At 65.7% G+C, this 57335-nt stretch carries 48 protein-coding genes and 7 tRNA genes (2 of these 55 only partly in view); 40 read left to right on the top strand and 15 right to left on the bottom strand.

The features are described from left to right. From sdhA to EYS42_RS06840, 5 genes are all read left to right on the top strand, one after another. A protein-coding gene (gene sdhA / locus EYS42_RS06860; RefSeq protein ID WP_130967086.1) for a succinate dehydrogenase flavoprotein subunit crosses the window boundary here: on the top strand, positions 1 to 8 show its 3' portion. The gene continues 1765 nt to the left of window position 1, outside the view; the window shows 8 of its 1773 coding nt (coding positions 1766-1773); its start codon lies beyond the left edge, outside the window; the stop codon is at positions 6 to 8. A 30-nt stretch (positions 9 to 38) separates the two neighbouring features. Next, entirely contained in the window at positions 39 to 746 is a 708-nt protein-coding gene (locus EYS42_RS06855; RefSeq protein WP_130967085.1) for a succinate dehydrogenase iron-sulfur subunit, read from the top strand. A gap of 46 nt (positions 747 to 792) precedes the next feature. Next, positions 793 to 1107: a succinate dehydrogenase assembly factor 2 gene (locus EYS42_RS06850; RefSeq protein ID WP_130967084.1), complete on the top strand. Its 315-nt coding sequence runs from the start codon at positions 793 to 795 to the stop codon at positions 1105 to 1107. A gap of 130 nt (positions 1108 to 1237) precedes the next feature. Next, complete coding sequence (gltA, locus tag EYS42_RS06845; RefSeq protein ID WP_130967083.1) at positions 1238 to 2548, top strand: citrate synthase; 1311 nt, start codon at positions 1238 to 1240, stop codon at positions 2546 to 2548. A 250-nt stretch (positions 2549 to 2798) separates the two neighbouring features. Beyond that, positions 2799 to 4442 (top strand): GMC oxidoreductase, encoded by a 1644-nt coding sequence (locus EYS42_RS06840; protein WP_165456649.1) that lies wholly within the window; start codon positions 2799 to 2801, stop codon positions 4440 to 4442. A 101-nt stretch (positions 4443 to 4543) separates the two neighbouring features. Here the strand turns inward: EYS42_RS06840 and EYS42_RS06835 are convergent, their stop codons facing one another. Further along, positions 4544 to 5113, bottom strand: a complete 570-nt coding sequence (locus tag EYS42_RS06835) for an outer membrane beta-barrel protein (protein WP_130967081.1) — start codon at positions 5111 to 5113, stop codon at positions 4544 to 4546. 174 nt (positions 5114 to 5287) lie between these two features. On the opposite strand from EYS42_RS06835, the gene leuC reads away from it, so the two are divergent. The 25 genes from leuC (at position 5288) to EYS42_RS06710 (ending at position 28406) form a co-directional block, all read left to right on the top strand. Then, positions 5288 to 6697 carry a 3-isopropylmalate dehydratase large subunit gene (gene leuC, locus EYS42_RS06830; protein WP_130967080.1) on the top strand — a complete coding sequence of 470 codons (1410 nt, stop codon included), beginning with the start codon at positions 5288 to 5290 and terminating at the stop codon, positions 6695 to 6697. Between the two features lie 11 nt (positions 6698 to 6708). Continuing rightward, on the top strand, positions 6709 to 6837 hold the full coding sequence (locus EYS42_RS06825; protein WP_130967079.1) for an entericidin A/B family lipoprotein: 129 nt from the start codon (positions 6709 to 6711) through the stop codon (positions 6835 to 6837). Between the two features lie 6 nt (positions 6838 to 6843). Then, positions 6844 to 7491, top strand: a complete 648-nt coding sequence (gene leuD / locus EYS42_RS06820; protein ID WP_130967078.1) for a 3-isopropylmalate dehydratase small subunit — start codon at positions 6844 to 6846, stop codon at positions 7489 to 7491. Between the two features lie 31 nt (positions 7492 to 7522). Then, complete coding sequence (leuB, locus tag EYS42_RS06815; protein ID WP_130967386.1) at positions 7523 to 8599, top strand: 3-isopropylmalate dehydrogenase; 1077 nt, start codon at positions 7523 to 7525, stop codon at positions 8597 to 8599. Positions 8600 to 8640: 41 nt separating this feature from the next. After that, positions 8641 to 9774, top strand: coding sequence for an aspartate-semialdehyde dehydrogenase (asd, locus tag EYS42_RS06810; RefSeq protein WP_130967077.1), 1134 nt, complete (start codon positions 8641 to 8643; stop codon positions 9772 to 9774). Positions 9775 to 10060: 286 nt separating this feature from the next. Next, positions 10061 to 12937: a FimV/HubP family polar landmark protein gene (locus tag EYS42_RS06805; protein WP_130967076.1), complete on the top strand. Its 2877-nt coding sequence runs from the start codon at positions 10061 to 10063 to the stop codon at positions 12935 to 12937. 11 nt (positions 12938 to 12948) lie between these two features. After that, positions 12949 to 13890, top strand: coding sequence for a tRNA pseudouridine(38-40) synthase TruA (gene truA, locus EYS42_RS06800; RefSeq protein WP_245503533.1), 942 nt, complete (start codon positions 12949 to 12951; stop codon positions 13888 to 13890). A 120-nt stretch (positions 13891 to 14010) separates the two neighbouring features. Beyond that, positions 14011 to 14685, top strand: a complete 675-nt coding sequence (locus EYS42_RS06795) for a phosphoribosylanthranilate isomerase (RefSeq protein ID WP_130967074.1) — start codon at positions 14011 to 14013, stop codon at positions 14683 to 14685. A 36-nt stretch (positions 14686 to 14721) separates the two neighbouring features. Beyond that, positions 14722 to 15969 carry a tryptophan synthase subunit beta gene (trpB, locus tag EYS42_RS06790; RefSeq protein ID WP_130967073.1) on the top strand — a complete coding sequence of 416 codons (1248 nt, stop codon included), beginning with the start codon at positions 14722 to 14724 and terminating at the stop codon, positions 15967 to 15969. After that, positions 15966 to 16796, top strand: coding sequence for a tryptophan synthase subunit alpha (gene trpA / locus EYS42_RS06785; protein WP_130967072.1), 831 nt, complete (start codon positions 15966 to 15968; stop codon positions 16794 to 16796). The genes trpB and trpA overlap by 4 nt, the downstream gene beginning before the upstream one ends. A gap of 2 nt (positions 16797 to 16798) precedes the next feature. Beyond that, the gene (accD, locus tag EYS42_RS06780; protein WP_130967071.1) at positions 16799 to 17677 is read left to right on the top strand and encodes an acetyl-CoA carboxylase, carboxyltransferase subunit beta; all 879 of its coding nucleotides are present in this window, start codon (positions 16799 to 16801) and stop codon (positions 17675 to 17677) included. A 145-nt stretch (positions 17678 to 17822) separates the two neighbouring features. Then, on the top strand, positions 17823 to 19217 hold the full coding sequence (gene folC, locus EYS42_RS06775) for a bifunctional tetrahydrofolate synthase/dihydrofolate synthase (protein WP_130967070.1): 1395 nt from the start codon (positions 17823 to 17825) through the stop codon (positions 19215 to 19217). A gap of 51 nt (positions 19218 to 19268) precedes the next feature. Next, entirely contained in the window at positions 19269 to 20285 is a 1017-nt protein-coding gene (locus EYS42_RS06770) for an SPOR domain-containing protein (RefSeq protein WP_130967069.1), read from the top strand. Positions 20286 to 20300: 15 nt separating this feature from the next. Next, positions 20301 to 20831: a CvpA family protein gene (locus EYS42_RS06765; protein ID WP_130967068.1), complete on the top strand. Its 531-nt coding sequence runs from the start codon at positions 20301 to 20303 to the stop codon at positions 20829 to 20831. A 73-nt stretch (positions 20832 to 20904) separates the two neighbouring features. Further along, the gene (gene purF / locus EYS42_RS06760; RefSeq protein WP_130967067.1) at positions 20905 to 22431 is read left to right on the top strand and encodes an amidophosphoribosyltransferase; all 1527 of its coding nucleotides are present in this window, start codon (positions 20905 to 20907) and stop codon (positions 22429 to 22431) included. Positions 22432 to 22475: 44 nt separating this feature from the next. Continuing rightward, positions 22476 to 23777, top strand: coding sequence for an O-succinylhomoserine sulfhydrylase (locus tag EYS42_RS06755; protein ID WP_130967066.1), 1302 nt, complete (start codon positions 22476 to 22478; stop codon positions 23775 to 23777). Positions 23778 to 23782: 5 nt separating this feature from the next. Continuing rightward, on the top strand, positions 23783 to 25174 hold the full coding sequence (gene gltX / locus EYS42_RS06750; RefSeq protein WP_130967065.1) for a glutamate--tRNA ligase: 1392 nt from the start codon (positions 23783 to 23785) through the stop codon (positions 25172 to 25174). A gap of 141 nt (positions 25175 to 25315) precedes the next feature. After that, positions 25316 to 25391, top strand: a tRNA-Ala gene (locus EYS42_RS06745). 60 nt (positions 25392 to 25451) lie between these two features. After that, a tRNA-Glu gene (locus EYS42_RS06740) sits at positions 25452 to 25527 on the top strand. Between the two features lie 49 nt (positions 25528 to 25576). Beyond that, positions 25577 to 25653 (top strand) — tRNA-Asp (locus EYS42_RS06735). Positions 25654 to 25740: 87 nt separating this feature from the next. Next, a tRNA-Ala gene (locus EYS42_RS06730) sits at positions 25741 to 25816 on the top strand. A 57-nt stretch (positions 25817 to 25873) separates the two neighbouring features. Next, positions 25874 to 25949, top strand: a tRNA-Glu gene (locus tag EYS42_RS06725). A gap of 50 nt (positions 25950 to 25999) precedes the next feature. Further along, positions 26000 to 26076 (top strand) — tRNA-Asp (locus EYS42_RS06720). Between the two features lie 141 nt (positions 26077 to 26217). Continuing rightward, positions 26218 to 27012: a WecB/TagA/CpsF family glycosyltransferase gene (locus EYS42_RS06715; protein WP_130967064.1), complete on the top strand. Its 795-nt coding sequence runs from the start codon at positions 26218 to 26220 to the stop codon at positions 27010 to 27012. Continuing rightward, complete coding sequence (locus tag EYS42_RS06710; protein WP_130967063.1) at positions 27009 to 28406, top strand: hypothetical protein; 1398 nt, start codon at positions 27009 to 27011, stop codon at positions 28404 to 28406. Before EYS42_RS06715 ends, EYS42_RS06710 begins: the two co-directional genes overlap by 4 nt. Here the strand turns inward: EYS42_RS06710 and EYS42_RS06705 are convergent. Continuing rightward, on the bottom strand, positions 28372 to 29325 hold the full coding sequence (locus EYS42_RS06705; protein ID WP_130967062.1) for a DMT family transporter: 954 nt from the start codon (positions 29323 to 29325) through the stop codon (positions 28372 to 28374). The two genes, EYS42_RS06710 and EYS42_RS06705, sit on opposite strands and share 35 nt — an antisense overlap. Further along, positions 29322 to 29846 (bottom strand): methylated-DNA--[protein]-cysteine S-methyltransferase, encoded by a 525-nt coding sequence (locus tag EYS42_RS06700; protein WP_130967061.1) that lies wholly within the window; start codon positions 29844 to 29846, stop codon positions 29322 to 29324. The genes EYS42_RS06705 and EYS42_RS06700 overlap by 4 nt, the downstream gene beginning before the upstream one ends. Before the next feature lie 209 nt (positions 29847 to 30055). Here EYS42_RS06700 and EYS42_RS06695 point away from each other — a divergent pair, with 209 nt between their 5' ends. Both EYS42_RS06695 and EYS42_RS06690 read left to right on the top strand, forming a co-directional pair. After that, entirely contained in the window at positions 30056 to 31447 is a 1392-nt protein-coding gene (locus EYS42_RS06695; RefSeq protein WP_130967060.1) for a phosphomannomutase/phosphoglucomutase, read from the top strand. 116 nt (positions 31448 to 31563) lie between these two features. Beyond that, entirely contained in the window at positions 31564 to 32970 is a 1407-nt protein-coding gene (locus EYS42_RS06690; RefSeq protein WP_425358871.1) for a 3-deoxy-D-manno-octulosonic acid transferase, read from the top strand. On the opposite strand, the gene EYS42_RS06685 is transcribed toward EYS42_RS06690, so the two are convergent. The 5 genes from EYS42_RS06685 to EYS42_RS06665 form a co-directional block, all read right to left on the bottom strand. After that, on the bottom strand, positions 32933 to 33214 hold the full coding sequence (locus EYS42_RS06685; RefSeq protein WP_130967059.1) for a GNAT family N-acetyltransferase: 282 nt from the start codon (positions 33212 to 33214) through the stop codon (positions 32933 to 32935). The two genes, EYS42_RS06690 and EYS42_RS06685, sit on opposite strands and share 38 nt — an antisense overlap. Before the next feature lie 85 nt (positions 33215 to 33299). After that, complete coding sequence (locus EYS42_RS06680; protein WP_130967058.1) at positions 33300 to 33845, bottom strand: chromate transporter; 546 nt, start codon at positions 33843 to 33845, stop codon at positions 33300 to 33302. Further along, positions 33842 to 34411: a chromate transporter gene (locus EYS42_RS06675; RefSeq protein ID WP_245503532.1), complete on the bottom strand. Its 570-nt coding sequence runs from the start codon at positions 34409 to 34411 to the stop codon at positions 33842 to 33844. Before EYS42_RS06675 ends, EYS42_RS06680 begins: the two co-directional genes overlap by 4 nt. A gap of 37 nt (positions 34412 to 34448) precedes the next feature. Continuing rightward, positions 34449 to 35282: an acyl-CoA thioesterase gene (locus EYS42_RS06670; protein ID WP_130967056.1), complete on the bottom strand. Its 834-nt coding sequence runs from the start codon at positions 35280 to 35282 to the stop codon at positions 34449 to 34451. Between the two features lie 30 nt (positions 35283 to 35312). Beyond that, positions 35313 to 38585 (bottom strand): EAL domain-containing protein, encoded by a 3273-nt coding sequence (locus EYS42_RS06665; protein ID WP_130967055.1) that lies wholly within the window; start codon positions 38583 to 38585, stop codon positions 35313 to 35315. A 129-nt stretch (positions 38586 to 38714) separates the two neighbouring features. Here EYS42_RS06665 and EYS42_RS06660 point away from each other — a divergent pair, with 129 nt between their 5' ends. The 5 genes from EYS42_RS06660 (at position 38715) to EYS42_RS06640 (ending at position 46188) form a co-directional block, all read left to right on the top strand. Then, complete coding sequence (locus tag EYS42_RS06660) at positions 38715 to 39656, top strand: alpha/beta fold hydrolase (protein ID WP_130967054.1); 942 nt, start codon at positions 38715 to 38717, stop codon at positions 39654 to 39656. A gap of 41 nt (positions 39657 to 39697) precedes the next feature. Further along, positions 39698 to 40802 (top strand): peptide chain release factor 2 gene (gene prfB, locus EYS42_RS06655; protein ID WP_130967053.1). Its coding sequence is split into 2 segments (ribosomal slippage): positions 39698 to 39778 and positions 39780 to 40802, totalling 1104 coding nucleotides; the frame shifts between segments, so codons are not numbered across the junction. A 23-nt stretch (positions 40803 to 40825) separates the two neighbouring features. Then, a complete protein-coding gene (gene pepN, locus EYS42_RS06650; protein ID WP_130967052.1) occupies positions 40826 to 43498 on the top strand; it encodes an aminopeptidase N in 2673 nt (890 codons plus the stop codon). A 36-nt stretch (positions 43499 to 43534) separates the two neighbouring features. Further along, positions 43535 to 44536 carry a class 1 fructose-bisphosphatase gene (locus EYS42_RS06645; protein WP_130967051.1) on the top strand — a complete coding sequence of 334 codons (1002 nt, stop codon included), beginning with the start codon at positions 43535 to 43537 and terminating at the stop codon, positions 44534 to 44536. Between the two features lie 170 nt (positions 44537 to 44706). After that, positions 44707 to 46188 carry a calcium-binding protein gene (locus tag EYS42_RS06640; protein WP_130967050.1) on the top strand — a complete coding sequence of 494 codons (1482 nt, stop codon included), beginning with the start codon at positions 44707 to 44709 and terminating at the stop codon, positions 46186 to 46188. Between the two features lie 16 nt (positions 46189 to 46204). Here the strand turns inward: EYS42_RS06640 and EYS42_RS06635 are convergent, their stop codons facing one another. Genes EYS42_RS06635 through EYS42_RS06625 form a run of 3 tightly spaced genes read right to left on the bottom strand, consistent with a single transcriptional unit; the run spans position 46205 to position 48806 of the window. Then, positions 46205 to 46984, bottom strand: coding sequence for an ABC transporter permease (locus EYS42_RS06635; protein WP_130967049.1), 780 nt, complete (start codon positions 46982 to 46984; stop codon positions 46205 to 46207). Beyond that, the gene (locus EYS42_RS06630) at positions 46984 to 47808 is read right to left on the bottom strand and encodes an ABC transporter ATP-binding protein (protein WP_130967048.1); all 825 of its coding nucleotides are present in this window, start codon (positions 47806 to 47808) and stop codon (positions 46984 to 46986) included. The genes EYS42_RS06635 and EYS42_RS06630 overlap by 1 nt, the downstream gene beginning before the upstream one ends. 11 nt (positions 47809 to 47819) lie before the next feature. Continuing rightward, complete coding sequence (locus EYS42_RS06625; RefSeq protein WP_130967382.1) at positions 47820 to 48806, bottom strand: ABC transporter substrate-binding protein; 987 nt, start codon at positions 48804 to 48806, stop codon at positions 47820 to 47822. A gap of 300 nt (positions 48807 to 49106) precedes the next feature. On the opposite strand from EYS42_RS06625, the gene EYS42_RS06620 reads away from it, so the two are divergent. Beyond that, positions 49107 to 50168 (top strand): porin, encoded by a 1062-nt coding sequence (locus EYS42_RS06620; protein WP_165456648.1) that lies wholly within the window; start codon positions 49107 to 49109, stop codon positions 50166 to 50168. A 50-nt stretch (positions 50169 to 50218) separates the two neighbouring features. Beyond that, a tRNA-Thr gene (locus tag EYS42_RS06615) sits at positions 50219 to 50294 on the top strand. A gap of 1631 nt (positions 50295 to 51925) precedes the next feature. Here EYS42_RS06615 and EYS42_RS06605 read toward each other — a convergent pair. From EYS42_RS06605 to EYS42_RS06590, 4 genes are all read right to left on the bottom strand, one after another. Further along, positions 51926 to 53075 (bottom strand): IS3 family transposase gene (locus tag EYS42_RS06605; protein ID WP_130967046.1). Its coding sequence is split into 2 segments (ribosomal slippage): positions 51926 to 52829 and positions 52828 to 53075, totalling 1152 coding nucleotides; the frame shifts between segments, so codons are not numbered across the junction. Between the two features lie 603 nt (positions 53076 to 53678). Next, positions 53679 to 54119: a hypothetical protein gene (locus EYS42_RS06600; protein ID WP_130967378.1), complete on the bottom strand. Its 441-nt coding sequence runs from the start codon at positions 54117 to 54119 to the stop codon at positions 53679 to 53681. 304 nt (positions 54120 to 54423) lie between these two features. Continuing rightward, entirely contained in the window at positions 54424 to 55446 is a 1023-nt protein-coding gene (locus tag EYS42_RS06595) for a DUF4394 domain-containing protein (RefSeq protein WP_130967045.1), read from the bottom strand. A 116-nt stretch (positions 55447 to 55562) separates the two neighbouring features. After that, positions 55563 to 56195: a response regulator gene (locus tag EYS42_RS06590; RefSeq protein WP_130967044.1), complete on the bottom strand. Its 633-nt coding sequence runs from the start codon at positions 56193 to 56195 to the stop codon at positions 55563 to 55565. Positions 56196 to 56263: 68 nt separating this feature from the next. On the opposite strand from EYS42_RS06590, the gene EYS42_RS06585 reads away from it, so the two are divergent. After that, a protein-coding gene (locus EYS42_RS06585; RefSeq protein WP_130967043.1) for a response regulator crosses the window boundary here: on the top strand, positions 56264 to 57335 show its 5' portion. Its footprint extends 761 nt past the window's final position; the window shows 1072 of its 1833 coding nt (coding positions 1-1072); it begins with the start codon at positions 56264 to 56266; its stop codon lies off the right edge, out of view.

Genomic DNA, 57335 nt, shown 5'->3' with positions numbered 1-57335 from the left:
CCTTCTGATCGCAGCGAACGAAGCATTAGGAATTCATCATGAGCCAAAAGCGCACTTTCCAGATCTATCGCTACGATCCTGACAAGGACGCCAAGCCCTACATGCAGACCATCGAGATCGAACTCGACGGCAACGAACGCATGCTGCTGGACGCCCTGGTCAAGCTCAAGGCTGTGGACCCGACCCTGTCGTTCCGTCGTTCGTGCCGTGAAGGCGTGTGCGGTTCGGACGCCATGAACATCAACGGCAAGAACGGTCTGGCCTGCCTGACCAACATGCGCACCCTGCCGCAAACTGTGGTGCTCAAGCCGCTGCCGGGTCTGCCCGTCGTCCGCGACCTGATCGTGGACATGACCCAGTTCTTCAAGCAGTACAACTCGATCAAGCCTTACCTCGTCAACGACACGCCGCCGCCCGACAAGGAGCGTCTGCAGTCGCCTGAAGAGCGCGAAGAGCTCGACGGTCTGTACGAGTGCATCCTGTGCGCCAGCTGCTCGACCAGCTGCCCCAGCTTCTGGTGGAACCCCGACAAGTTCGTGGGCCCCGCCGGTCTGCTGCAGGCTTACCGCTTCATTGCGGACAGCCGCGACCAGGATACCGCCGCTCGCCTGGACAACCTGGAAGACCCGTACCGTCTGTTCCGTTGCCACACCATCATGAACTGCGTGGACGTCTGCCCGAAGGGCCTGAACCCCACGAAGGCCATTGGCAAGATCAAGGAACTGATGGTCAAGCGTGCCGTCTGACGCCACGCCTTCCATTCCAGACGGTTACACACCCATCACCCGCCCCATGACTGCAGCCCAGCCCGGCACCCCGATCGGCACGCAGGCCGATGTCTCGCAAACGCCTGATGCCGACCTGTTGCGCCGACTGCGCTGGCGCTGCCGTCGTGGCCTGCTCGAAAACGATCTCTTCATTGATCGCTTCTTCGAGCAGCACGGCGACCACCTGACCAACGCGCTGGTCCAGGGCTTGCTTCAGTTGATGGACCTGTCCGACAATGATCTGCTGGATCTGCTTCTCGCTCGCAAAGAGCCGGAAGGTGATCTGGTCAATCCAGAAGTCAAGCAGGTGCTGTCCATGATGCGGGTGCCGATGGTGTGAACCACCGGCTTGGGTGCTTTGCACGCCTTGTGTTCAAGGTGTGCCAAGGCCAAAGCCATAATGCCGACACAGGCTCACCCCTGAGTCAACCGAACCAGTCTCTCTACAAGTCCGACCCCTAGGAGTGCTCATGACCCCGTCCGACGTGAAAGCCACCCTGTCGTTCTCCGACGGCAGCCCCAGCATGGAATTGCCCATCTACAAGGGCACCGTTGGTCCCGACGTGATCGACATCCGCAAGCTGTATGGCCAGACCGGCAAGTTCACGTATGACCCCGGCTTCCTGTCGACGGCTTCGTGCAACTCCACCATCACCTACATCGACGGTGACAAGGGCGAGCTGCTGTACCGCGGCTACCCCATCGAGCAGCTGGCCACCAACTGCGACTTCCTGGAAACCTGCTACCTGCTGCTGAACGGCGAACTGCCGAACCAGTCGCAAAAGGACGAATTCGTCGGCCGCGTGACCAACCACACCATGGTCAACGAGCAGATGCAGTTCTTCCTGCGCGGTTTCCGCCGTGATGCTCACCCGATGGCCGTCCTGACCGGTCTGGTGGGTGCCCTGTCGGCCTTCTATCACGACAGCACCGACATCAACAACCCCGAGCACCGCAAGATCGCCGCGATCCGCCTGATCGCCAAGATGCCTACGCTCGTGGCCATGGCTTACAAGTACTCGATCGGCCAGCCTTTCGTGTACCCCAAGAACGACCTGTCGTACTCGGGCAACTTCCTGCGCATGATGTTCGCCACGCCGTGCGAAGAGTACAAGGTGAACCCGGTGCTGGAGCGCGCTCTGGACCGCATCTTCATCCTGCACGCCGACCACGAGCAGAACGCTTCGACCTCGACCGTGCGCCTGTGCGGCTCGTCGGGCACCAACCCCTTCGCCGCCATCGCTGCTGGCGTGGCCTGCCTGTGGGGCCCCGCTCACGGTGGCGCCAACGAGGCCTGCCTGAACATGCTGGAAGAAATCCAGGCCATGGGCGGCATGTCCAAGGTCGGTGAGTTCATGGAAAAGGTGAAGGACAAGAACTCGGGCGTGCGCCTGATGGGCTTCGGTCACCGCGTGTACAAGAACTACGATCCCCGCGCCAAGCTGATGCAGGAAACCTGCAACGAAGTGCTGGCCGAGCTGGGTCTGGAAAACGATCCGCTGTTCGCCCTGGCCAAGAAGCTGGAACAGATCGCTCTGGAAGACGACTACTTCGTGCAGCGCAAGCTCTACCCGAACGTCGACTTCTACTCGGGCATCGTGCAGCGCGCCATCGGCATCCCCGTGCCGCTGTTCACCGCCATCTTCGCGCTGGCCCGCACCGTCGGCTGGATCGCCCAGCTGGACGAAATGATCGGCGACCCCGAGTACAAGATCGGCCGTCCCCGTCAGCTGTTCGTCGGCGCTGCCAAGCGCGACGTGGCCCCGATCGCTTCGCGCTGATCCCGGCCCGACCGGCCCTGCGTGTGCGCAGGGTCTGGTCTGCAGCCCCGAAACCCCGCCTTGGCGGGGTTTTTTATTGCCTGCGCGGCGGCCTCAGGGCCGACCCTCGGTGGGGAGGTGATGTCGCCCTCAGGGCTTCCCCTGGGGGTGGCCGTCAGAGGCAACATCTGGCCTTTGCGGGCAATGCGAGGTGGCGGCACCCTCCCTAAGCTGATGACATCAAGCAATGGAGATGGGTGCAATGAGCCACATGAATCGCAGAGACTGGGGCCGCCGTGTGCTGGCGGTGGGGGCACAACTGGGCCTGGGCAGCGTGACCCTGCCACATCGGGCGCTGACCCTGGGGGCCGCGTCCACCGGCGCGCTGGCCGGCTTGATGGGCGAGGCCGCCTATGCCGCGCAAGCCACCCAGCACGTGAAGAACCTGGTGGTGGGCAGCGGTTACGGTGGCGCGGTGTCGGCCTTGCGCCTGACCGAGCGCGGCCAGCCGGTGCTGATGCTCGAAATGGGTCGCCTGTGGAACACGCCCGGCAAAGACGGCAAGGTGTTTTGCAGTGCCATCTCCCTGGACGATCGCGCCATGTGGTTCAAGGACCGGGTCAAGGCCGTGTTCTCGTCGGTGGGTGGCATCATCCCGACCAACCTCAGGGTGCCTTACGGTGCGGGCATCCTCGATGCGATTTCGTCGCCCAACATGGACGTGTATGTGGGGCGTGGCGTGGGCGGTGGTTCTCTGGTCAACCTGGCCATGCTGATCACGCCCTACCGCGAAACGCTGCAACGCATCATGCCGGCCAGCATCGACGTCAACGAGATGTATGCGCGCTACTACCCGATGGCGCTGGCCAAGCTGAAGGCCCGCAAGGTGCGCTCGGCCTATTACCAGGCCAGCGCGTATCACAAGTACGCCCGTGTGGCCTGTGCCCAGGCCGCCAAGGCGGGCATCCCCTGGCGCATCCTGGATTCGGGGTATGACCCCGACTACATGGAGCTGGAGGAGGCCGGCAAGGTGCCCAAGTCGGCGCTGGGCGGCGAGGGTGGGTTCGGCAACAACCATGGCAAGAACAGCCTGGACAAGACCTACCTGGCCGACGCCATGGGCACCGGCCTGCTGACCATTCAGCCGCTCACCGAGGTCACACTGATCGAGCGCGCAGCCGACGGACGCTACCTGGTGCACACGAAACAGATCGACCTGACGGGGCAGGTGCTGGCCACCAAGGTCATCAGCTGTGAGCGCCTGTTCCTGGGCGGGGGCTCGATGGGCACCACGCAGCTGCTGGTCAAGAGCCGTGCGCTGGGTGCCTTGCCCAACCTGAACGACCATGTCGGCACGCGCTGGAGCTCCAACGGCGAGATCTTCATGGTGCGCAACGTGTACCAGTCCACCGGCGCCAAGGTCTCGGTGCTGCCGGTCACGGGCATCGACGCGCGCGACCACAAGGATCAGCAGGTCTATTCGATGAACATCCCGCTGCCGCTGGGCATCGACACGTTCCAGACCTCGCACATCAGCATGACCCAGACGCCGGAACTGGGTCATTTCAGCTTCGATGCCACCTCGCAGCAGAGCGTGCTGAACTGGTCGGCCACGGCCAAGAACGGCCCTCTGGCCAGTGCGCGTGCCGTGTACGACAAGATCAACAAGGCCAACGGTGCCACCTACAGCCGCAGCTACTTCAGTGGCAAAGATGTGGGCGACAACGCCACCTACCACCCGCTGGGTGGCTGCCCGCTGGGCCTGGCCACCAGCGACATGGGCGAGGTCAAGGGCTACCCGAACCTGTTCGTGATGGATTCGGCCATGTTCCCCGACTCGCTGGTGGCCAACCCGGCCCTGTCGACTGCGGCCTTTGCCGAGCACCACATGGAGCGCATCCTGGCGCGCGCTTGAGTCGGCGTACCCCGCTGAAGCCCGCGCGCGAAGGCACGCGGGCGCCATGAAAAAGGCCCCGCCATGCGGGGCCTTTGCTTTGCAGCCTCGGGTTGCCGGGCTCAGAAACGGCCGCTGGCACCGATGCCGAAGGCCGTGATGTTGGCCTTGGTGTTGCTGGCATCTTTGGCGCGCGTGAACTCGGCACCCACCACCGCTTCGATCTGAGGGGTGATCGCGTACTGCACGCTCAGGCCTGCCACGGGCTGGATCGAACCCTTGAATTCTTCAGTGCTGCCGTTGCGCTGGGTGGTGCGCACGTAGGCCACGCCCAGTCGGGCGGTGACGGTCACGTCGTCCATGACGCCGTAGCGGTAGGCGGCCATGACCGTGCCGGCATTGGCGGTGGTGCTGGTGGTGCCGATCTTGGCGCGGCCGTAGTTGCTGAAGCCCACTTCGGCGGCGAAGCCCATGCCCAGTTCGGCGCCCACCGAGGCCTTGATGAATTTGTCCTTGTTGTCGCAGGGCGTGGCACCTGCGCAGTCGAACGAGGCCTTGTCGATGCCCAGCAGCACAGTGGCGTAGCTCTTGTTCTTGGAGGGGGCGGTTTGCGCCTGGGCGACGCCGCTGCTCAGTGCGGCCGCGGCGACCAGGCCCAGGGCCAGCTTCGAGGCCAGGAAAGAGGCTTTCATGATGTGGTTCAGAGGGTCGTGATGATGCCTTGCAGGATACCGGAAAGGCCCTTGCGGCCCCAGGGTGCCCACCCCCGGATCAACCCGCTGTGCGCCAGGGACGTGAGGGCTTGGCGGGGACTGTCGCTAAAATGTCGCTTTTCCCCTGCCGTACACCCCAACGGGCCAATTTCCATGGGACGCACCCTCTACGACAAGCTCTGGGACGAACACGTCGTCCACACCGAAGACGACGGCACTGCCGTGCTGTACATCGACCGCCAGCTGCTGCATGAAGTGACCAGCCCGCAGGCCTTCGAGGGTCTGGACATCGCGGGCCGCAAGCTGTGGCGCCTGTCGGCCAATCTGGCCGTGAGCGATCACAACGTGCCCACGACCGACCGTCGCGATGGCATCTCCGACCCGGTGTCCAAGCTCCAGGTCGACACGCTCGACACCAACTGCGACCGCCACGGCATCACCCAGTTCAAGATGTCTGACAAGCGTCAGGGCATCGTGCACGTGATCGGTCCGGAGCAGGGCGCCACGCTGCCCGGCATGACCGTGGTCTGCGGCGACAGCCACACCTCCACCCACGGCGCCTTCGGTGCGCTGGCTCACGGCATCGGCACCTCCGAGGTCGAGCACGTCATGGCCACCCAGACCCTGCTGGCCAAGAAGGCCAAGAACATGCTGGTCAAGGTCGAAGGCACGCTGGGCAAGGGCGTGACCGCCAAAGACATCGTGCTGGCCATCATCGCCCGCATCGGCACCGCTGGCGGCACCGGCTACACCATCGAGTTCGCCGGCAGCGCCATCCGCAGCCTGAGCATGGAAGGTCGCATGACCATCTGCAACATGGCCATCGAAGGCGGCGCCCGTGCCGGCCTGGTGGCCGTGGACGACACCACCATCCAGTACGTCAAGAACCGCCCGTTCACGCCCTCCGGCGTGGAATGGGACCAGGCCGTGGCCTACTGGCGCACCCTGCATTCCGACCCTGACGCCCATTGGGACGCCATCGTCGAGCTCAAGGCCGAAGAGATCGAGCCGCAGGTCAGCTGGGGCACCTCGCCCGAGATGGTCGTCGGTGTGACCGACCGTGTGCCCGACCCCGAGAAGGAAAAAGACCCGGTCAAGCGCTCGGCCATGGAACGCGCCCTGCAGTACATGGCGCTCGAGCCCAACAAGGCCATGAGCGACATCCATGTCGACCGCGTCTTCATCGGCTCGTGCACCAACAGCCGCATCGAAGACATGCGTGCCGCCGCTGAAGTGGTCAAGCGCATTGGTGGCCGCGTGGCCGCCAACATCAAGCAGGCCCTGGTCGTGCCCGGTTCGGGTCTGGTCAAGGAGCAGGCCGAGCGCGAAGGCCTGGACGCCATCTTCAAGGCCGCAGGCTTCGAGTGGCGCGAGCCTGGTTGCTCCATGTGCCTGGCCATGAATGCCGACCGCCTGGAGCCGGGTGAGCGCTGTGCGTCCACCAGCAACCGCAACTTCGAAGGCCGCCAGGGAGCTGGTGGCCGCACCCACCTGGTCAGCCCGGCCATGGCTGCTGCGGCGGCCATGGAAGGCCATTTCGTCGACGTCCGTCGCATTGCCTGAAGGAGATCGCCATGAAACGTCTTTTCGCCCTGATCGCTGTGGCTTCCCTGTTCGTGCTGGCCGGTTGCAACACCATGCACGGCATCGGCCAGGACATCCAGAAAGCCGGTGACGCCATCTCCGGCGCGTCCAAGAAGTAAAAGACCATGCAAGCCTTTCGCATTCACAAGGGCCTGGTGGCCCCGATGGACCGTGAGAACGTCGACACCGACGCGATCATTCCCAAGCAGTACCTGAAGTCGATCAAGCGCACGGGCTTCGGCCCCAACCTGTTCGACGAATGGCGCTACCTCGACGCCGGCGAACCCGGCCAGGATCCGGCCACGCGCAAACCCAACCCCGACTTCGTGCTGAACCAGCCCCGCTACCAAGGTGCGTCGGTGCTGATCGCTCGCAAGAACTTCGGTTGCGGCTCCAGCCGCGAGCACGCCCCCTGGGCGCTGGACCAATACGGTTTCCGTGCCGTCATTGCGCCCAGCTTCGCCGACATCTTCTTCAACAACTGCTTCAAGAACGGCCTGCTGCCCATCGCCCTGAGCGAGCTGCAGGTGGACAACCTGTTCAACGAAGTGGCGGCGTTCCCCGGCTACGAGCTCACCATCGACCTGGAGCGCCAGGTGGTGGTCAAGCCCGACGGCACCGAGCTGGCCTTCGACGTGCAGCCCTTCCGCAAGTACTGCCTGCTCAACGGCTTCGACGACATCGGCCTGACCCTGCGCCATGCCGACAAGATCAAGGCCTTCGAAGCCGAGCGCCTGGCCCAGAAGCCCTGGCTGAACAACCGCATCGTTTGAACCCGAAGAAGAACTGAGAACCACCATGGTCATGAAGATTGCTGTGCTGCCGGGTGACGGCATCGGTCCCGAGATCGTCGACGAGGCGGTCAAGGTGCTGAAGGTGCTGGACCTGCCTTTCCAGCTGGACGAAGCCAAGGTCGGTGGCGCCGCGTTCGACGCCCACGGCCACCCGCTGCCCGAGCACACCCTGAAGCTGGCCATGGACTCTGACGCCGTGCTGTTCGGCTCGGTGGGTGACTGGAAGTACGACAAGCTCGAGCGCCACCTGCGCCCCGAGCAGGCCATCCTGGGTCTGCGCAAGAACATGGGCCTGTTCGCCAACTTCCGCCCGGCCATCTGCTACCCGCAGCTGACCCACGCCTCCAGCCTCAAGCCCGAGCTGGTGGCGGGTCTGGACATCCTGATCATCCGCGAGTTGACCGGCGACATCTACTTCGGTCAGCCCCGTGGCCGCCGCGAGGCCCCGGACGGCGAGTTCAAGGGTGCCCCGGAAGCCTTCGACACCATGCGCTATTCGCGCCCGGAGATCGAGCGCATCGCCCACGTGGCCTTCCAGGCTGCCCGCAAGCGCAACAAGCGTGTCACCAGCGTCGACAAGGCCAACGTGCTGGAAACCTTCCAGTTCTGGAAGGATGTGGTCACCGAGGTGCACGCCCAGTACCCCGACATCGAGCTCGACCACATGTACGTGGACAACGCCGCGATGCAGCTGGTCAAGGCCCCCAAGAAGTTCGACGTGCTGTTCACCGGCAACATGTTTGGCGACATCCTGTCTGACGCCGCAGCCATGCTGACCGGCTCGATCGGCATGCTGCCTTCGGCGTCGCTGAACGCCAAGGGCCAGGGCCTGTACGAGCCCAGCCATGGCTCGGCCCCCGACATCGCCGGCAAGGGCGTGGCCAACCCCCTGGCCACCATCCTGTCTGCTGCCATGATGCTGCGCTTCAGCCTGAACCAGGAAGAAGCCGCCAGCCGCATCGAGCGTGCCGTGCAAGCCGTGCTGGAGCAGGGCCTGCGCACGCCCGACATCTTCAGCGAAGGCACCCGAAAGGTGGGCACCGTCGAGATGGGTGAGGCCGTGGTGGCTGCCCTGAAGGCGCAGTGACTCGTTCCGAATTCTGAGGTTTAGTTTTCAAAGGACACATCATGGCAAACAAGCTCGTGGGCCTCGTCGGCTGGCGCGGCATGGTCGGCTCGGTTCTGATGGACCGCATGCAGGCCGAAGGTGATTTCGAACTGATCGAACCCCTGTTCTTCTCCACCTCCAACGCCGGCGGCGCTGCCCCGGCCATGGCCAAGAACGAAACCAGGCTGCAGAACGCCTACGACATCGAGGCCCTGAAGCGCTGCGACATCATCCTGACGGCCCAGGGCGGCGACTACACCACCGAGGTGTTCCCCAAGCTGCGCGCCGCCGGCTGGAACGGCCACTGGATCGACGCCGCCTCCACCCTGCGCATGAAGGACGATGCCGTCATCGTGCTCGACCCCGTCAACATGCCCGTGATCAAGAACTCGCTGGCCAACGGCGGCAAGAACTGGATCGGCGGCAACTGCACCGTGTCGTGCATGCTGATCGGCGTGGGCGCCCTGTACAAGGCGGGCCTGGTCGAGTGGATGTCCACCCAGACCTACCAGGCCGCTTCGGGTGGTGGTGCCCAGCACATGCGTGAACTGCTGACCCAGTTCGGCACCCTGAACGCCGAAGTGCGTTCGCTGCTGGACGACCCCAAGAGCGCCATCCTGGAGATCGACCGCAAGATCATCGCCAAGCAGCGCTCGCTTTCTGAGGCCGAGACCGCCAACTTCGGCGTGCCGCTGGGTGGCTCGCTGATCCCCTGGATCGACAAGGACCTGGGCAACGGCCAGTCGAAGGAAGAGTGGAAGGGCATGGCCGAGACCAACAAGATCCTGGGCCAGGGCGAAGGCTTTGGTTCGGCGGCCGTGCCGGTCGATGGCTTCTGCGTGCGCATTGGCGCCATGCGCTGCCACAGCCAGGCCCTGACCTTCAAGCTCAAGAAGGACATCTCGACCGAAGAGATCGAGGCCATGATCGCTGCCGACAACCCTTGGGTGAAAGTGGTGCCCAACACCCGCGAGGCCACCATCCGTGACCTGACGCCAGTGGCCACCACGGGCACCCTGACCATCCCGGTGGGCCGCATCCGCAAGCTGGCCATGGGCCCCGAGTACGTCGGTGCCTTCACCATCGGTGACCAGCTGCTGTGGGGCGCGGCCGAGCCGCTGCGCCGCATGCTGCGCATCCTGCTGGACGCCTGATCCGGCCTGGCTGTCACGGTCTGTAGGCGAGCCATCCGCCAGCGTCTCGGCGGATGGCCTGACCGGCTGTCACAAGTTGTGACGGCCCTGTGTTGCCCTCCGGCGACAATCGCCCCTGTGCATCCCGGCAAACAAGGGGGCACACGCAGGGATCTCCTGATCAGTAAATGCGTGAGCTTGTTTCCCTATCTGCTTGATGCTATTGTGAATTCTTCTATCGTGCGGCGGTGGGGTGTTGCCCTGCGCGCTCTGGCACGACTCGGGGGACGCTTTGAACAATCGATCGATGTCAGTGGAGGCCAAGCCTCTGCCATTCGCTGCGCGCCGTGTGGCGTTGGCAGCAGCTTTCTGCGCGCTGTCTGTGGCACCGCTGGCCAGCTGGGCCCTGGGCCTGGGGCGGCTGAACGTGCAATCAGCGCTGGGTGAACCCCTGCGCGCCGAGATCGAGATCACCAGCATCACGGCAGAAGAGCAGGCTTCCCTGCAGGCCCGTGTGGCCTCGCCGGAAACCTACCGCGCCGCTGGGGTCGATTACAACGCCGTGCTGGCGGCCACCAATGTCTCGCTGGGCAAGCGAGCCGATGGCCGCCAGGTGCTGCGCCTGAGCAGTGACCGCGCCGTGACCGAGCCCTTTGTCGACGCCATCCTTGACCTGGGCTGGTCGTCGGGCCGTCTGGTGCGTGAATACACGCTGCTGTTCGATCCGCCGGCACCCAAGTCGCTCCAGCGCGAGCCCCAGATCACTGCCCCCGCCATGGACGCCCCGGCGCCTGTGCCCGCACCGCGCGCTGCCGCGCCGGCTCCTGCGCCCGTGGTGCCGGCTCCTGCGCCTGTGGTCAAGCCCCGGCCGGCACCTGCCCCTGCGCCAGTGGCCTCTGCCCCTGTGCGGCCTGCCCCAGCGCCTGCGCCAGTGGCCTCTGCCCCTGTGCGGCCTGCCCCAGCGCCTGCGCCTGTGGCTGCAGCCCCCGCCCCGGCGCCCACGGCAGCACCGGTGGCCAGCACCGATGCCGTGAAGGTGCGCAACGGCGACACCCTGTCGGCCATCGCCGAGCGCACCTTGCGCCCCGGCGTGTCGCTGGACCAGATGGTGGTCGGCCTGTACCGCAACAATCCCGAGGCCTTCCAGGGCAACAACATGAACCGCCTGAAGGCCGGTGTCGTGCTGAACGTGCCCGAGGCCGACAAGGTCCAGGCCGTGTCGCCCCAGGAGGCCCGCCAGGTCATCAATGCGCAGAGCGCTGACTTCGCGGCCTACCGCGAGCGTCTGGCCGCAGGCGTGGCCGAGGCTGCGCCCAAGCCGCAAGAGCGTCAGGCCAAGGGCAAGGTCGAGGCCGAAGTGCAGGACCGCAAGCAGGCTGCCGCACCGTCGCCAGACAAGCTCACGCTGAGCAAGGGCGCTGTCCAGAGTGGCGCCGGCGTGGAAGACAAGCTGGCCAAGGAGCGTGCCCAGAAGGACAGCGGCACCCGCGTGTCCGAGTTGTCCAAAAACCTTGATGACCTGCGCAAGCTGAAAGAGGCCGCGGCCGCTGCCAGCAAGGCGGCGCCGGCCAAGCCTGCCCCGGCCCCCGTTCCTGCGCCGGCCCCGGTGGCCAAGCCCGCACCCGCACCCGCACCCGCACCCGTACCGGCCCCGGTGGCCAAGCCTGCGCCTGTGGTGCCGTCCGCACCTGCTGTCGTGGCATCTGCCCCGGCACCCGCCCCGGCTCCTGCCCCTGTGCCCTCTGACCCGGAAGTGCCAGCGTCGGCCGCTGCCACCGAAGGCCTGACTGTGGCTTCTGCCCCCAGCGCGGCCGAGCCGGCGTCGGTGCCTGTGCCCACCATCCCGCGTCCGGTTCAAATCCCGGTCGAGCCGGTCACGGCCGACGAGCCCGGTTTCTTCCAGAGCGTGGACCCGATGCTGCTGGCGGGCGCTGGCGTGCTCGTGGCCGGCCTGGCTGGCGCAGGGTTGTACCTGCGCTCGCGCCGCCGTCCTGACAGCGCCGAAACGTCTTTCCTTGAAAGCCGTCTGCAGCCTGACTCGTTCTTCGGTGCCAGCGGCGGTCAGCGTGTTGACACCCGTGACGCCAGTGGCGGCCCCTCGTCCATGAGCTATTCGCTCAGCCAGCTCGACGCCATCGGTGACGTCGACCCGGTGGCCGAGGCCGATGTGTACCTCGCTTATGGTCGCGACCTGCAGGCCGAAGAGATCCTCAAGGAAGCACTGCGCAGCACCCCCGATCGCCTGGCCATCCGCACCAAGCTGCTGGAGGTCTATGCGAAGCGCCGTGACACCAAGGGCTTCGAGCAACTGGCGGTGCAGCTGTTCGGTCTGACGGGTGGTCGTGGTGACGACTGGGCCCGCGCCCAGGAAATGGGTTTGAGCATCGACCCAGAGAACCCCCTGTACCAGCCGGGTGGTCAGCCTGCAGCGGGTGCCGTGGGCACCCCTGAGCCGGTCGAAGCTTTGGGCGCCAGCACCGTGCCGGTGTCGGTGATGCCGGGTCTGGCCTCTGCGTTTGGCGCGCCCAACACTGCTCAGCCTTACGAGGCTGACGTGCCAGCGCAGCCGGACCTGTCGATCACGCCTGAACCGGCTGAGCAGCCTGTGGATGCAGCCATCTCGGCCTCGGCCGATGACGGCATCGACCTCGACATCTCTGCCCCGGCGCCACTCGATTTCGTGGCCGATGCGCCTGCATCGGAGGCTCTGGCGCCAGAGTTCCCGGCCGTGGCCGATCTGCCCGAAGTGCCTGCCGTGGCCGATGCGGCCGACATGACCTTGGAGTTGCCTGAGGTTTCCCTGCCTGAAGTGGAATTCCCCGAGGTGCCCGCCATGGCCGACGCGTCGCCGGTCGATGCGTTGCCCGAGTTGCCCGAAGTCGCGGACGTTCCTGAAGTGGCTGAAGCCGCTCCGGCCGACGCGGGTCTGGACTTCGACCTGTCCAGCATCAGCCTGGATCTGGACGAGCCTGCACCGCCTGCCGAAGCGTCGGTGGCCGATGCAGCGGACCTGTCGATGGACATCGCCGACGACCCCATGGCCCGCAAACTGGACCTGGCCGAAGAGTTCCGTCAGATCGGCGACGTGGATGGTGCCCGCGAACTGCTGCAGGAGGTGATCGCTTCGGCCACCGACGACGCGCTCAAGGGCAAGGCCCAGTCGATGCTCGACAACCTCGGCTGATGCATTCAGCCTTGGGATCAGACGCTGGCGCTTCGGCGCCGGCCGAGAGGGCGACCCGCCGGGTCGCCCTCGGCGTTTCATACCTGGGCGGCGCCTACAAGGGCTGGCAGAGCCAGCCCGGGGGCGGCACCGTGCAGGACACGCTCGAGGCCGCGCTGCGCGCGTTCACCACGCAGCCGGTGTCGGTGCTGTGCAGCGGGCGCACCGATGCGGGCGTGCATGGCATCAACCAGGTGGTGCACCTCGACACCGAACTGCACCGCGAGCCCTTCTCCTGGGTGCGGGGCACCAACACCTTCCTGCCGCCTGACATCGCGGTGCAGTGGGCGCAAGAGGTGCCTGGGCACTTTCATGCCCGCAACAGCGCCCGAGGCCGTCGCTACACCTACATCGTGCTGCAGGCCCCGGTGCGCCCCGCGCTGGAGGCGGGTCGGGTGGGCTGGGTGTTCCGGCCGCTCGATCAGGCCGCCATGGAGGCGGCGGCTCAGCACCTGCTGGGGGTGCATGACTTCTCCAGCTTCCGATCCAGCCAGTGCCAGTCGCCCACGCCCATCAAGGAGTTGCGCGAGGTGCGCATCACCCGCGGGCCGGCGCCGCACCTGCCCATCACGCCAGCCTCGCCCGACGCAGGCTGGGCGCCGGTTCATCCCCAGGGCACGGTCAGCGCCCGAGGGCCCTCGGCGGCGTTGCAAGGGCAGGGCGTGTACTGGCGTTTCGACTTCGAAGGCCAGGCCTTCCTGCACCACATGATCCGCAACATCATGGGCTGCCTGATCATGGTCGGCACCGGCGTGCAGCGTCCTGACTGGGTGCGCACCGTGCGCGACGCCCGCAACCGCGAAATCGCGGCCCCCACCTTTTCGCCCGACGGCCTGTACTTCCTGGGCCCCCGGTACGACCCCGAATTCGGCCTGCCCAACGTCACCCCCGCACTGGCGTGGCTGCCGGTCTGAGCAGCCACAGTTTTTTGCGATGCGGCAAGCCGCAGCCGGAAATGCTGGCCCGCAAGGCCGCTTTTTGCGACAATCCACACATCGCAGTCGCGGGGCCGCCTTGGCCGGCCCCTGTCTTGGATGTCTCCTGACGCTTCTCACCGAACGCGCATCAAGATCTGCGGCCTCACCCGCGAGGCCGACGTGGACGCCGCCGTGCAGGCCGGCGCCGACGCGATCGGCTTTGTGCTTTATGAAAAAAGCCCCCGCGCCGTGACCGCGCAGCGTGCTGGCGAACTCGCCCGCCGCTTGCCGCCCTTCGTCACGCCGGTGCTGCTGTTCGTGAACGCCACCGATGCCCAGGTGCAGGCCGGCCTCGACGCCGTCCCTCATGCGCTGTTGCAGTTCCACGGTGACGAGACCCCCGAGGCCTGTCAACGCTTTGCCCGGCCCTTCCTGCGGGCTGCCCGCATGGCGCCCGGGTTCGATTTGCTAGACTTCGCCCTTTCGCACCCCTCGGCCCAGGCTGTGCTGGTCGACGCGCACGTCGACGGCTACGGCGGCGGGGGGCAGGTGTTTGACTGGTCCTTGCTGCCCCGGCAGCTCCCGCGCCCCCTGATCCTCTCGGGTGGCCTGCACCCCGGCAATGTGGCCGAGGGCGTTGTGCAGGTTCGCCCCTTTGCGGTCGACGTGAGCTCGGGGGTTGAAGAAGGCAAGGGCCTCAAGAACGCAGCGCTGATGCATCAGTTCTGTCAGGCCGTGCGCGAGGCCGATCAACGGTGTGCTCGAGGGGCTGAAGCCCTGTCGGCGGCCTGATTCGCTTGCGCATCGCACGGCACACACACACAAGACATGTTCAAGTACGACCAGCCCGATGCCCGCGGCCATTTCGGCCCTTACGGTGGCACCTTCGTCTCCGAGACCCTGATCCACGCGCTCGATCAGCTGAAAGACGCTTATGAGCACTACCGGAATGACCCGGAGTTCGTGGCCGAATTCAAGCGCGAGCTGGCCGACTTCGTGGGACGTCCCAGCCCGATCTACCACGCGGCCCGCCTGAGCCGCGAGATCGGCGGCGCCCAGATCTACCTCAAGCGCGAAGACCTGAACCACACCGGCGCGCACAAGGTCAACAACACCATCGGCCAGGCCCTGCTGGCCCGCCGCATGGGCAAGCCCCGTGTCATCGCCGAAACCGGCGCTGGCCAGCACGGCGTGGCCACGGCCACCATCTGCGCCCGCTACGGCCTGGAGTGCGTGGTCTACATGGGCGCCGAAGACGTCAAGCGCCAGTCGCCCAATGTGTACCGCATGCACCTGCTGGGTGCCAAGGTGGTGCCGGTGGAGTCGGGCAGCAAGACCCTGAAAGACGCGCTGAACGAAGCCATGCGCGACTGGGTCACCAACGTCGAGAACACCTTCTACATCATCGGCACGGTGGCCGGCCCCTCGCCATACCCCGCCATGGTGCGTGACTTCCAGAGCGTGATCGGTGAAGAGTGCCTCAAGCAGATGCCCGAGAAGATCGGCCGCCAGCCCGATGTGGTCATGGCCTGTGTGGGCGGTGGCAGCAATGCCATGGGCATCTTCTACCCTTACATCCCTCATGAAAGCACCCGCCTGATCGGCGTGGAAGCCGCAGGCGAGGGCGCCAGCAGCGGCAAGCATTCGATGTCGCTGCAACTGGGCTCGCCCGGTGTGCTGCATGGCAACCGCACCTACCTGCTGCAGGACGACAACGGCCAGATCACCGAGACCCACTCGATCTCGGCCGGCCTCGATTACCCGGGCGTGGGCCCCGAGCATGCCTACCTGAAGGACATCGGCCGCGCCGAGTACGTGGGCGCCACCGACAAGGAGGCCCTGGAGGCCTTCCACCGCCTGTGCCGCACCGAGGGCATCATCCCGGCGCTGGAATCCAGCCATGCCGTGGCCGCCGCCATGCGCATGGCCGCCACCATGCGCCCCGACCAGGTCATTCTGGTGAACCTGTCGGGCCGGGGTGACAAGGACATCGGCACTGTGGCCGACCTGACCGGCGCCGAGTTCTACTGCCGCCCCTCGTGCCGTGGCCTGGGCGTCAAGGGAGGCCAGGCATGAGCCCGACCAACCGCATCGACCTCGTCTTCGGGCAGCTCAAGGCCCAGGGCCGCAAGGCGCTGATCCCCTTCATCCATTGCGGCGACCCCTACGCCGACCTCAGTCCCGAGCTGATGTGGGCCATGGCCGATGCCGGCGCCGACGTGATCGAGCTGGGCGTGCCCTTCTCTGACCCGATGGCCGATGGCCCGGTCATCCAGAAGGCCGCCGAGCGTGCGCTGGCCCAGGGCGTCACCCTGAACCATGTGCTGGCCGACGTGCAACGCTTTCGCACCCGCAACACCACCACCCCGGTGGTGCTGATGGGCTATGCCAACCCGATCGAGCGTTACGACCTCAAGCACGGCGAGGGCGCTTTCGTGCGTGACGCCAAGGCCGCCGGCGTCGATGGCGTGCTGGTGGTCGACTACCCGCCCGAAGAATGCGAGGCCTTCGCGGCCCGCATGAAGTCGGCCGACCTGGCCCCGATCTTCCTGCTGGCCCCCACCTCCACCGAAGCCCGCATGCAGGCGGTCGGGCGCGTGGCCAGCGGCTATGTGTATTACGTGTCGCTCAAGGGCGTGACCGGTGCCGGTCACCTCGACACCGATGCGGTGGCCACCATGGTCCCGCGCATCAAGCAGCACGTGAAGATTCCCGTTGGCGTGGGCTTTGGCATCCGCGATGCCGAAACCGCCAAGGCCGTTGCGCGCGTGTCGGATGCTGTGGTGATCGGTTCGCGCATCGTTCAGTTGCTGGAAACGCAGTCCCGCGAAACCGTCGTGGACACTGCCAAAACATTCATCGCCGAGATCCGTGCGGCGCTGGATTCCCTGAAAGGAGCCTGACCATGAGTTGGCTTGAGAAACTGCTGCCGCCCAAGATTCAACCCACCGACCCGGCCGAACGCCGCACGGTGCCGGAAGGTCTGTGGACCAAGTGCCCCTCGTGCGAGACGGTGCTCTACAAGAACGACCTGGAAGCCAACCAGAACGTCTGCCCCAAATGTGGCCACCACCACCGCATCGGTGCCCGTGCCCGCCTGGACGCCTTCCTCGACGCCGAAGGCCGCTATGAAATCGGCCAGGAAGTGGTGCCGGTCGATGCCCTGAAGTTCAAGGACAGCAAGAAGTACACCGACCGCATCAAGCAGGCCATGGAAGCCACCGGTGAAACCGACGCCCTGATCGTGATGGGCGGCTCGGTGCACGGCATGCCCCTGGTGGCCGCCTGTTTCGAGTTCGACTTCATGGGCGGTTCGATGGGCTCCGTGGTGGGCGAGCGTTTCGTGCGCGGCGTGGAAGCCGCTGTCGACACCAAGACCGCGTTTGTGTCCTTCACCGCCACGGGTGGCGCCCGCATGCAGGAAGGCCTGCTGAGCCTGATGCAGATGGCCAAGACCAATGCGGCCCTGACCCGCCTGGCCAAGGCCCGCCTGCCCTACATCAGCGTGTTGACCGACCCGACCATGGGCGGTGTGTCGGCCTCGTTCGCCTTCATGGGGGATGTGGTCATTGCCGAGCCCAAGGCCCTGGTGGGCTTTGCCGGCCCCCGCGTGATTGAAAACACCGTGCGCGAAAAGTTGCCCGAAGGCTTCCAGCGTGCCGAGTTCCTGCTGCAGCAAGGTGCCATCGACATGATCACCGACCGCCGCGAGTTGCGCAGCACCATCGCGCGCCAGCTGGCCATGCTGCAACGCCAGCCGGCCGATTCGCTGGTCGACCTCTGATCGACCTTTGACAGGGCGCGGGCCTGAGCCCGCCCCTTGAATGCCGGCTGCGGGCCTCCACCTGCTGCTGGCCAGATGATTCTGACGGGCTGCCAGCTGGCAGCCCGTCTGCGTTCCCGACGAACACTCGCCCTGATCTTCCACCATGAGCAAGCTGCCCGAGACCCTGAACGACTGGCTGGCGCACTGTGAGCGCCTTCACACCGCCGAGATCGAGCTGGGGCTGGGGCGCGTGGCCCAGGTGTGGCTGCGCATGGGCGAGCGCTTCGGCACGCGGCTGGGCACCCCCCTGAACACAACCCCGGGCGCCGACGACGCCGAGACCACCGGCCCCGTGGTGTTCACGGTGGCCGGCACCAATGGCAAAGGCTCGACCTGCGCCATGCTGGAAAGCATCCTGCTGGCCGGCGGCTTTCGCACCGGGGTGTATGGATCGCCTCACCTGGTGCGTTTCGAAGAGCGCTGCCGCCTCAACGGCCAGCTGATCACCGAGGCCGAGCTGGTGCCGCATTTCGCGCAGGTCGAGGCCGCGCGTGGTGACACGCCGCTCACCTACTTCGAGTTCACCACCCTGGCCATCCTGTCGGCCATGGCCGCTGCAGGGCTGGACGCCGTCATCCTGGAAGTGGGCCTGGGCGGGCGCCTCGACGCCGTCAACATCATCGACACCGACTGCGCCATCGTCACCAGCATCGACCTGGACCACATGGAGTTCCTGGGCCCCGACCGCGAATCCATCGGCCGGGAGAAGGCCGGCATCATGCGGGCAGGGCGCCCGGCGGTGGTCTCTGATCCGCAATGCCCGCAGAGCATCATCGACCATGCGGCCGAGATCGGCGCCGACCTGCGGCTGTTCGGCCGCGATTTCAACCATGCCGGTGACCGTCAGCAGTGGTCGTGGGGCGGGCGGGCCAAGCGTTTCAATGGCATGGCCTTCCCGTCGCTGCGCGGCGTGAACCAGCTGCTCAATGCCTCGGGTGTGCTGGCCGCGCTGGAGGCCACCTGGCATCGCCTGCCGCTGCCGGCCCAGGCCGTGCGCACCGGCCTGGCCACGGTCGAGCTGCCGGGCCGTTTCCAGATCATTCCCGGTCAGCCGGTGCTCATCCTGGACGTGGCCCACAACCCGCACGCGGCGGCCAACCTGGCGGTCAACCTCGACCAGATGGGTTTCTACCCTCGCACGCACGTGGTGTGGGGGGCCATGGCCGACAAGGACATGGCCGGCATGGTCGACAAGCTGCGCCACCTGGTCGACCACTGGTTCTGCTGTGACCTGCCCACGCCCAGGGCCGCCTCTGCTGCCCAGTTGGCCGACATCGTGCGGGCCATCTGCGCCCAGCCGGGCTCGGCCACGCAGCCCAAGACCGTGGTCAGCACCCACGCCAACCCGATGGCCGCGCTGACCGCCGCGCTGGCCGTGGCAGACCCGGCGGATAGAATTCTGGTCTTCGGGTCTTTCTTCACGGTGGGCGGTGTGCTGCACGAGGGGCTTCCTCGGCTGAACGCGCCACACCTGCCTGACGCAAGCCCACAGGGCTGAGCGGCGGTACGCGCTCAGTCACCCCTCAGCCTTCCGACCCTGCGTTTTCGCATGCCGCTGCCCCAGTTCCTCCAGCGATTCCGCCCGGGTGCTTCAGAGCCCGAGGCCCCGGTCCAGCCCTTGTCGGAGGCGGACATCGAACAGGCCCGCGTCAAGGCCCGCCGCCGCATGGTGGGCATGGCCGTGCTGGTGGCCGCCGGGGTGGTGGGCTTCCCGTGGTTGTTCGAGACCCAGCCCCGCCCGCTCAATGGTGACGTGCAGGTGGTCAGCCAGGTCTCCCCTGGCGTGGCTGCGCCCGTGTCGGTGCTGCCGCGCCCGCCCGTGGCCAGCGCCGCAGCCACGCGCATGCCCACCGAGTCGCCCAACCTGGCGAGCGAACCGGCCAGCACGCCGCAAGGCACCATCGATGCCATCGAGCCACCGGCTCCTCGCGCGGCCTCGATGCAGGGGCAGGGCGCTTCAGAGGTGGCCCCAGCGCCTCGTCAGAATGCCTTGATCTCTGCAGCCGAGCCGCAGGCGCAGCAGGCGCGTGAGGTCGCAGCCAAGGAAGCCGCAGCCAAGGAAGCCGCAGCCAAGGAAGCTGCCGCCAGAGAGGCGGCCGCCCGGGCGAGCGCGGAAGCCAAGGCCAAGGCCGAGGCAAAGTCCAGGGCCGAAGCCAAGGCCCGAGCCGAAGCCAGAGCAGAGGCCAAAGCCAAGGAAGAGAAAGCCCGCGAAGCCAAGGCCAGAGAAGACAAGGCCAAGGCTGAAGCCAAGGCGAAAGCTGACAGCAAAGCCAAGGCCGAGAAAGACAAAGCCGAGAAAGACAAAGCGGCCAAAGATGGCAAGGCAGCCGACACCGACACCCGCTACGTGGTGCAGGTGGGGGCCTTCAACGACGCCGCCGCGGCCCAGGCTGTGCGCCAGAAGGTGGAAAAGCTGGGCATCAAGACCTATGCCCAGGTGATCGATTCGCCCCAGGGCAAGAAGACCCGTGTGCGCGTGGGGCCCTTCACCAGCAAGGCCGAGGCCGAGAAGGCGCTGGCCAAGCTCAAGCAGGCCGGCCTCAACGCCGGTGTGCTCACCCTCTGATCGCCTGCGTACCGCATGGAACCCACCTTGACCGTCAGCCCTGAACCCGTGTGGACCCTCGTCGACATGGCGCTGGGCCTGGGCTTGCTGCTCTCCATGGTGGTGGGGGCCTGGCGTGGCCTGATCACCGAGGTGCTGTCTCTGATGGGGTGGGGCGTGTCCTACTTTGCAGCCCAGTGGTTCGGCCCCCAGGTGGGCCTGCAGTTGCCGGTGGGCGCGCCGGGCGACCGCCTGAACGCCCTGGCCGGCATGATGACCACCTTCGTGGCGGCGTGGCTGGCCTGGGCGCTGTTGTCGTGGGCCCTGCGCGAGGTGATCAAGGCCTCGGGTCTGAGCGGCACCGACCGCTTGCTGGGTGCCGGTTTTGGATTGATTCGCGGGTTGCTGGTGGCCTTGGTGGTGTACACCCTTGTCAGCATGACCCCCCTGACACGTTGGGAGCCCTGGGTGGCCTCGCGCACGGTGCCCTGGATGCACGTGCTGCTGGAAGGCCTCAAGCCCATGCTGCCCGACAGTGTCAGCCAGTACCTGCCTGAGGCTGCCTGACGATCGGGTGGCCAGGGTCTCCGGCTTGCCGGGGTTTCAAGTTTTTCTGAGTTCGTGAACAAGAGGTGATTCCATGTGCGGCATCGTTGGTGTGATTTCCAAGACGCCCGTCAACCAGCTGATCTATGACTCGCTGCTGCTCCTGCAGCACCGGGGTCAGGACGCAGCAGGCATTGTCACGGCCGGCCCCGACGCCCACGGCCGCCGGTTCTTCATGCACAAGGCCCGCGGCATGGTGAAAGACGTGTTCCGCACCCGCAACATGCGCGCCCTGCAAGGCACCGTGGGCCTGGGTCAGGTGCGTTATCCCACCGCTGGCAACGCATTCAATGAAGAAGAGGCCCAGCCCTTCTACGTGAACGCCCCGTTCGGCCTGGTGCTGGTGCACAACGGCAACCTGACCAACGCCCACTCGCTGCGCCAGGAGCTGTTCGAGATCGACCGCCGCCACCTCAACACCGACAGCGACACCGAGGTGCTGCTCAACGTGTTCGCCCACGAGCTGGAGCTGGCCGGCCGCGACCTGCCACTCACCCCCGCTGCCGTGTTCACGGCCGTGCGTGCCGTGCACAAGCGCATCAAGGGCTCGTACGCCGTGATCTGTCTGATCGCCGGGTATGGGCTGGTGGCCTTCCGCGACCCCTTTGGCATCCGCCCGCTGTGCTACGGCGAGGCCGACCTGCCCGAAGGCCGTGAAGTGATGGTGGCCAGCGAGTCGGTGGTGCTGGAAGGCACCAGCCACCGCTTCGTGCGCGATGTGGCCCCTGGCGAAGCCCTGTTCATCGACCTCGACGGCGTGGTGCATGCCCAGCAGTGCGCTGAGGCCACCGTGCTGAACCCCTGCATGTTCGAGTACGTGTACCTGGCCCGCCCCGATTCGGTCATCGACGGTGTGTCGGTGTACCAGGCCCGCCTGGAAATGGGCGAGACCCTGGCCGAGCGCGTCAAGGCCATGCTGCCGCTCGACGAGATCGACGTGGTCATCCCCATTCCCGAATCGAGCCGTCCGTCGGCCATGCAGCTGGCCCAACGCCTGGGCAAGCCCTACCGCGAAGGCTTCGTCAAGAACCGCTACGTGGGCCGCACCTTCATCATGCCAGGGCAGGGCGTTCGCAAGAAGAGCGTGCGTCAGAAGCTCAACGCCATCGGCCTGGAGTTCAAGGGCCGCAACGTGCTGCTGGTCGATGACTCCATCGTGCGCGGCACCACCTCGAAAGAGATCGTGCAGATGGCCCGTGAAGCCGGTGCCAACAAGGTCTACATGGCCTCGGCTGCGCCGCCCGTGAAGTTCCCCAACGTGTACGGCATCGACATGCCCACCAAGGCCGAACTGGTGGCCCATGGCCGCACGCTGGAAGACATCCGCCAGATCATCGGCTGTGACGCCCTGATCTACCAGGATGTCGACGCCATGAAGCGCGTGGTGGGCCAGCTCAACCCCAAGATCAAGGGCTTCGAGGCCTCGTGCTTCGACGGCATCTACATCACGGGTGATGTGAGCGCCGACGACTTTGCCGCCATCGAATCGCAACGCCTGACGCAGAAGGACGAAGAAGACGCCGTCAACTCGCGCCTGGCCTTGCAGAACCGCGCCGAGTGACCCCACCCGGTCACTCAGCCGAACCCAGGCACCAGGAGCCCCGCATGGCCCAAGTTCCCGAGAACCGCGAGAAGAAAAAGCTGCCGCGCAAGGACCTGCCGGCCGACGCCCGCATCGAGACCCTCTCGGTGCGCGAAGGCCTGCCGCCCACGCAATGGGGTGAAAACTCCGAAGCGCTGTTTCTGACCAGCAGCTTCAACCACCCCGATGCGGCCACGGCCGCTGCGCGTTTTGCCAACGAAGAAGAAGCCTTCGTCTACACGCGCTTCACCAACCCCACCACCATGATGTTCGAGCGCCGCCTGGCGGCCCTCGAAGGCACCGAGGCCTGCATCGCCACGGCCAGCGGCATGAGCGCCATCCTCATGATGATCATGGGGCTGCTGAAGTCGGGTGACCACGTGGTGTGCTCGCAAAGCGTGTTCGGCTCGACCATCACGCTGCTGCAGACGCAGTTCGGCAAATTCGGCATCGAGACCACCTTCGTGTCACAGACCGATGTGAACGCCTGGCGCGAGGCCATCCGGCCCAACACCAGGCTGTTCTTTGCCGAGACACCCAGCAACCCGCTCACCGAGGTCTGCGACATCCGTGCCCTGGCCGAGATCGCCCACGGCTGCGGCGCCTTGCTGGCCGTGGACAACTGCTTTTGCACGCCTGCGCTGCAAAAGCCGGTGGAGATGGGCGCCGACCTCATCATCCACTCGGGCACCAAGTACCTCGACGGGCAGGGCCGCGTGCTGGCCGGTGCCATCTGCGGGCCGGATGCCATCGTCAATGGCCCCTTGATGACCACGCTGCGCGGCGCCGGCATGACCTTGTCGCCGTTCAACGCCTGGGTGGTTCTCAAGGGCCTGGAAACCCTGTCGATCCGCATGGCGGCGCAAAGCAGCAACGCGCTGAAGCTGGCGCAGTGGCTGGAGCAGCAACCCGCGGTCGACCAGGTGTTCTACCCTGGCCTGCCCAGCCACCCGCAGCACGCCCTGGCCATGGCCCAGCAAAACGGCTGCGGTGGCGCGGTGGTGTCCTTCACCGTCAAGCCCTTTGCGGGCGACATCACCGTGCCGGCCCCGGCCGTGCTCGACGATGCCGCCAAGCGTCTGCGCCAGGCCGCCTTCCATGTGATCGACCACACCCGCCTGTGCTCGATCACCTCGAACCTGGGCGACACCAAGACCCTCATCACCCACCCGTCGAGCACCTCGCACGGGCGCCTGCAAGAGCCGCAGCGCCTGGCCGCCGGCATCACGCAGGGCATGATCCGCGTGGCCGTGGGCCTTGAACACATCGACGACCTCACAGCCGACCTCGCGCGCGGCCTGAGCAGCCTGAATTTCCAAAGTTGACCCCCATGACCGTCCGCACCCGGATCGCCCCGTCGCCCACCGGCTTCCTGCACCTGGGCACCGCCCGCACCGCCCTGTATTCCTGGGCCTATGCCCGCCACCACGGTGGCCAGTTCGTGCTGCGCATCGAAGACACCGACGTGGCCCGTTCCACACAGGAGTCGGTCGAGCAGATCCTGCAATCCATGCACTGGCTGGGCCTGGGCTACGACGAAGGCCCGATCTACCAGATGCAGCGCCTGGACCGCTACCAGCAGGTGATCGACCAGATGCTGGCGAACGGCACGGCCTACCGCTGCTACTGCACGCCCGAAGAGCTGGACGCCATGCGCGAAGCTCAAAAGGCCCGCGGTGAAAAAACCGGCTACGACGGCCGCTGGCGCCCGGCCCCCGGCAAGACCTTGCCGCCCGTGCCTGAAGGCGTGAAGCCCGTGGTGCGCTTTGCCAACCCGCTGGATGGCGCCGTGACCTGGGACGACCTGGTCAAGGGCCCGATCACCATCGCCAACAAGGAAATCGACGACCTGATCATCCAGCGCACCGACGGTGTGCCCACCTACAACTTCGCTGTCGTGGTCGATGACTGGGACATGCAGATCAGCCACGTGTTCCGTGGCGACGAGCACATCAACAACACGCCTTGGCAGATCAACATCTACCGCGCACTGGGCGCCGAGCTGCCGCAGTTCGGTCACCTGCCCGTGATCCTGGGTGACGACGGCACCAAGCTGTCCAAGCGCCGTGGCGCCGTGGCCGTGTCGAACTACGAAGAGATGGGCTACCTGCCCGAGGCCATGCTGAACTACCTGGCCCGCCTGGGCTGGAGCCACGGCGACGAAGAGCTCTTCACCATGGAACAGATGGTGTCGTGGTTCGACGGCTCGCACCTGAGCAAGAGCCCCTCGCAGTGGGACGCCGCCAAGCTGGCCTGGGTGAACGCCCATTACGTGAAGCACGCCGACAACGCCCGCCTGGCCGACCTGGTGGTCAAGCATTTCAAGGCGCGTGGCATCGAGGTGGCCGCCGAGCGCCTGCTGGTGCCCTGTGGCCTGTTCAAAGACCGCTGCAACACCACCGTCGAGCTGGCCGACCACCTCACCATGTACGTGGCCGACGTGCAGGCCCCCGAGGCCGAACTGGCCGAGAAGGTGACCGACGCCGTCAAGCCGGCCGTGGCTGCTTTTGCCGCCCGCCTGGCCGATGCCGCGCTGGCCTGGGAGCCTGCCGCCATCAACCAGGCCCTGAAGGACACCCTGGCCGAGTTCGGCCTGAAGATGCCCGCGCTGGCCATCCCGGTGCGCCTGCTGGTGTGCGGTCGTGCCCAGACGCCTTCGGTGGACGCCGTGCTGGCCGCCTTCGACCGCGCCGTGGTGGTCCAGCGCCTGCAGAAAGTTTGAAAATTTTTTCGGCAGCCTTGTCAGCCCTGAAAAAATCGGTATATACTTTCGTTCTCGCTTGAACGACGCCTTGAACAAAACAAGGCAGCCGGGCAAACCAGCGAAACAGCAAGAAGCCGCAAGGTTTCAAGTTGGCTCGATGGGGGTATAGCTCAGCTGGGAGAGCGCTTGCATGGCATGCAAGAGGTCAGCGGTTCGATCCCGCTTACCTCCACCATTTTACATGGTGTCGGGTTGCAGTGTTGGGCAGAGCGTCGCGCAAGAGGTGAAGGATTCAGTCCCCTTCGTCTAGAGGCCTAGGACACCACCCTTTCACGGTGGCTACAGGGGTTCGAATCCCCTAGGGGACGCCAAGTTTGACGGCACTTGGGTTGAGCAATCAGCCAAAGTCGTTACCGACGCGGAGTGGTAGTTCAGTCGGTTAGAATACCGGCCTGTCACGCCGGGGGTCGCGGGTTCGAGTCCCGTCCACTCCGCCAAAGTATTTCATTGGCGTTGCTGGTGACACAGCAGCGTCGAACAGAGTCAGTCTCGGTGCCAGTGCGGCGCCCTGCGTGGTGACACGGGGGGGTATAGCTCAGCTGGGAGAGCGCTTGCATGGCATGCAAGAGGTCAGCGGTTCGATCCCGCTTACCTCCACCATCCAACCAGGCGTCGCAGGCACGGTGTTGATTCGGTTCGCTACAATTTGCAGATGAAGTCCCCTTCGTCTAGAGGCCTAGGACACCACCCTTTCACGGTGGCTACAGGGGTTCGAATCCCCTAGGGGACGCCAAGTTTTGACGGCGCTTGGGTTGAGCAATCAGCCGAAGTCGTCACCGACGCGGAGTGGTAGTTCAGTCGGTTAGAATACCGGCCTGTCACGCCGGGGGTCGCGGGTTCGAGTCCCGTCCACTCCGCCAAGAAAGCAGAGCCCTGATGCGCAAGCATCAGGGCTTTTTGCTTTGGCCGTTCAGCCCGGCTGTTTTCGCGGGGCATCGGTGGATTCGCTGCTTGGCGTTTCCCTCAATGGCATCGTGATGCGCCCCATTTAAGCTTTCTTCATGAAGTACAGGGAAGCAGGGATCTCCCACCTCAATGGGGTTCGCATTGACGCAGCCACCCGCCAGGGTGCTGCGGAATCGGTGCTGAATTCAGCCAGGGCCCAGCTCGGCGGTGTGGTGTGTGTGGCCAATGTTGACATGGTCACCCGCGCCCGGCGTGACCCCGCGCTCGCAGCGCTGATGCAGTCGGCCCGCCACGTGTTCACCGATGGCATGCCGCTGGTGTGGGTGCTGCAGAGGTGGCTGGGGCAGCCTTGGGCACAGCGTGTGTATGGCCCAGACCTCATGTCGGACACGTGCGCTCTGTGCGAGCAGCATGGCCTGTCCGTGTTCCTCTTGGGCGGTACTCCCCACGAACTCCAGATGCTGAAGACCGCAATGGCCTCTCGCTGGCCCCGTCTCCAGATCGCTGGCGGCATTTCTCCGCCACAGTTGCCCGAGCGCCCTCCGCGAGACCCACTGGTGTTGCGCGAGGTTCAACGCTCTGGTGCAGCGGTGTTGCTGGTGGGACTGGGATGCCCCAAGCAGGAGCACTGGATGGCCGCTCATGCAGCAGATCTCTCGTGTGTGTGTGTGGGTGTCGGGCTGGCATTTGCACAGATCGCCGGTCTCAAAACGCGGGCGCCAGCATGGATGCAGGCTCACGGGCTCGAGTGGGTCTTTCGTCTGTGGCAAGAGCCTGGGCGGCTGTGGCGACGCTACCTCGTGGGCAATGCCCGCTTCGTGTGTGATCTGGCGATCCACGCCGTCCACACGCGGGGAAAGGGCACAGCGTCAGGGAAAGGTCGACCATGAATCGCGCACTGATCGTTCTGCAACTCAATGAAGTCAACCCCGAGGTCTTGCTCAGACTGGTCGCCAGAGGTTGTTTGCCGAACTTCCAGGCGCTGCTGCAGCGTCACCCCATGGTCACCACCGCGGTCGATGAGCACGGTGACAACCTGGAGCCCTGGATCCAGTGGGTGACCGCACACACCGGGCTGGAACGCAGCGAGCATGGCGCCGTTCATCTGTCGGATGCGCAACACCAACCCATGCGCCAGGTGTGGGACTTGCTGGAGGAGGCGGGGGTTGCCTGTGGCCTTGTGTCCCCGATGAACGCCAGCAGCCAAGGGTTCACGGGCCAGTTTTTCATTCCAGACCCCTGGTCCACCCGCAATGTCACGCATCCAGCGAGCCTGGCCCCCATCCATCGGTTCATCGCCGAGCGGGTGCACAGGCACCATGCATCGCTCGAGATCGAAAGCAGCCCTGTCGATTTCGTTCGAGCCTTGCGCAGGGCTGGCGTGGGTGTGTCTTCACTGGCCGCGCTGGTCCGCTGCTATCTGCAAGCCCGGGTGGACCCCAGGGCCGCCTGGCGCGTGCCTGCTGCGCTGGATGCTCTGTTGTGGCGCTTGACGCTCAGCCTCCACAGGAAGCACGCGACGCGCTACACATCGGTGTTTCTCAATGCCGTGGCCCATTACCAGCACCACTACTGGACAGCCCATGAGCCTGAGCACTGGGCGCCTCGTCATCCAGGGCTGTTTGCGCAGCCCAACCTGCTGGCCCAGGCCAAGCTGAGACCTGGAGACGACCCCATGACCCATGGCCTGGTGGTGTACGACCAGATCCTCGGCGAGGCCGTGGCAGAGGTTGGCGCCGAGGGGGTGATGGTGATGACCGGTTTGAGTCAGGTGCCGTTTGAAGGTGACTCCCAGGGGGAGGGCTTTTGCCTGTACCGCCCATTCGATCATCAGCGCCTGATGGTGGCCCTCGGTCTCGGTCATGTGGAGGTGGCTCCCCTGATGTCTCGGGACATGATGCTGCACGGACTGACTGCGGCTCAGCAGGTTGAAGTCTCCGAGCTGCTGTCGAGCATGACGCTCAATGGCCGTGCGTTGTTCTCGTGCACCCCGGAGTCCGGCGGGCGCCTGTTCTGCAAAGTCGCATACACCGTGGTGGCGCGACCTGATGATCGGGTCTGCTGGTCGAGACAGGGGCAGGCCAGGCATGTGAGGTTTGGCGACCATTTCCAGCTCATCACCTTCAAGACAGGCGGCCATCACGCCCATGGTTTTCTGCTGGCCGATCCGTCATGGACCGACGGTTGGCTGCAGCAAGGGGTTTTACCGCTTTCGAGTTTCCCCGGGCTGGTGGCCAAGGGGATGGGGGTCAGTGTTCCGCAGTCGATGCGCCTGGCCGCTTGAGTGCCCCTGCTGAAACCGGCGCGCGGCTGGCCAGGAAGGTGCCCAGCACGATCACGCCTGCGCTCAGCAGCATGTCGAGCGTGATGGCTTCGTCCAGCCACAGCCACCCCCACAACATGCCGAATGGTGGGATCAGGAACACCACATTCAGGGCGGTCGAGGGGCCGATGCGTTCGATCAGGCCATAGAACATCACGTAGGCCAGACCGGTGCACAGCGTGGCCAAGGCTGCCAGCGCCGCCCACACGCCCAGGCTGACCTCGGCCCAGGCCGACCCGGGCATGGGGCTGCCGGTGGGTGAGGGCAGGGTTGCTTGCGGGCCCCACCACAGGGCAGGGCCGAGCAGCGCTGCGGCGGTGCACACCATCAGGGCGGCACTGAGTGCGATCGGCGGCAGCCCCGGCAGGTGCCGCTTGCTGTGGTCCACGGCCAGCGCATACATCAGGGTCGAGCCCAAAGCCACGGCCACCGCCAGCGGGTCCAGGCTGGCGGCATCGGCCCCGCGGTGCAGGGCCAGCCACATCACGCCCCCAAAGCCCAGGCTCAGGCCCAAGGCCTTGGCGCGACCGAGGCTTTCGCCCCGCCAGGCCCAGGCCAGCAAGGCGCTCCACATCGGCGCGGTGGCATTGAGCACCGACAGCGGGCCGGCGGGCAGGTGCTGCGCCGCCCAGCTCAGGCCCATGAAGGGCAGCACGCATGACAACATGGCCGACACCAGCACCGTACGCCACACCGGTTGCAAGGCGCGCCATTGCCCCTGCCACAGCACCAGGGGCAGCAGCACCAGCGCTGCACCCGTGGTGCGCAGGGCGGCCACGGCCAGGGGGCCCAGGGCCGGAGCCGTCAGACGCAGGAACAGGAAGCTGCCACCCCAGATGGCCGCCAGCAGCAGAAAGACCAGCGCGTCGCGTGGGCTCATGCGGCGGGCTGGGCCAGCACCCTTTGCCCGTCCAGCGCCACGCCTTCGTGCTGCAGCAGGGCCACCTTGCGGTGCAGACCGCCGGAGTACCCGGTCAGCCAGCCGTCCTGGCCCATCACGCGGTGGCAGGGCACGACGATCGACAGCGGGTTGCGTCCCACAGCCATGCCCACCGCCCGAAAGCCCTTGGGGCTGCCCAGCGCGCGCGCCACGTCGCCATAGGTCTGGTGCTGGCCATGGCCAATGTTCAGCAGGTGCTGCCACACCGACACCTGGAAGGCCGTGCCGATCAGGTCCAGTGGCATGGAAAATCGCTGCAGCTGGCCTTGCCAGTACGCAGAGATCTGCTCGGCTGCTTCACTCAGCAGCGAGTCTTGCGGGCGATAGGGCACGCCTTCGAGTGTGTCGGGCGTGTCTTTCTGCCCCTCCAGGAACCACGCGCCCGCCAGCCCACGCGGGGTGCATGCCAGCAGCATGTCACCCAGGGGGGTCAGGACGGTGGACTGCGCGCTGTAGCTCATGAGGGTCTCCGACACCAGGGGTGCCCAGACACCCGAATCCTCCATCGTAACCGCTGAGCGCGTCGTCCTTTCGGGGGCATGTGTTCACGGGGGATTCACGCGCAGGCATGAAACTTGAAGCGCTTCGGTCGGTCACACCCATGGCGCCGTCCATAGAATGTCGACCACAAGACATCAACGTCCATCCATTCAGTCAGCTAAGGAATTCCATGCAAGTCGCTGCCTCCATCTTCAAGGCCTATGACATCCGGGGCATCGTGGGCCAGACCTTGAACGAGGCAGTGGCCGAGCACCTGGGTCGCGCCTTTGGCACCGAAGCCCTGAAGCTGGGCGAAAAGGCCGTTGCCATCGGCCGTGACGGTCGCCTGTCGGGCCCCTCGCTCAGCGCCGCCCTGATCAAGGGCCTGCGCAGCACCGGCATCAGCGTGATCGACCTGGGCGCCGTGACCACCCCCATGCTGTACTACGTGGCCGCCACCCGCGGTGACCAGGGCTGCCACAGCGGCATCCAGGTCACGGGCAGCCACAACCCGAAGGACTACAACGGCTTCAAGATGGTGCTGGCCGGCAAGGCCATCTACGGTGACGACATCCAGGGCCTGCGCCAGCGCATCGAGGCCGAAGACTACGCCAGCGGCGAGGGCGGCCTGACCGAACTCAACGTGCTGCCCGAGTACACCCAGCGCATCGTGGGTGACTGCAAGCTGTCGCGCCCGCTCAAGATCGTGGTCGATTCGGGCAACGGCATTCCCGGCGCATCGGCGCCCGGCATCTTGCGCGCCCTGGGTTGCGAGGTCACCGAGCTGTACTCCGAAGTCGATGGCGACTTCCCCAACCACCACCCCGACCCCTCCAAGCCCGAGAACCTGGTCGACCTGATCAACGCCGTGAAGGCTCAGGGCGCCGATCTGGGCCTGGCCTTCGACGGTGACGGCGACCGTCTGGGCGTGGTCACGAAAGAAGGGAACAACATCTTCCCTGACCGTCAGATCATGCTGTTTGCCCGCGACATCCTGAGCCGCGTGCCAGGCGGCAAGATCATCTTCGACGTGAAGTGCAGCCAGCAGCTGGCCGAAGTGATCCGTGCCGCTGGCGGCGAGCCCGTGATGTACAAGACCGGCCATTCGCTGGTCAAGGCCAAGCTGAAGGAAACCGGTTCGCCGTTCGCCGGCGAAATGAGCGGCCACATCTTCTTCAAGGAGCGCTGGTACGGCTTCGACGACGCCACCTACACGGCCGGCCGCCTGCTCGAAATCCTGTCGCGCGAGGTCGACCCCAGCGCCGTGCTCAATGCCCTGCCCACCAGCTTCAGCACCCCCGAGCTGAACGTGCCTTGCGCCGAAGGCGAGCACCACGCCGTGATCGAGAAGCTGCGTCAGGTGGCGCGCTTTGATGGCGCCCAGGAAGTGACCACCATCGACGGCCTGCGTGCCGATTACGCCGACGGCTTCGGCCTGGTGCGTGCCTCCAACACCACCCCGGTGCTGGTGCTGCGCTTCGAAGGCAAGACCCCTGAGGCGCTGGAGCGCATCCGCGAGGCCTTCATGGGCCAGATCCTGTCGGTCAAGCCCGACGCCCATGTGGGTGCGTCAGCCCACTGATCGGGCACCGATCGGCTCGTTCATCGGTTCACTGACCGTTCCTCTGGCGGGCCTGCCTTGCAGGCGGCTCGCCACCGCAGGGGCTGCCCTATGATCGGGGCTTCAATTTCTCTGCAGTGGCTGATTTGACCCCGTCTCCTGCCCAGGCCTGGCTTGCACGCCAGGCCTATTCATGGGTGCTTCGCCTGGGCACGCCCGCCTACCTGTGGCGGGTGTGGGCCCGTGGCCGCGAAGAGCCCGATTACCGCCTGAACTGGTGGCAGCGCCTGGGCTGGTACGACAAGGCCTACCGCGCGCAATGGCGCGGTGCCGAGGGCTTTCGAGACGCGTGCCCTGTGGTGTGGGTGCATGCGGTGTCGCTGGGCGAGGCCCGCGCTGCGGTGCCCCTCATTCAGGCCCTGCGCCGACAGTGCGCCGGCATGCGCCTGCTGCTGACCCACACCACGGCCACCGGCCGTGAAGCCGGGAAGGCCCTGCTCAATGCCGAGCATGGCGACATGCAGACCTGGTTGCCCTATGACACGCCCGGCGCCGTGTGGCGCTTCTTGCGCTTTCACCGCCCGCAGGTGGGCGTGTTGATGGAAACCGAGGTGTGGCCCAATGTGCAGCACCAGGCCTTGGAAGCCGGTGTGCCCATGGTGCTGGCCAATGCCCGGCTGAGCGAGAAAAGCCTGCGCCAGGGCCTGAGGTTGTCGGCCTTGATGAAGCCGGCCGCGCAGGCGCTGGCGGCGGTGCTGGCCCAGACCGATGCCGACGCCCGCCGCCTCGCGCAGCTGCTCCAGGGCGCTTCACCCAATGGCCTGCAGGCCTTGCGCGTGTGCGGCAACGTGAAGTTCGACATGAGCCCAGATGCGGCCTTGCTGGCGCGGGGCCGCGCCTGGCAGCAGGCCTTGAAGGCGCAGGTGCCTGATGCGCACCTGGTGATGGCCGCCAGCACCCGCGAAGGCGAGGAGGCCAGCTTGCTGGCCGCATGGCAAGCGGCCCGCAAGCCCGCGGGCGCACGCTTGCTGATCGTGCCGAGGCATCCGCAACGCTTCGATGAAGTGGCCATGCGGGTGCAGGCCTCGGGCCTGAGCCTGTCGCGGCGCAGCCAGTGGGTGGGTGACGCGCCCGATGCGCAGGCCCTGCAGGCCCAGGTGTGGCTGGGCGATTCCATGCGCGAAATGCCGGCCTACTTTGCGGCCAGTGACATGGCCTTGTTGGGTGGCAGCTTTGCGCCCTTGGGTGGGCAGAACCTGATCGAAGCGGCGGCCTGTGGCTGCCCGATCGTGGTGGGGCCTTCGACGTTCAACTTCGAGGAAGCGGCCGAACTGAGTCTGGCCGCCGATGCGGCGCGGCGTGCGCGCGACTGGCCCGAAGGGGTGGCCAAGGCGCTGGCCTGGCTGCAGGAAGGCTCGGCAGCCGAACGGCAGGCACGGTGCCTGGTCTTTGCTCAGGCGCACCAGGGCGCGGCCGACCTCATGGCCCGCGAGATCCTGTTGCGGCTCAGGCCTGCAGGTCGTGCCACTCGGGGTGGCGCCTGAGGTACACCCGCACATAGCTGCACACCGGGTCGACCTTCAGGCCCTGGGCGCGTGCCCACGCGAAGGCCGCCTGCACCAGCTGGGCGGCAATGCCACGCCCTTCCAGGGCCGGGTGCACGAAGGTGTGGGTCATGCGCATGACGCCGCCGTCGAGGCGGTAGTCGGCCACACAGCGGTGGCCATCGACCACGGCGGCAAACGTGTGCTGTTCGGGCAGGTGCTGGATGTCGAGGGCGGTGCTCATGGCCGCATTATCGCCAGCCGGGTGCATGTGCCGCCACCAGGCCACTTGCAGTGGGCGCCACAGGCCCATCATGGGTGCACCGGGCTCAGACCCAGCCCAGCGCGCCCAGCACGGCGCCCGCGGCCACCAGCCAGATCAGCTGCACCTTGGTGCGCCACACCACCAGGGCCACGGCCGCCGCCAGCAGCAGGCCCCGCACTTCGTGCACCGGGGGCGTGAGCAGCCAGCCCGTGGCCAGCAGCAGGCCCACCGTGACGGGCGTCATGCCGCTTTGAAAGGCCTGCACGGCCAGCAGGTGCTTGCGCGTGGCCACCCAGCGCGACACCAGCAAGGTGAGGGTGGCCGAGGGCAGCATGATGCCCAGCATGCTGGCCATGGCGCCCGCCACCCCGGCGCTGTACCAGCCCATCAGGGCCACGAACAGCACGTTGGGGCCCGGGGCGGCTTGCGCCAGCGCCACCGACGAGGTGAACTGTTCGGGCGACAGCAGGTGGTCTTCCAGCACCAGGCGGCGGTGCATGTCGGGCACCAGGGTGATGGCCCCGCCGATGGACATGAGCGACAGGCCGATGAAGTGGCCGAACAGCGTCCACCAGGTGTCGGGGCTCCACGACCACACCACCGGGTTCATGGCGGGCCTTTCGATGTTGTTGGCATGGGGGCTTGCTGTGCGCGCAGGCGTTGGCCCGTCCACAGACACGCCACCAACCCCAGGCCCAGCAGCACCCACAGCAAAGGCCATTTCAGCACCACCATGGCCACAAAGGCCGCGGCGGCCAGGCCCATGGCGGCGGGCAGGCCCAGCGGGTGCGCGTTCAATGGCTTCGACAGCTTCAGCACGGTGCCGATGATCTGCCCACCGGCCACGGCCGCAATGCCTTTGAGTGCGCCCAGCACCATGCCGTGGGTGGCCGAGGCCTGCGGTGCCAGACCCACCAGCCAGGCCAGCGTCAGCAGCAGCACCATAGGCAGGGCGATCATGCCGCCCAGGGCTGCACACGCACCACGCCAGCCGAAGAACCGGTCACCGATCATCAGGGACAGGTTGCACACATTGGGCCCGGGCATCACCTGGGCCGTGCTCAGCAACTCGAGGAACTCGGCCTGCGTCAGCCAGCCGCGGCGGTCACACAGCTCTTTCTGGGCCACGGCCAGCACGCCACCAAAGCCCTGCATGGCCAGGCCGGTGAAGGCCATGAACAGATGCCAGACCGATCGCGGGCCAGGCGCCCGATCAGCCATACACGGCCACGACCTGGTAGCCGAAGGCGGCCAGTTGCCCGTCAGGGGTCCACAGCAGGGTGCGCTCGTTCACATAGCCCTCGCCATTGGCCAGGGCATCTTTGTCCATGCGCCAGTGGCCCGCCACATCGGCACCGGGCACGGGGCGCAGCTCCAGCGCCCATGACACCGAACTGGCTGGGGCGGGGGCCCTCATGCGGGCCAGGGCCGGGGTGGGGCCCGCGTCGGCGTGGACCACGGTCAGCAGTTCGGCATCGATCCCTTCGGCCTGCTTCAGGCGGACGTGGGTGCGCGTTTCCCAGCCTTCGGCGCCCATGTAGGGGAAGGCGCCTTCGGCGAGGCTGAACTCCACGTGCTGCGTGAAATTGGGCGTCAGGCCGGGGATGAACGGGGCCTTCAGCGATTCGTCCGGGGTCTTGGCCACGGGCGGCTGGCTCGGCAGCATGGGCGGCACCGAGCTGTCGCGGGCGTTGCCAAACACGGCCAGCAGCACGCCGGCCACCACGGGGGTGCCGTCGGCTCCCGGCTGGGTGACATGGGCCTGCACCTGGCGCACATGCTTGCCCTGGCGCAGCAGGTGCACCTGCACATCGACCGCACCAAAGGCCACAGGGCCCACGAAACTGGTCTGCAGCGCGCGCAGGGGCCAGTCGCTGCCGCACACGTCGCGCATGGCCTGCACGGCCAGGGCCGACAGCAGCCCGCCGAACACGGTGCGGCCCTGGCCCCAGTCGTCACCCACGGTGAAGCGCAGGGTGGTGTCGTTCAGGCGCTGGCGCGAGGCCAGCACCGTGCCCAGTGGCACGGCGGCAGAGGCTTGACTCATGGGATCAGGGGGAGTGAGGTGGACGAAGGGTCAGAGCGAAGACAGTTCGCTCCATTGCGAGCGTGTGCTGCCCAGCAATTTTTCCACGTGTGCGGCGGGCAGGGGGCGGCTGAACAAATAGCCCTGGGCCATGTCACAGCCTTTGGCGCACAGGAAGGCCTCCTGGTCGGGCATTTCCACGCCCTCGGCCACCACCCGCATGCGCAGGTTGTGGGCCAGCGAGATCATGGTGCTGACCAGCTGTGCGTCGTTGGCATTGCCGGGCAGGTCCTGCACGAAGCTGCGGTCGATCTTGAGCTGATGCACCGGGAAGCGCTTGAGGTAGGCCAGCGATGAATAGCCAGTGCCGAAGTCGTCGATCGAAATGGACACGCCCATCTGGTGCAGCTGCTGCAGGAACAGGTCGGCGTTTTCGCCGTGCTCCATCAGGCCGCTTTCGGTGATCTCCAGCTCCAGGCGGTTGGCCGGGAAGCCGGTCTGCTTGAGGATGCGCGTGACGCGCTCGATCACGCCGCCGCGGCGGATCTCGCTGGGCGAGATGTTCACGGCCAGGCGCCCGAATTCCAGGCCTTCATCGAGCCAGACACGGCCCTGGCGACAGGCTTCGCGCAGCACCCATTCACCCAGTGCCACGATCATGCCGGTGTCTTCCATGACCGGGATGAAAAGGTCAGGCCCGATGGACGGCAGACAGGCTTCGCCGCCCTGCGGGCCCTTGAGCCGCACCAGGGCTTCGACGCCCACCACGCGGCGCGTGTTCAGGTCCATCAGGGGCTGGTAGTGCAGCAGGAACTCGCGTTGCTCCACCGCGCGGCGCAGGCGCGTTTCCAGCTGCAGGCGGTCGGTGGCCTGCGAGGTCATCGACTCGGTGTAGAAGCGGAAGGTGTTGCGACCCTGGCGCTTGGCCTGGTACATGGCCGCATCGGCCTGGCGGATCAGGTCGGCGGCGCGCACGCCGTCGTTGGGGAAGAGGCTGATGCCCACGCTGGCGCGCACATACACCTCGGCGGCATCGCCTTCACCCAGCTCGAAGGGGGCCGACAGGGTGTCGATCACGGCCTGTGCCACATGGGCGGCCTGTTGCGGGTGGCGCAGGTGTTCCAGCACCAGCACGAACTCGTCACCGCCCAGGCGGCCCAGGGTGTCTTCCTGGCGCACGCGCTGGCTCAGGCGCTCGGCCACCTGCTTGAGCAGGATGTCGCCGGCTTCGTGGCCCAGGCTGTCGTTGACGGTCTTGAAGTTGTCGAGGTCGACGAACAGCAGCGCCATCAGGGTCTGGTGGCGAGCGGCCAGGCTCAGGGCGTGCTCCAGCCGCTGGTGGATCATGCTGCGGTTGGGCAGCTCGGTCAGCGGGTCGTAGTGGGCCATGCGGGCCAGGCGGGCCTCGGTCTGCTTGAGCTGGGTGATGTCGGCAAGCACGGCCACGAAGTGGTTGGGCAGGCCCTTGCCGTCGCGCACGGCGCTGACCGACACATTGGCCGAGAACAGCTCGCCGCTCTTGCGCTGGCACCACACCTCACCTTGCCAGCTGCCTTCGGTGCGGATCGTGCGGCGCATGGTGGCCAGCAGTTCCTGCGGCTGATCGGGCAACAGGAACTCGGGGGTGGTGCCGAGCACGTCGGCCTCGTCGTAACCCGTGATGCTGGTGAAGGCCGGGTTGATCGACACCAGCCGTTTGGCACGGTCCAGCACCACCATGCCGTCGTGCGAGCTTTGCAGCGCAGCGGCATGCAGGCGGATGCGGTCTTCGGTCTGTTCGCGCAGGGCTTCCTTCTGCAGGTTGCCCAACGCGAACGACAGGTCGGCGCTGACGTCGTCCAGCAGGGCCTTTTCGTCCTGGTCTTGCGTGTTGAGCTGCTGATCGACCAGCACCAGCACGCCGCACACCTGCTGGTTCACGGTCAGCGGCAGCATGGCGCAGGCCGACAGGCCCGCATCGAGCATCAAGGGCACCCAGGGCATCGGGCGGCTGATCTGGCTCAGGTCGGTGCCATGGAAGGCGCGCCCCTCCATCAGCGCCAGGGCCATGGGCGACGCATCGGCACGGCGCTCTGGCACCGTGATGGTCAGTGACTCGGGCTGCTCATTGACCAGACCGGCGTGGGCGCGGCATTCGAAGACGCCATCACCCAGTTCATCAAGGCACACCCAGGCGCGCTTGAAGCGTCCGTGGTGAATGGCGGCCTGGCACACACGCTCCAGCAGGTCGTCTTGCGTGCGGGCCCACACGATGGCCTGGTTGACATGGCTGAGGAAGTCGTACAACCGGGTCATGTGGATCAGGCGCTGCTCGGCGCGGCGGCGGGCCGACACGTCCCACACCGTCCAGATGACCAGGTCGGTGCCGGTGACCGGTGCGCAGCGGCTGTCGAAATGGCGCAGGTGGCCGTGCACGCGGATCGGGTAGCTCAGGGCCTGGGGCTGGCCGCTCTCCAGGGTGCGGCGGATCACGTTCAGAAAGACCTCGGTGGTCTCGGGCGGGAAGAACTCGCGCAGCGGCTTGTTGAGCAGCTCCTCGCGGGGGCGACCCAGCAGCGGCGAGTTGATGCCGTAGATCTGCAGGTAGCGGCCGTCCTGGTCCATCAGGAAGGCAATGTCGGGCAGCGAGTTGGCGATGGCGCTGAGTTGCGCCTCGCGCAGGGCCAGCTGTTCAGTGGCATCCTGGCGCGCCCGGTGACTGCGGTACAGCAGCCAGATCACGGCAGCCGTCATGGCCAGCACCAGCGACAGGCTGACCTGGTCGAACTGCTGCTGGCGCCGGGCGTCTGCCCGCAGCTCGGCCTGCACGGTCTTCTCGATCTGATCGAGGGTGCGCTGAGCGTCCCGCATGGCAGGCATCAGGGCTTGCAGGCGGGGGGCATCAGCTTGGGGGAAATGCTGTCGGATCACCAGCAACTGGTCGGCCAGCGCCTGCCACTGCGTCTGGCTGGTGGGCTCGGGCATCTGCGTCGGCAGCCCACTGAGTGCGCGAGGGTGGTCATGCACGGCATGCCGGCGTGCGATGTCAATGGCCTGGTCGAGCGGGCCGGTCACGCGTGCCATGTCGGCGGAAGGGTTCTCACCCTGCGCCAGGCGGCTCAGGCCGAGTTCTGCCGCTTGCAGCCGCATCTGCGCACGGCCCAGTTGCTGCTGGCACAGCACGCTGTCGGCCTGCAAGGCTTCCCACTGGCGGTGCGACCAGGCCAGCATGGCCAGGCTCACAGCCGCCACCAGCGCCACACCCGCAGCCACTGGTGCGAAAGCGCCACGGGCCCGGAGGGGCTGCGGCGTTTCAGGGCTTGGGAAATCGGCAGAAGAGAGCAAATCGACACCTGTGCATGCGCGGAAGCTTCGAGCTTAGGTTAAAAACCAATGCAGTCACCGAGCGACCATTTCGTCGTCTGAAAATCCTATCTGACCGCGGGGGTGTCCTGCGGTCAAAAATCACATTCCATGAGCGCCACCCCCTTCGATCCCTTGTACCAGGCCACCCACGAGGCCACGTCCCGCTTCGTGAACCTGCGCGGCCTGCGCCACCACCTGATGTGCTGGGGTGATCCGGCCACCGCCACCCCCGAGGCCCCCTTGCTGGTGCTGGTGCATGGCTGGATGGACGTGGGGGCCTCGTTCCAGTTTGCAGTCGATGCCCTGCGCGCACGGCCGGGCTTCGAGCACCGCCCCATCGTGGCGCTGGACTGGCGCGGCTTCGGCCTGACCGAAAACTCGGGCGCCGACAACTACTGGTTCGCCGATTACCTGGCCGACCTCGACTTTCTGATTGACGAGTTGTCGCCTACGGCCCCCATTGACCTCGTGGGCCATTCCATGGGAGGCAACGTGGTCATGCTGTACGCGGGCCTGCGCCCCCAGCGCATCCGCAAGCTGATCAACCTGGAGGGCTTCGGCATGCCCGACATGCCGCCCGAAATGGCCGTCAAGCGCTACGAAGAGTGGTTCGATGCCCTCAAGAAGCCGGCCCGGCTGAAAGACTACGCCACGCTCGACGAAGTGGCCGACCGCCTCAAGGCCACCAACCCCCTGCTGCGCGACACCCACGCCCGCTGGCTGGCGGGGCACTGGGCGCACGAAGTGGGTGGCCGCTGGGTGCTCAATGCCGACCCGGCCCACAAGCGCCCTCAGCCGCTGCTGTACCGCCTCCCCGAGGTGCTGACCTTCTTCCGCCGCATCTCGGCGCCTGTGCTGTTTGTCGAGGGCGACCAGACCCTGTACTTCATGTTCTTCAACGGCAAGTACAGCCGCGACGAGTTCATCGAGCGCAGCAAGGTGGTGCCGAATTTCACGCTGCAGACCATCGCCGGGGCCGGCCACATGCTGCACCATGACCAGCCTGAAGAACTGGCCCGCCTGATGGCCGACTTCCTGCTGGCCTCGTGAGAAAATCTCCGGCATTTCCCGAATACTGAGCACCGCACACCATGGACATCGAATTCATCAACGCCCTGGGCACCCAGATCGCCGACCTGACTCAGCGCACCGCTGAGCTCCGGAGGTATCTTTGACTGGGATGAAAAATCCCGCCGCCTGAGCGAAGTCAACGCCGAACTCGAAGACCCCGCCGTCTGGAACGACCCCAAGCGGGCCCAGGCCCTCGGCAAGGAAAAGAAAACGCTGGAAGACGTGGTGCTCGTGATCGAGAACCTGACCAGCGCCCTGGCCGACAACGCCGAGCTGTACGAGATGTCGAAGGAAGAGGGCGACGAGGCCGGCCTGCAGTCCATCCATGACGACGTGCAGACCCTGCTGAAAGATGTGGAAGGCCTGGAATTCCGCCGGATGTTCAGCAACCCGGCCGACCCCAGCAACTGCTTCATCGACATCCAGGCCGGCGCTGGCGGCACCGAGGCCTGCGACTGGGCCAGCATGCTGATGCGCCAGTACCTGCGCTACTGCGAACGCAAGGGCTTCACGCCCACGGTCGAAGACATCACCGACGGCGACACCGCCGGCATCAAGAGCGCCACCATCAAGGTGGAAGGCGAATACGCCTTCGGCTTCCTGCGCACCGAAACCGGTGTGCACCGCCTGGTGCGCAAGTCGCCGTTCGATTCGTCGGGTGGCCGTCACACCTCGTTCGCTTCGGTGTTCTGCTACCCCGAAATCGACGATTCGATCGAGATCGACATCAACCCGGCCGACGTGCGCACCGACACCTACCGCGCCTCGGGTGCGGGCGGTCAGCACATCAACAAGACCGACTCGGCCGTGCGCCTGACCCACGTGCCCACCGGTATCGTGGTGCAGTGCCAGGACAGCCGTTCGCAGCACAGCAACCGCGACGTGGCCTGGAAGCGCCTGCGCTCGCGCCTGTACGACCATGAAATGCGCAAGCGCATGGAAGAGCAGCAAAAGCTGGAAGACACCAAGACCGACGTGGGCTGGGGCCACCAGATCCGCTCGTACGTGCTCGACCAGTCCCGCATCAAGGACCTGCGCACCAACGTCGAAATCTCCAACACCCAGAAGGTGCTCGATGGCGATCTCGACCAGTTCATTGAGGCCAGCCTGAAACAAGGCATCTGACGAACGTCACCCAAGGAAACTTCATGCGTGAAGGCACTGCCACCTTGATCCGCCGCGAGGACTACACCCAGCCCTCGCACTGGATCCGCACCGTCGATCTGAGCTTCGACCTCGATCCGGCCAAGACCCTGGTCATCAACAAGATGACCGTCGAACCCAATCCCGAGCAACCGGGCGCTCCCCTCCGTCTCGACGGCGAAGACATCAACCTCACGCGGGTGCTGGTCGATGGCGAGCCTGTGTCTTTCCGCGTGGAGAACCAGCAGCTGGTGCTGGAGAACCTGCCCTCGCAGGCCTTTGGCCTGGAGATCCGCACCACCTGCGCTCCCGAGAAAAACACCCAGCTGTCGGGCCTGTACACCAGCAGCGGTGGCTTCTTCACGCAGTGCGAGGCCCTGGGCTTTCGCCGCATCACCTACTTCCTCGACCGCCCCGACGTGATGGCCACCTACAAGGTGACCCTCAAGGCCGACAAGGTGCGCTTCCCGGTGCTGCTGTCCAACGGCAACCTGGTGGAAGAAGGCAGCCTGGACGGCGGCAAGCACTACGCCGTGTGGGAAGACCCGCACCCAAAGCCCAGCTACCTGTTCGCCCTGGTGGCCGCCAACCTGGTGCGCCGCGAACAGCGCGTGCGCACCCGCCTGGGCCATGAGCACCTGCTGCAGATCTACGTGCGCGCCGGTGACCTCGACAAGACCGAACACGCGATGAACTCGCTGATCGCTTCGATCGCGTGGGACGAGCACACCTACGGCCTGAGCCTGGACCTCGAACGCTTCATGATCGTCGCCGTCAGCGACTTCAACATGGGCGCGATGGAGAACAAGGGGTTGAACATCTTCAACACCAAGTTCGTGCTGGCCAACCCCGCCACCGCCACCGACGTCGATTTTGGCAACGTGGAAAGCGTGGTGGCCCACGAGTACTTCCACAACTGGACGGGCAACCGCGTCACCTGCCGCGACTGGTTCCAGCTGTCGCTGAAGGAAGGCCTCACGGTGTTCCGTGACCAGCAGTTCAGCCAGGACATGGCCGGCAGCCCCAGCGCCCGAGCTGTGAAGCGCATCGAAGACGTGCGCACCCTGCGCCAGCTGCAGTTCCCCGAAGACGCGGGCCCCATGGCCCACCCGGTGCGCCCCGACAGCTACCTGGCCATCGACAACTTCTACACGGCCACCGTGTACGAAAAGGGGGCCGAGCTGGTGCGCATGATGCACACCCTGGTGGGTGAGCAGGGCTTCCGCGCCGGCATGAAGCTGTACTTCGAGCGCCACGACGGCCAGGCCGCCACCTGCGACCAGTTCGCCCAGGCCATTGCCGATGCCAACCCCGGCAGCGAACTGGCCCAGCGCCTTGATGCCTTCAAGCGCTGGTACAGCCAGGCCGGCACCCCGCGCGTGCAGGCCCATGGCGAGTACAACGCCGAGCACCGCCAGTACACCCTGCGCCTGACGCAGACCTGCCCGGCCACCCCCGGGCAGCCCAGCAAGCAGCCTTTCGTGATCCCGGTGGCCATGGGCCTGGTGGCCGCTGACGGCCGCAACCTTGAACTGCACCTGGAAGGCGAAGCCCTGCCGCGCGGCAAGAACACCGTGCTGGTGCTGTCGGAGGCCGAGCAAGTCTTCACCTTCGTGCACGTACCCGCCGAGCCGGTGCCCTCGCTGATGCGGGGCTTCTCGGCCCCGGTGGTGCTGGAAACCGAGCTGGGTGACGATGCCCTGTTCACCCTGCTGCAGCACGACCACGACCCCTTCAACCGCTGGGAAGCCGCCCAGAAGCTGGCCCTGCGCCGCTTGCTGCGTGCCGTGCGCACCACCGGCCAGACCGAGGTGGACGAGCACTTTGTGGTGGCCCTGCGCGCCGTGCTGCGCCACCCCGAGCTGGACGCCGCCTTCAAGGAGCTGGTGCTGACCCTGCCGAGCGAAGGCTATGTGGCCGAGCACCTGGAAGTGGTCGACCCGCAGCGCATCCACGCGGCCCGCGAAACCATGAAGCTGCAGCTGGCGCACGCCCTGCACGACGACTGGGTGTGGGCCTACGAGCAGCATGCCGACAACGGCGGCTATTCGCCCGACGCCACCAGCATGGGCCGCCGCGCCCTGGCCAACCTGGCCCTGGGCATGCTGTGCCTGGACGGCGCCACGCGCCACAACCCCGTGTGGGTGGGGCGCACGCTGCAGCGCTTCAAGGACGCCACCAACATGACCGACCGCTTCGGTGCGTTGGCCGCCCTGGTCAACAGCCACGCCGAGCTGGCCGACCAGGCCCTGGAGCGTTTCCACGCCCAGTACAAGGACGAGGCCCTGGTCATCGACAAGTGGTTCAGCCTGCAGGCCATGGCCCCCGAGAAAGACGGCCAGGTCTTTGCCCGCATCAAGGCCCTGATGCAGCACCCCGACTTCACGCTGCGCACGCCCAACCGCGCCCGCAGCCTGCTGATGGCGCTGTGCCAGAGCAACCCGGCGGCCTTCCACCGGGCCGATGCGGCCGGCTACGTGTTCTGGGCCGACCGCGTCATCGAGATCGACGGCATCAACCCGCAGCTGGCTTCGCGCCTGGCCCGCGCCATGGACCACTGGCGCCGCCTGGCCGAGCCCTACCGCTCGGCCGCCCAGGAAGCGCTCAAGCGCGTGGCCGCCAAGACCGACCTGTCCGACGACGTGCGCGAGATCATCACGCGTGCCCTGCAGGACTGAACGCATCCCCGAACATCCACACCATTGCAGAACACCATGAGCAAACGCAAGAGCCTCACGCAGTACCTGATCGAGCAGCAGCGCGGCGACGCGCAACTGCCCCCGCAACTGCGCCTGCTGATCGAAGTGGTCGCCCGCGCCTGCAAGGGCATCGCCATCAGCGTCAACAAGGGCGCCCTGGGTGATGTGCTGGGCACCGCCGGCAGCGAGAACGTGCAGGGCGAAGTCCAGAAGAAGCTGGACATCATCGCCAACGAAGTGCTGATCGAAGCCAACGAATGGGGCGGCCACCTGGCCGGCATGGCCTCTGAAGAAATGGACGACATGCACGCCGTGCCGCTGCACTACCCGCAAGGCGAATACCTGCTGCTGTTCGACCCCCTCGACGGCTCCAGCAACATCGACGTGAACGTGAGCATCGGTACCATCTTCTCGGTGCTCAAGCACAAGGGCGGCGAAGTCAGCAACGACAGCTTCCTGCAGGCGGGCACCGAACAGGTGTGCGCTGGCTACTGCGTGTACGGCCCCCAGACCACCCTGGTGCTGACCGTGGGCCATGGCGTGGCCATGTTCACCCTCGACCGCGAGCAGGGCTCGTTCGTGCAGACCGCCGACAACGTGCAGATCCCGGCCGACACCAAGGAATTCGCCATCAACATGTCGAACCTGCGCCACTGGGATGCCCCGGTCAAGCGCTACATCGACGAATGCCTGCAGGGCAAGGAAGGCCCGCGCGGCAAAGACTTCAACATGCGCTGGATCGCCTCGATGGTGGCCGATGTGCACCGCATCATGACCCGTGGCGGCATCTTCATGTACCCCTGGGACAAGCGCGAGCCGACCAAGCCCGGCAAGCTGCGCCTGATGTACGAAGCCAACCCCATGAGCTTCCTGATCGAGCAGGCCGGTGGTGCGTCGACCAACGGCAAGCAGCGCATCATGGAGATCCAGCCGGGTCAGCTGCACGAACGCGTGAGCGTGGTGATGGGCTCGAAGAACGAAGTCGAGCGCGTGACCCAGTACCACCTGGAAGGCTGATCGGCGGGGCCAGCAGGCCCCTGACTCGGCCGGCACTTTGAGTGCGATTGAAACCCTCTCAGGCTTGAGCCTGCGAGGGTTTTTTCTGTGCGCCTGCTGAGTGAATGCCCGGGTAGGCATGACAACCGTGAGTCATCTAACATCAGGTGTAAGAGCATCGAGGGGAGAACATGGCGTACATCACGGGCACCAGCGGGGCCGATTCATTGACGGGTGTCGGTGGCGACACGGTAGAAGGCGGCTTGGGTGACGACACCATCTCGGGCGGCGCTTACTCGGCGGAATCCGTTTCGCCCATGGCTGTGCGCTACAACCTGGGCGATGGCGCCGACACGCTGCTGACCTCGCCCATCCTGGGCGGCAAGCTGAACCAGGTGGTGGGCTACTCGGGTTACTACGACATCCAGTTCGGGTCCGGCATTGCGGCGGCCGACCTGCTCATGGGCGAGTCCAGCATCGGCTTCAAGCAGGCGTCGGGCTCGATCAGCGGGGGTGTCATCCATTCCATCGCCTTTGCCGATGGGCTGGTGCTCGACGAGGTGGGTGTCCGGTTGCTGCGTGACTTTGGCGCGGTGTCGCCCGGGCCGGATCATTTCCTCGACATGGGGGCGGCCACCTCGACCTCCGCACCGCACACGGTCGACATGGGCCGCGGCAACGACACGGTATGGGGCACTGGCCAGGCCGACACGCTGCGCGGTGGCGCGGGCCATGACGTGCTGCAGGGCAAGGCAGGCGATGACGAGCTGAGTGGCTACCTCGGCGATGACCTCATGGCAGGCGGGCAAGGTGACGATGTCATCTACGCGAACTACGGGGCCGACACCGTGCTGGTGGACCGTGGTGACACAGGGGTGCAAGGGGACTTGATCGAGGCCAATGACCTGACGGTGGTGCGCCTGGGGGCCGGCTTGTCGAAGTCGGACATGACGCTCGGTTTCGCGCCCGCGGATGTGCCTGCCTTGCAAAACGGCGGCAATGACGGCGACCGTTTCCAGATCAGCTTCAATGGTGGTGCAGACAAGATTCGGTTCTATGCCAGGGGCGTGGGCCCAGCATCCACTGCCACCCTCCAGTTTGCCAATGGTGAATCGGTGCTGCTGTCCAGTCTGAAGGCGCAGGCACTGGCTTTGCCGGTGCCGGGCCTGAGCCTCACAGGCACCTCACGTGCCGATGTGCTCAACGGCGGCTACGGCAACGACACACTGCAAGGCCTGGCGGGCAAAGACGTGCTGGCCGGCGGGCAGGGCAATGACCTGCTGGTGGGCGGCAAGGGCGGTGACACCTACCTGGTGGCGGCAAGCGGCGGGCATGACACCATCGTCGAGAACGAGTCTGCGTGGCTGGCCACCGACGTGCTGCAGTTCATCGACAGCAGCTCGCAGCAGTTGTGGTTCCAACGCACAGGCAATGACCTCAAGGTGTCCGTGATCGGCACCCGCGACGACGTCACCGTGCAAGGCTGGTTCAGCAGCAGCAATGCGCGCGTCGAAAAGATCATGGCCGCCGATGGCAAAACCCTGCAGGCCAGCAAGGTGCAGGGCTTGATCAATGCCATGGCCGGCTTTGCGCCGCCGGCCGAAGGCGTCACGACCTTGCCGTCTGACACCTCGGCCACGGTGCTGAAGGCGGTGGCCACCAGCTGGGCCTGAAGCCGGAGGCGGGCGCTCAGTGCCCGCCCTGGCTGCCGCGGTGCGCCCAGGCCGTGGTGCGTTTTTCGATCACGGCAAACACCTCGTACATGACCATGGCCATGCCGCCCACCACCACCAGGCCCCCAAAGGCCAGGCCCATCTGCATGGACGAACCGGCCGAGATCAGCAGGTAGCCAATGCCTTCGTTGGCTGCCGTCATCTCGGACACCGTGGTGCCCACGAAGGCCAGCGTGATGGCCACCTTCAGCGAGGCGTAGAAGTAGGGCATGGAGCGGGGCAGGCCCACCTTGATCAGCACGTCCCAGCGCCTGGCGCCCAGCACGCGCAGCACGTCTTCCAGCTCGGGCTCGAGCGTGGCCAGGCCCGTGGCAATGTTCACCGTGATCGGGAAGAAGCTGATCAGGAAAGCCGTGAGCACCGCAGGGCCCACGCCAATGCCGAACCACACCACCAGGATCGGGATGAAGGCCGCCTTGGGCAAGGCATTGAAGGCCGTCATGAGCGGGTACAGCGCCGCATAGGCCAAGCGCGAGCTGCCGATCAAAAAGCCCAGCAGCACGCCCACCACGATGGCAATGCCAAAGCCCGCCATGGTCACCCACAGCGTGCGCCAGGCGTGCTTGAAGATCTCGTCCTTGAACTCGACCATCTGCTCGGCAATGCGCGCCGGGCTGGGGAAGATGAACTCGCTCACGTTCAGTGCCGAGCACAGCAGCTGCCACACGGCGATCACCACCAGCGTCAGGGCCCAGGGGGCCCAGCGTTCCATCTGTTTCTGGCTGAGTGCCAACATCACGCCACCTCCTGGTTGGGTTTCATGTTCACCGGTTTGCGCATGGCCCCGATGTGGGCCCGCAGTTCATGCACGATGCCGGTGAACTCGGGGGTGTAGGTGGTTTCCAGCTCGCGCGGGCGGGGCAGCTCGATCTCGCGGCGTGCCACGATGCGGCCAGGGCTTCTGCTCATCACGTACACGGTGTCGGCCAGGAACACGGCCTCGCGCAGGTCGTGCGTGACCAGGATGACGTTGAAGCCGCGCGCGGCCTGCAGGTCGCGCAGGGCGCACCACAGCTCTTCGCGCGTGAAGGCATCGAGCGCGCCGAAGGGCTCGTCGAGCAGCAGCATGCGTGGCTCGTGGATCAGGGCGCGGCAGATGCTGGCGCGCTGCTGCATGCCCCCTGACAGCTGCCAGGGGAACTTGTCTTCATAACCGCCCAGGCCCACGCTCTGCAGCAGGCTGCGGGCCTTGGCCTCGTACTCGGCACGCTTGCGCTTGAAATCATGCCGGTAGGGCTCGACGATCTCCAGCGGCAGCAGCACGTTGTCCACCGTGGTGCGCCAGGGCAGCAGCGAAGGCGCCTGGAAGGCCATGCCCGTGATCTTGAGCGGGCCGGTCACGTTCTGACCATCGATGGTGACGCTGCCCTTGGAGGGCATCTTCAGGCCGGTGGTCAGCTTCATGAAGGTGGACTTGCCACAGCCCGAGGGCCCCACGATGGCGACGAACTCACCGTCGCGCATCTGCAGGCTCAGGTCTTCCACGGCGAACTGCCCGTTGGCGAGCAGCTCGTCGTTGTAGGCCAGCCAGACGTTCTGGAAATCGACGAAGGCGGTCATGGTTCAGGCCTTCACTTCTTGGCCGCAGGCAGCACGTTCAGCTCGGCAGCCGGCGGCAGGTAGGCGGGCGTCCACACGGCATCGGGGTTGATGCGGGTCTTGGTGTTGAAGGCGTCGGCCACCTGCGAGGCCATCAGCGACAGGCGGGGCAACTTGACCTGGCCGAAGCCCTCGGTGCGGGCGTCGGGGCTGGCCACCACCTGGTCAATGGCCATGACCAGGCGGCGCTTTTCCAGGTCGGCATTGACGATGCCGTCACGCGCCTTGACCGTGGCCACCGCGGCGTCGGGGTTGGACATGACCTCCTTGGCGCCCTTGGCAAAGGCCTTCAGGAAGGCCTTGACCGCTTCGGGGTTCTCCTTGAGGAACTTGGGCGAGGCAATGATGGCATTGCCGTACAGCTTCACGCCGTGCTGGGCGTAGGGGAACATGACCACGTCGGCCGGCTTGGCGCCGCGTGCTTCCAGGTTCAGCAGCGAGGTGAACGAGAAGCCCGTGATGGCGTCCAGATCACCCTTGACCAGCATGGTCTCGCGCAGGGTGGGGTCCATGCCCACCCAGGTGACGGCACCCAGCTTGTTGGCCTTGGCAAAGATGGGCCAGGCCTTGCGGCCGGCGTCGAACACCGGGGCGCCCAGCTTCTTGCCGGTCAGGTCGGCCGGGCTCTTGATGCCCGAGCTCTTCAAGGCCAGCACCGCGGCGGGCGTGTTGTTGTAGACCATCATCACGGCCACGGGCTTGTTGGGCGCGTCGGGGTTGTTGGCGTGGAACTCCATCAGGGCGGCCATGTCGGCAAAGCCCATGTCATAGGTGCCCGAGGCCACGCGCGTGACGGTGCCGCCCGAGCCGCTGCCGGCGTCGATGGTCACGTCCAGGCCGGCCTGGTTGAAATAGCCCTTGGCCGCGGGGTACAGGAAGAAGGCCGAAGGCCCTTCAAAGCGCCAGTCGAGCTGGAACTTCATGCTGGTGGCGGCATGCACCACGGTGGGGGCCAGCATGCCCAGGCCCAGGGCGGCGGCCGTGCACAGGCGGGTGGCCTGCGCCAGGGTGGTGCGTTTGGCGTGCGAGGCCTTGGAAGAAAACTTGAAGAAGGGCAGGTGCATGGAAGACTCCGAGGGTGAAGCTGTATGCAATCTTGGGTTCAGACTGTATACAGAACGGTATCCAGTTGCAGCAAGAACCGTGCGCACTTTGAATCGGGGGGGATCAGTTGGCTGGCGGGCCGATGGGCACGGTTCGTGCAACCGGCTGACACGCTTTTTCACAACTGGTGCACAGACACCCACAGGAGTACTTGCATGTCCCCTCGTTCGATCGCCCTCGCTGTTGCCGCCCTCGCCACCACCCTGGGCGCGCAAGCCCAGTCCAGCTACAACCTGTACGGTGTGGTGGACCTGTCGCTGGCTTCCATGCAGACCAGCGGCGCGGCCGGCAGCCCAGCCAACACCCGCACCACCAAGGTTGACGGCAACAACATGGTCACCAGCTACATCGGCTTCAAGGGTGTGGAAGACCTGGGTGGCGGCCTGAAGGCTGGCTTCGCCCTGGAAGCCTTCCTGCGCCCTGATGTGGGCGCCTCGGGCCGCAGCAATGCCGACGTGTTCTGGGGCCGTGCCGCCAACGTGTACCTCAGCAGCGACCTGGGCAAGCTGACCCTGGGCCGCCAGGGTAACCTGGTGTTCGGCCAGGTGGCCGGCTACAACCCCTTCGGCGGTGCCTTCGGCCTGTCGCCCGCCGTGCGCCTGACCTACGGCGCCGTGGGCAATGACGTGGGTGATTCGGGCGTGAGCAACGCCATCACCTACCAGACCCCGAACCTGGCCGGTTTCACGGCCTCGGTGCAGGTGCAACTGGGTGAAGACAGCACCAAGGCGCAAGACACCACCTACGCCGGTGCCGTGAGCTACACCGCCGGCCCCTTCAGCGCCGGTGCTTCGATGCAGCGCGTGCGCTCGGCCACGGCGCCCAAGCCGGCCCTGCTGGCAGGTCAGAGCCAGAACTTTGGCCTGGTCAGCGCCAGCTACGACTTTGGTGTGGCCAAGCTGTTTGCCCAATACGGCCAGCTGGGCAACAACGGCTACACCGGTGCCAGCAACATCGACACCGACGTGGTGCAGTTGGGCGCCTCGGTGCCCGTGACCAAGGACAGCAAGGTGCTGGTGTCGTACGGCCAGAGCAAGGAAGAAGCGGCTTCGGGCACCACGCCTGCGGCCGTGAAGCACGACATCTTCACCCTGGCCTATGACCTGTGGCTGAGCAAGCGCACCGACGTGTACGCCGCCTACATGTACGACAAGGAAAAGGCCGCAGGCTTCAAGGCCGGCAACTCGGTGGTGTTTGGCGTGCGTCACGCCTTCTGATCGGGCCATTGGCACGCCTTGCTGACGTGCTAAACTAGCGGTCTTGGTCAGCCGGTGTAGCTCAGTCGGTAGAGCAGCTCATTCGTAATGAGAAGGTCGAGGGTTCGATTCCTTTCTCCGGCACCAAACATCCCCCGATGAAGATGGTCAATCAAAAGTCCTTCTAAATCAACGGCCTACGGGATGCGTTCAATCAGCTTGGAACCTACCTTGGAACCCTGGTTGGAACCACCTTGGAACCTCAGCAAGCCTCTACGGTCAGCCCTGGAGGCTTTGTTGTTTCTGGGGACTGCATGGGCATGTTGCCATTGACGCCCAGCCGCTGAAGGAGAGCCCCTAGGGGGCACGTTGGGAGGGCTATACAAGGGGGGGGGGCCGTCGGTCCGAGTTGTGCCAGTTGCACATTGAAGGCCTGCAGGACACAAGTCTTGTTCCCGTACATCAAGCGGGCACCCGACAGGTCCGGGGGGGGCATTTCTCGGACAGGATCCTGATCTGCTAAGGAGAGCAGGGCATCGATAAGGTTTGGGCGGAATTCCACGCCTTTCGGCACACAGCCTCTACTCGCAGTACCGACGCGGGGGGGCTGATAGTGTTGGCGACTACCTGACCGGGCACGGACGGGGGAAATGGGCGCGCGTCTGCTGGCAAGCACGAGGCGATGCAAGAGGCAGGGCCCTGCGATGGAAAAGTTGTGTTGCCCGGGGTTGGATCTGAAGAGGGGCTACCGGCCCAGAAGATCTGGGCTTAAGGGTTAACGCTCGGTTCGTTTGCGGGGGCTAGATGCTCAGTGACTTTGGGCAGTGTTCGTCGACTGTCACCCATATTTAGTGTCTGGCGCGGGCATCACCACTACATCTAGTGTTCTCTGGGGCTATGACTGGAATTGTTGTGCGCCGCAGCATGTTGTCAAATGGAGACAAAAGACCAGATTAATAGTGGGAAAACCTCTTTTTTCCGTGTTTTTAGGGGTATGGAAAAAGGTAGGCCCCGTCGAGGTCTGGTAGGATTTGGCCTGTTCCGTGTAATGCGGCACAAAAAAAGAGACCTACAGGGCTGCAACCCTGTGGTCTCTCTGGCAAAGACAAGCTGGTCGCCCCAGGCTTGTCCTCGATAGTTCTTAGGCAGAACCCTGCAGATTATACGGATTGGTCGTTCAGTCTGCAAGTTTGTTACGAGTTTGTGTTCGGGGCGCAACTTCCTTAGAGGAGGTGCATATGCCATCAGGCAAACGCCAATCCGACGAGGGCGGTACGGTCATCTTCACGATGACTATCCGCTTGAAGTCCGGCAAGGTGATTCGCCGTGCGAACGGGAAACCGTTCCGCATTGTTGTGCGCAATAAGCGCGCATAAGCGAATGTGACCCAAGTAGCGGTGCAGGCTGTGCCGCTACTTTTTTCATCCTTCGAACCAATCGTAACTATGAGCAAATCTGAAAAAACTTCTGCCCGAGTGGCTACCACAGCTGCCCGTACGCTCTTGAACCCTGCTGCCAGCCCCACTGCGAAGTCACTTGCAGGTAGTGTTCTAGCTCAATCGGGTACTAACAAGGTGACCTCCGCACGCGTCGCGGGTATTGCGTCTAGTGCATTGCACGATGGGCGAACCAGCGCGGCCACCAAGTCGTTGGCCGGTAGTGGACTAACTCAAAAGCCCCGCAACAAGTGACCCCTTGAAGCTCACACGAGGCCCTGAAGGATGCAACCCTTGAGGGCCTTTTTTTCTCATTTCCCGTGTTGAATCGCCCCGGCTTCCCTAGACACTCTTGAGCCGCTGGGATTGACGTCGTTCGAACTCTACCGGAGACAGTCCTTCGGCAGTGCCATGGCGGCGTCGCGGGTTGTAGAACATCTCGATGTAGTGAAAGACATCGCTGCGGGCCAGATCCCTGGTGGGATAGATCTGGCGCCTGATTCGCTCGCGCTTGAGCAACTGGAAGAAGCTCTCGGCCACAGCGTTGTCATGGCAATTACCGCGGCGGCTCATGCTGGCCACCAGGTTGTGGCTCTTGAGGAAGTCCTGCCACTCGTGGCTGGTGAATTGACAACCCTGATCCGAATGCAAGGTCACCGGGTTCTTGGGCTTGCGCCGCCAAATGGCCATCAGCAGTGCAGCCAGCACCAGGTCGGTGTCGATGCTGCTGCCCATGGACCAGCCCACCACCTGCCGCGAATACAGGTCCAGCACCACGGCCAGGTACAGCCAGCCTTCATGCGTACGGATGTAGGTGATGTCGGTCACCCAGGCCTGATTGGGCTGACTGACCGTGAACACTTGCTGGAGGTGGTTGGGGGCCACCACGGCGGGTGGCCCTGATTTGGCGCCTGGCCTGCGCTTGTAGCCAGTCTGTGACCGCAGGCCTTCGCGCTTGAGCAAGCCATACACCCGGTGCTTGCCGCAGCCCTCACCCAGATCGCGCATGTCTAGCGTGATCTTGCGATAGCCGTACACGCCGCCGCTCTCCAGCCAGGCCTGCTTAAGCTTGGGCAGCAGGCGTTGGTTGTCGAGTTCGCGGGCGCTGACCGGGTTGGTCTTCCAGGCGTAATAGCCGCTGGGATGGACTCGCATGACGTGGCAGAGCAATCGGACGCTGTGACGCGGCTGTTCCTGCTCGATGAACGCGTACCTCACCCGGACTGCTTGGCAAAGTACGCTGCGGCCTTTTTAGGATGTCACGCTCCTCGGTCACGCGCTTGAGTTCGGCCTTCAGCCGACGCAGCTCTTTGGCCTGAGACAGCTGACTGTGGCAAGCATCGGCCGGCTGCCTGGCCTCGTTGATCCACTTGTACAGGCTGTGCGCGCTGACGCCCAAACGACTCGATACATCGGCCACCGTGTGGCCGCGTTCGGTCACTTGCTTGACCGCCTCGATCTTGAATTCTTCCGGGTAACGCTTGGTGCTCATTTCGGCTCCTTCTGGGCCAGAAGTTTGAGGCTCACCAGCGTCTAGGATTGCCGGGGCGATTCAGTTGGAATGCAGGGGCGCAGCCTCTTCGCCAGCTCAATTCGACGTCACATCATTGAGAGGCGGTTGTGCTGTGATTATCTTTTTGCTGGGGCGCGCCGACCGGCAGTTGCTAAGTGCTTTGTAGCCCACGCCTCCCTGTGCGCTGTAGATCATTGCAGGCTAGTCCGGAATCATGGCCCTGCGCGTCGCACGGAGCAGCACATGCCAAGACCCGAGTGTATGCAACGTATAGGCACCGACTGGAGAAGCGAACGTTAGTGTTCTGCGTAGATGGCGGTCCGCATTTGCTTAGAGCAGTCGGTCAGCGGGCCGCGCTCAAAAGCCGCTACTAGCCTAATGCTGAAGTCCACCGACCCCTTCATGACACCTCCTGGCAGTTCCCGCATGAAGCGCGATCCCGGCGTCTTCGACGTGCCCAGGCTTGGCGCTCCACGCGAGAATGTCAGGCATGGGTCAAGCCAGGGTTTGAAACCAGAGCACTGACGCTGGGCCTCGCGTGCCCCAAAGCCTGCGAACCTGATCGCCGTGGGGTTCGGTCGTTCACACTTTGGCGAGAAAGGCCGCCGCGTCACCCGCTTCACACTTCCAGTCTGCGAAGACCCCCACCAGACTGCACTCCACGCAGCGGCAAGCGATGTAGCACCAGCGCACGTCATGGGTGCCCTCGTGCACGGAGACGCCGGACACCAGCTCAAACACTTCGTTCTCGCACACGCACTCGTGCGTCTCGGGCATCGCCTCTTCAAGGTGCTCCGCGCTGTCGCCCATCAGGTGCTCCTGCCCACAGTCGGTGCAGGTTCGGATGGCCACGCCAGCTTCCTCATCGGTCTGCAGAGCGAAGTGCCTGCACCCGCAGTCGCATTTGGACGTGGCAAACCGGACGGCCTCATGGCGATTCGCAATGCTGTAGCTGCGCAGCTCAGCCTGGATGTCGCCCGACGTCGTCCCGTACCAGAACTCGCCCTTCTTTGTCAGTGCCATTGATGTTGCTCCATTCTTCAAGTTGAGCTTCCCGGCAGGCTTGCCCCATTGGTCTGGATTTTGCCTGGAGACCTGGCGAATCGTCGTCAAGGGGGCTGGTCGGGAGGCGCATGGAGCCTGGCGCTTTGGCCACCGGCAGATGCGCAGCTGTTGCTGAACCTGAACACTCAGAGCCCTCAACGTTTGCATCTCCTCTCCTCCCACCCCAAAACAAAGCCCCGCCCATGTCCACCATGCGCGGGGCTTCTTTCATTCACACGCCGCCTCGGCCCTCAGGCCTCGGCAGCGCCAGGTCAGTGGCGGCTCAGCGCTGCCCGTGCGGAATGGCAATGTCCACCAGGCTGATGCCGGTGGCCAGCTTGCCCTTGGCGCTCAGCTTGCCGGTCAGCAGGTTCACGCTGTGCAGCGTGGTCTGGCCGTCGGCCGCGGTGGTGGTGGCCAGCGCGCGGTTGTCGGTGGTGACGCCGCCTTGCACGGTGCTGAAAATGTCAAAGCCCGTGAACTCGCCCACGTCTTGCTGCAGCTTGCCGGTGGCCACCAGCACGCCGGCGTTCGGGGGCGATTGCAGGGCCACCTGGTCGAGGTTGGCGTCGATCACGAACAGCGCCGTGGCCGTGGCGGCGGCGTTGGTGGGGGCAGCGGCGGGGCTCACATCGTTGTTGATGTAAGCCGCGGCCACCACGCCGCTGGCGGTGGTGCCTGCGGTGTAGTTCAGGGGCGCGTCGGTGGCGGTGGTGCCGCCAGCGTCCACGTTGTGGCGCAGGTTCTGGCCGGTGTTGGTGACAATGCGCAGGCGGTCGGCCGCGGGGTTGAAGTCAGCGGCCACGCGGGTGCCCTGCAGGGCCACGGTCAGGCGGTTGCTCAGGGTGGCCACGCCGGTGGCCGGGTCGATGCGGTACACGCCGCCGGCATTGCCCAGGCCGTACAGGGCGCCGTCGGCCGCGCGGTGGTCAATGGCCAGCACCTGGGTGTCCACCTGCAGGCCGTTCACGGTGGCCAGCACGCGCACGTGGCCGGGCAGGGCTTCATGGAAGCACACCAGGCGGCCATCGGTGGTCAGGCCCAGCACTTCCAGGCTGCTGAAGGGCAGGGCGGGGTGGCGGTTGGGGCTGGCTTCGGTGTCCAGGGGGCGGCTGGCGCATTGCAGCACCTGCGGCTTGAATGAGCCCTTCAGTTGCACCGCGATCGAGCCCGAAGCCTCCACCCGGTGGCCCCCGGCCGATGCCGACCCCGAGGCCGAGCCCTGGCCGCTTCCGGCGGCGGTGGTGGCGAATGCGGCGGTGGCCGCCAGGCTGAGGGCAGAGGCAGTGATCAGGGCACGGTACATGGCAACTCCAGGGGTGAATGGGAAGGCAGACCAGTCGTCTGCTTCCACCCCTTACGCGCGCGGGTGCCGTTCAGATGCAGCGGGGTGCCAAAAAATCACGCACCGGGCCGCCAGGGTCACACGTTCAGGCCCTGTGCCAGGGCGTAGCGCGTCAGGCTGGCCACGTCGTGCAGGTCCAGCCTCTGGATCAGTTCGGCCCGGTGGTAGGCCACGGTCTTGAGGCTCACGCCCATGTCGCGGGCAATTTCCTTGTTGGTCAGGCCGCGGGCAATGCCGCGCAACACGTCTTGCTGGCGCGGGGTCAGGGGCACGGGCTCCGGGCTGGCCGGCAGCATCACGGCCGTGGCCACGCTGGGGCTGAGGTAGATCTGCCCGGCCGTCACGGCCTTCAGGGCCATGGCCAGCTCGTCCATCACGAAATCTTTCGAGACATAGCCGCGGGCCCCTGCGGCCAGCGCGTTGCGGGCCACCTGCGCCTCGGTGCTGGCCGACAAGATCAGCACCTTCACCGCAGGCTGGCGGTCGTGCAGCACGCGTGTGATGGCCACGCCATCAGGGCCCGGCATCTGCAAATCGAGCAAAAGCACGTCGGGAGGGGTGCTTTCACAGGCTTCGAGTGCCTGCTGCCCGTCAGACACTGCGCCTGCGGGTGACACACCGTCGATCTGCGACAGCAGCGAGACGATGCCGGCACGCACCAGCAACTGGTCGTCGGCCACCATCACGCGCACGGAAGGGTTCAAGGGCATCGGGTCACACCGGGGCTTGCACTTCTTTCATTTTCGGCAACCGGCAGTTCAGTCCCTGGGGAATCTTCGTGAATCCGTCACGTCAGCCCGGTGCAGTGCCCCCTGAGGCCCTCGGCCCAGCGCCAGAGGCAGCGCCTGACATGCGCCATGCGGGCGAGCTGGCGCCGCAGCTGGCGGCCATTTCGCACGAACTGCGCACGCCCTTGCAGGCCATCATCGCCTTCAGCCAGCTGGCGCAGATGGACTGGCCCAGCGGGGTCGACCGCCGTTACCTCAGCCGCATTGACCAGGCCTCGCGCCTGATGCTGCGGGTGGTCAATGACCTGCTGGACCTCAGCCACCTGGAGCGCGGCACCCTGGAGGTGCTGCCCGATCAGCCGCTGGACCTGTCCAACTTGCTGGCCCAGGTGCTGGCCACGGCCGACGGCTTGCGCCAGGGGCGCCCCATTGCCCTGTATCTGCAGGCCGAGGGCCTGAGTGGTGTGGCCCTGCGGGGTGACGGCAAGCGCATCGAGCAGGTGCTGCTGAACCTGCTGGCCAATGCCTTGCGTTTCACCGATGTCGGGGTGGTGACGGTGGGCGCCCGGGTGCTGGCGCACGAAGGGGCCACACTCACGGTGCGTTTGTCGGTGGGCGACACCGGTGTGGGCATGGCAGAACACACCCTCGCCCGTGTGCTGGACCCCGAGCAGGTGACCCTGGGCGCTGGCGCCACGGCGCGTGGCGGTTCGGGCTTCGGCTTGCGCATCGTGCACCGCCTGTTGCAGCGCATGGGCAGCCAGTTGCAGGGGGTGTCGGTGCAAGGCGGGGGCAGCCTGATGTGGTTCGATCTGAGCCTGCAGGCCACCGTGCAGCGGCGAGAGCCGCCAGTGCACCACACGCAGGACGCCGTGTTCAGCGCCGACCCGCGCTTTGTGGACACCGTGCAGGCCTTGTGGGCCGGTCGACAGCGCCCCTTGCTGGTGTTGCAAGATCCTGAGCAGCAGGCGGCCCAGGCCACGGGCCACTGGGTGATCGACCAGGCCCACCCGCAAGCCAGCCGGTGGTTGCGCCATGCGCGCCTGATGGGGCGCACGGTGTGGTCGGTCAGTGCGCTGCCGGCTGAGGCGCAGGGCCACACGCTGGCCTTGCTGGCCGACT

The organism is Aquabacterium lacunae (assembly GCF_004310865.1).
Lineage (GTDB): Bacteria > Pseudomonadota > Gammaproteobacteria > Burkholderiales > Burkholderiaceae_C > Aquabacterium > Aquabacterium lacunae.
Note: the sequence above shows the minus strand (reverse complement) of the source record. Positions and strands in the feature narration are given on the sequence as shown.

Coding starts and splice junctions, on each gene's coding strand:
- EYS42_RS06765 (WP_130967068.1), top strand. CDS start 20,301: ATGGAACCCACCTTGACCGTCAGCCCTGAACCCGTGTGGACCCTCGTC.
- EYS42_RS06715 (WP_130967064.1), top strand. CDS start 26,218: ATGAAGTACAGGGAAGCAGGGATCTCCCACCTCAATGGGGTTCGCATT.
- trpB (WP_130967073.1), top strand. CDS start 14,722: ATGTTCAAGTACGACCAGCCCGATGCCCGCGGCCATTTCGGCCCTTAC.
- EYS42_RS06710 (WP_130967063.1), top strand. CDS start 27,009: ATGAATCGCGCACTGATCGTTCTGCAACTCAATGAAGTCAACCCCGAG.
- EYS42_RS06755 (WP_130967066.1), top strand. CDS start 22,476: ATGGCCCAAGTTCCCGAGAACCGCGAGAAGAAAAAGCTGCCGCGCAAG.
- folC (WP_130967070.1), top strand. CDS start 17,823: ATGAGCAAGCTGCCCGAGACCCTGAACGACTGGCTGGCGCACTGTGAG.
- EYS42_RS06600 (WP_130967378.1), bottom strand. CDS start 54,119: ATGGCACTGACAAAGAAGGGCGAGTTCTGGTACGGGACGACGTCGGGC.
- leuB (WP_130967386.1), top strand. CDS start 7,523: ATGAAGATTGCTGTGCTGCCGGGTGACGGCATCGGTCCCGAGATCGTC.
- EYS42_RS06590 (WP_130967044.1), bottom strand. CDS start 56,195: ATGCCCTTGAACCCTTCCGTGCGCGTGATGGTGGCCGACGACCAGTTG.
- EYS42_RS06635 (WP_130967049.1), bottom strand. CDS start 46,984: ATGTTGGCACTCAGCCAGAAACAGATGGAACGCTGGGCCCCCTGGGCC.
- EYS42_RS06855 (WP_130967085.1), top strand. CDS start 39: ATGAGCCAAAAGCGCACTTTCCAGATCTATCGCTACGATCCTGACAAG.
- EYS42_RS06630 (WP_130967048.1), bottom strand. CDS start 47,808: ATGACCGCCTTCGTCGATTTCCAGAACGTCTGGCTGGCCTACAACGAC.
- EYS42_RS06620 (WP_165456648.1), top strand. CDS start 49,107: ATGTCCCCTCGTTCGATCGCCCTCGCTGTTGCCGCCCTCGCCACCACC.
- EYS42_RS06670 (WP_130967056.1), bottom strand. CDS start 35,282: ATGAGTCAAGCCTCTGCCGCCGTGCCACTGGGCACGGTGCTGGCCTCG.
- EYS42_RS06695 (WP_130967060.1), top strand. CDS start 30,056: ATGCAAGTCGCTGCCTCCATCTTCAAGGCCTATGACATCCGGGGCATC.
- gltX (WP_130967065.1), top strand. CDS start 23,783: ATGACCGTCCGCACCCGGATCGCCCCGTCGCCCACCGGCTTCCTGCAC.
- EYS42_RS06805 (WP_130967076.1), top strand. CDS start 10,061: ATGTCAGTGGAGGCCAAGCCTCTGCCATTCGCTGCGCGCCGTGTGGCG.
- gltA (WP_130967083.1), top strand. CDS start 1,238: ATGACCCCGTCCGACGTGAAAGCCACCCTGTCGTTCTCCGACGGCAGC.
- trpA (WP_130967072.1), top strand. CDS start 15,966: ATGAGCCCGACCAACCGCATCGACCTCGTCTTCGGGCAGCTCAAGGCC.
- EYS42_RS06660 (WP_130967054.1), top strand. CDS start 38,715: ATGAGCGCCACCCCCTTCGATCCCTTGTACCAGGCCACCCACGAGGCC.
- accD (WP_130967071.1), top strand. CDS start 16,799: ATGAGTTGGCTTGAGAAACTGCTGCCGCCCAAGATTCAACCCACCGAC.
- leuC (WP_130967080.1), top strand. CDS start 5,288: ATGGGACGCACCCTCTACGACAAGCTCTGGGACGAACACGTCGTCCAC.
- EYS42_RS06675 (WP_245503532.1), bottom strand. CDS start 34,411: ATGGCCTTCACCGGCCTGGCCATGCAGGGCTTTGGTGGCGTGCTGGCC.
- EYS42_RS06825 (WP_130967079.1), top strand. CDS start 6,709: ATGAAACGTCTTTTCGCCCTGATCGCTGTGGCTTCCCTGTTCGTGCTG.
- EYS42_RS06840 (WP_165456649.1), top strand. CDS start 2,799: ATGAATCGCAGAGACTGGGGCCGCCGTGTGCTGGCGGTGGGGGCACAA.
- EYS42_RS06850 (WP_130967084.1), top strand. CDS start 793: ATGACTGCAGCCCAGCCCGGCACCCCGATCGGCACGCAGGCCGATGTC.
- EYS42_RS06640 (WP_130967050.1), top strand. CDS start 44,707: ATGGCGTACATCACGGGCACCAGCGGGGCCGATTCATTGACGGGTGTC.
- EYS42_RS06705 (WP_130967062.1), bottom strand. CDS start 29,325: ATGAGCCCACGCGACGCGCTGGTCTTTCTGCTGCTGGCGGCCATCTGG.
- EYS42_RS06770 (WP_130967069.1), top strand. CDS start 19,269: ATGCCGCTGCCCCAGTTCCTCCAGCGATTCCGCCCGGGTGCTTCAGAG.
- EYS42_RS06795 (WP_130967074.1), top strand. CDS start 14,011: ATGTCTCCTGACGCTTCTCACCGAACGCGCATCAAGATCTGCGGCCTC.
- pepN (WP_130967052.1), top strand. CDS start 40,826: ATGCGTGAAGGCACTGCCACCTTGATCCGCCGCGAGGACTACACCCAG.
- EYS42_RS06645 (WP_130967051.1), top strand. CDS start 43,535: ATGAGCAAACGCAAGAGCCTCACGCAGTACCTGATCGAGCAGCAGCGC.
- EYS42_RS06595 (WP_130967045.1), bottom strand. CDS start 55,446: ATGTACCGTGCCCTGATCACTGCCTCTGCCCTCAGCCTGGCGGCCACC.
- EYS42_RS06835 (WP_130967081.1), bottom strand. CDS start 5,113: ATGAAAGCCTCTTTCCTGGCCTCGAAGCTGGCCCTGGGCCTGGTCGCC.
- purF (WP_130967067.1), top strand. CDS start 20,905: ATGTGCGGCATCGTTGGTGTGATTTCCAAGACGCCCGTCAACCAGCTG.
- EYS42_RS06680 (WP_130967058.1), bottom strand. CDS start 33,845: ATGAACCCGGTGGTGTGGTCGTGGAGCCCCGACACCTGGTGGACGCTG.
- EYS42_RS06685 (WP_130967059.1), bottom strand. CDS start 33,214: ATGAGCACCGCCCTCGACATCCAGCACCTGCCCGAACAGCACACGTTT.
- EYS42_RS06625 (WP_130967382.1), bottom strand. CDS start 48,806: ATGCTGGCCCCCACCGTGGTGCATGCCGCCACCAGCATGAAGTTCCAG.
- EYS42_RS06700 (WP_130967061.1), bottom strand. CDS start 29,846: ATGAGCTACAGCGCGCAGTCCACCGTCCTGACCCCCCTGGGTGACATG.
- asd (WP_130967077.1), top strand. CDS start 8,641: ATGGCAAACAAGCTCGTGGGCCTCGTCGGCTGGCGCGGCATGGTCGGC.
- leuD (WP_130967078.1), top strand. CDS start 6,844: ATGCAAGCCTTTCGCATTCACAAGGGCCTGGTGGCCCCGATGGACCGT.